Source organism: Oryzifoliimicrobium ureilyticum (assembly GCF_037199735.1).
GTDB classification, from domain to species: domain Bacteria; phylum Pseudomonadota; class Alphaproteobacteria; order Rhizobiales; family Rhizobiaceae; genus Rhizobium; species Rhizobium ureilyticus.
This window is the reverse complement of sequence record NZ_JBBBVQ010000012.1, coordinates 57,268-114,629: the sequence shown is the minus strand read 5'-3', so window position 1 is coordinate 114,629 and position 57,362 is coordinate 57,268. Positions and strand designations below refer to the sequence as shown.

At 57.4% G+C, this 57,362-nt stretch carries 53 protein-coding genes and 1 pseudogene (2 of these 54 only partly in view); 22 read left to right on the top strand and 32 right to left on the bottom strand.

Translation table 11 applies throughout. The annotated features are described in order from the left end of the window. The 14 genes and pseudogenes from VQ830_RS17055 to VQ830_RS16990 all read right to left on the bottom strand — a co-directional run. Nucleotides 1–847, bottom strand: the 5' portion of a protein-coding gene (locus VQ830_RS17055; protein WP_337269339.1) for an OFA family MFS transporter. The gene continues 803 nt to the left of window position 1, outside the view; the window shows 847 of its 1,650 coding nt (coding positions 1–847); the start codon lies at nt 845–847; its stop codon lies beyond the left edge, outside the window. A 224-nt stretch (nt 848–1,071) separates the two neighbouring features. Then, nucleotides 1,072–1,314: pseudogene (locus tag VQ830_RS17050) on the bottom strand (formate dehydrogenase subunit delta); the annotation flags it as partial. Next, the gene (fdhD, locus tag VQ830_RS17045; protein WP_337269337.1) at nt 1,304–2,134 is read right to left on the bottom strand and encodes a formate dehydrogenase accessory sulfurtransferase FdhD; all 831 of its coding nucleotides are present in this window, start codon (nt 2,132–2,134) and stop codon (nt 1,304–1,306) included. The pseudogene VQ830_RS17050 and the gene fdhD, both read right to left, overlap by 11 nt. Before the next feature lie 10 nt (nt 2,135–2,144). Further along, complete coding sequence (gene fdhF / locus VQ830_RS17040) at nt 2,145–5,027, bottom strand: formate dehydrogenase subunit alpha (protein WP_337269336.1); 2,883 nt, start codon at nt 5,025–5,027, stop codon at nt 2,145–2,147. A gap of 5 nt (nt 5,028–5,032) precedes the next feature. Further along, a complete protein-coding gene (locus tag VQ830_RS17035) occupies nt 5,033–6,589 on the bottom strand; it encodes a formate dehydrogenase beta subunit (RefSeq protein WP_337269335.1) in 1,557 nt (518 codons plus the stop codon). Then, nucleotides 6,586–7,065, bottom strand: coding sequence for a formate dehydrogenase subunit gamma (locus tag VQ830_RS17030; protein ID WP_337269334.1), 480 nt, complete (start codon nt 7,063–7,065; stop codon nt 6,586–6,588). The genes VQ830_RS17035 and VQ830_RS17030 overlap by 4 nt, the downstream gene beginning before the upstream one ends. Before the next feature lie 127 nt (nt 7,066–7,192). Continuing rightward, entirely contained in the window at nt 7,193–8,128 is a 936-nt protein-coding gene (locus tag VQ830_RS17025; RefSeq protein ID WP_337269333.1) for a LysR family transcriptional regulator, read from the bottom strand. A 62-nt stretch (nt 8,129–8,190) separates the two neighbouring features. Further along, a complete protein-coding gene (locus VQ830_RS17020; RefSeq protein ID WP_337269332.1) occupies nt 8,191–8,532 on the bottom strand; it encodes an ArsR/SmtB family transcription factor in 342 nt (113 codons plus the stop codon). 201 nt (nt 8,533–8,733) lie between these two features. Further along, entirely contained in the window at nt 8,734–9,504 is a 771-nt protein-coding gene (locus VQ830_RS17015; protein ID WP_337269331.1) for an SDR family NAD(P)-dependent oxidoreductase, read from the bottom strand. A 136-nt stretch (nt 9,505–9,640) separates the two neighbouring features. Beyond that, the gene (locus VQ830_RS17010; protein ID WP_337269413.1) at nt 9,641–10,120 is read right to left on the bottom strand and encodes a chemotaxis protein CheW; all 480 of its coding nucleotides are present in this window, start codon (nt 10,118–10,120) and stop codon (nt 9,641–9,643) included. Nucleotides 10,121–10,283: 163 nt separating this feature from the next. Next, a complete protein-coding gene (gene rocF, locus VQ830_RS17005; protein WP_337269330.1) occupies nt 10,284–11,222 on the bottom strand; it encodes an arginase in 939 nt (312 codons plus the stop codon). Between the two features lie 73 nt (nt 11,223–11,295). After that, nucleotides 11,296–17,706, bottom strand: coding sequence for a translocation/assembly module TamB domain-containing protein (locus VQ830_RS17000; RefSeq protein ID WP_337269329.1), 6,411 nt, complete (start codon nt 17,704–17,706; stop codon nt 11,296–11,298). Between the two features lie 60 nt (nt 17,707–17,766). Further along, nucleotides 17,767–19,689: an autotransporter assembly complex protein TamA gene (locus VQ830_RS16995; RefSeq protein ID WP_337269328.1), complete on the bottom strand. Its 1,923-nt coding sequence runs from the start codon at nt 19,687–19,689 to the stop codon at nt 17,767–17,769. A gap of 156 nt (nt 19,690–19,845) precedes the next feature. Continuing rightward, nucleotides 19,846–20,112, bottom strand: coding sequence for a YMGG-like glycine zipper-containing protein (locus tag VQ830_RS16990; protein ID WP_337269327.1), 267 nt, complete (start codon nt 20,110–20,112; stop codon nt 19,846–19,848). A 321-nt stretch (nt 20,113–20,433) separates the two neighbouring features. Between VQ830_RS16990 and hemA the strand changes: the two genes are divergently transcribed. Further along, nucleotides 20,434–21,648, top strand: coding sequence for a 5-aminolevulinate synthase (hemA, locus tag VQ830_RS16985; RefSeq protein ID WP_337269412.1), 1,215 nt, complete (start codon nt 20,434–20,436; stop codon nt 21,646–21,648). 169 nt (nt 21,649–21,817) lie between these two features. On the opposite strand, the gene dxr is transcribed toward hemA, so the two are convergent. Then, nucleotides 21,818–23,011 (bottom strand): 1-deoxy-D-xylulose-5-phosphate reductoisomerase, encoded by a 1,194-nt coding sequence (gene dxr, locus VQ830_RS16980; protein WP_337269411.1) that lies wholly within the window; start codon nt 23,009–23,011, stop codon nt 21,818–21,820. Between the two features lie 572 nt (nt 23,012–23,583). Here dxr and VQ830_RS16975 point away from each other — a divergent pair. Further along, nucleotides 23,584–24,042 carry a hypothetical protein gene (locus VQ830_RS16975; RefSeq protein WP_337269326.1) on the top strand — a complete coding sequence of 153 codons (459 nt, stop codon included), beginning with the start codon at nt 23,584–23,586 and terminating at the stop codon, nt 24,040–24,042. 57 nt (nt 24,043–24,099) lie between these two features. Here VQ830_RS16975 and VQ830_RS16970 read toward each other — a convergent pair whose 3' ends face one another. Further along, complete coding sequence (locus tag VQ830_RS16970) at nt 24,100–24,252, bottom strand: hypothetical protein (protein ID WP_337269325.1); 153 nt, start codon at nt 24,250–24,252, stop codon at nt 24,100–24,102. 337 nt (nt 24,253–24,589) lie between these two features. Here VQ830_RS16970 and VQ830_RS16965 point away from each other — a divergent pair, with 337 nt between their 5' ends. Continuing rightward, nucleotides 24,590–25,753, top strand: a complete 1,164-nt coding sequence (locus VQ830_RS16965; protein WP_337269324.1) for an integrase core domain-containing protein — start codon at nt 24,590–24,592, stop codon at nt 25,751–25,753. A gap of 483 nt (nt 25,754–26,236) precedes the next feature. Here the strand turns inward: VQ830_RS16965 and VQ830_RS16960 are convergent, their stop codons facing one another. Continuing rightward, nucleotides 26,237–27,400 (bottom strand): M20 aminoacylase family protein, encoded by a 1,164-nt coding sequence (locus tag VQ830_RS16960; RefSeq protein WP_337269323.1) that lies wholly within the window; start codon nt 27,398–27,400, stop codon nt 26,237–26,239. Between the two features lie 125 nt (nt 27,401–27,525). On the opposite strand from VQ830_RS16960, the gene VQ830_RS16955 reads away from it, so the two are divergent. Together VQ830_RS16955 and VQ830_RS16950 are read left to right on the top strand one after the other, a co-directional pair. Next, nucleotides 27,526–28,653 carry a D-alanyl-D-alanine carboxypeptidase family protein gene (locus tag VQ830_RS16955; RefSeq protein ID WP_438618087.1) on the top strand — a complete coding sequence of 376 codons (1,128 nt, stop codon included), beginning with the start codon at nt 27,526–27,528 and terminating at the stop codon, nt 28,651–28,653. 62 nt (nt 28,654–28,715) lie between these two features. After that, nucleotides 28,716–29,861 carry a CobW family GTP-binding protein gene (locus VQ830_RS16950; protein ID WP_337269322.1) on the top strand — a complete coding sequence of 382 codons (1,146 nt, stop codon included), beginning with the start codon at nt 28,716–28,718 and terminating at the stop codon, nt 29,859–29,861. A gap of 1 nt (nt 29,862) precedes the next feature. On the opposite strand, the gene VQ830_RS16945 is transcribed toward VQ830_RS16950, so the two are convergent. The 5 genes from VQ830_RS16945 to VQ830_RS16925 form a co-directional block, all read right to left on the bottom strand. Continuing rightward, entirely contained in the window at nt 29,863–30,096 is a 234-nt protein-coding gene (locus VQ830_RS16945; protein WP_438618119.1) for a sulfurtransferase TusA family protein, read from the bottom strand. 13 nt (nt 30,097–30,109) lie between these two features. Next, entirely contained in the window at nt 30,110–31,369 is a 1,260-nt protein-coding gene (locus tag VQ830_RS16940) for a L,D-transpeptidase family protein (protein ID WP_337269320.1), read from the bottom strand. A gap of 269 nt (nt 31,370–31,638) precedes the next feature. Continuing rightward, nucleotides 31,639–32,592, bottom strand: coding sequence for an acetyl-CoA carboxylase carboxyltransferase subunit alpha (locus tag VQ830_RS16935; RefSeq protein WP_337269319.1), 954 nt, complete (start codon nt 32,590–32,592; stop codon nt 31,639–31,641). 72 nt (nt 32,593–32,664) lie between these two features. Beyond that, entirely contained in the window at nt 32,665–33,618 is a 954-nt protein-coding gene (gene xerD, locus VQ830_RS16930; RefSeq protein WP_337269318.1) for a site-specific tyrosine recombinase XerD, read from the bottom strand. Between the two features lie 6 nt (nt 33,619–33,624). Further along, the gene (locus VQ830_RS16925; RefSeq protein WP_337269317.1) at nt 33,625–33,792 is read right to left on the bottom strand and encodes a hypothetical protein; all 168 of its coding nucleotides are present in this window, start codon (nt 33,790–33,792) and stop codon (nt 33,625–33,627) included. 148 nt (nt 33,793–33,940) lie between these two features. Between VQ830_RS16925 and VQ830_RS16920 the strand changes: the two genes are divergently transcribed. The 4 genes from VQ830_RS16920 to VQ830_RS16905 are packed head-to-tail and all read left to right on the top strand — an operon-like array spanning nt 33,941 to nt 37,473. Continuing rightward, nucleotides 33,941–34,531, top strand: a complete 591-nt coding sequence (locus VQ830_RS16920; RefSeq protein ID WP_337269316.1) for a shikimate kinase — start codon at nt 33,941–33,943, stop codon at nt 34,529–34,531. Continuing rightward, entirely contained in the window at nt 34,528–35,661 is a 1,134-nt protein-coding gene (gene aroB, locus VQ830_RS16915; RefSeq protein ID WP_337269315.1) for a 3-dehydroquinate synthase, read from the top strand. Before VQ830_RS16920 ends, aroB begins: the two co-directional genes overlap by 4 nt. Continuing rightward, on the top strand, nt 35,658–36,992 hold the full coding sequence (locus VQ830_RS16910) for an HlyC/CorC family transporter (RefSeq protein WP_337269314.1): 1,335 nt from the start codon (nt 35,658–35,660) through the stop codon (nt 36,990–36,992). Before aroB ends, VQ830_RS16910 begins: the two co-directional genes overlap by 4 nt. Nucleotide 36,993: 1 nt before the next feature. After that, nucleotides 36,994–37,473, top strand: coding sequence for a DUF2938 domain-containing protein (locus VQ830_RS16905; protein WP_337269313.1), 480 nt, complete (start codon nt 36,994–36,996; stop codon nt 37,471–37,473). 194 nt (nt 37,474–37,667) lie between these two features. Here VQ830_RS16905 and VQ830_RS16900 read toward each other — a convergent pair whose 3' ends face one another. Then, on the bottom strand, nt 37,668–37,952 hold the full coding sequence (locus tag VQ830_RS16900; protein ID WP_337269312.1) for a BolA family protein: 285 nt from the start codon (nt 37,950–37,952) through the stop codon (nt 37,668–37,670). A 104-nt stretch (nt 37,953–38,056) separates the two neighbouring features. Between VQ830_RS16900 and VQ830_RS16895 the strand changes: the two genes are divergently transcribed. From VQ830_RS16895 to VQ830_RS16880, 4 genes are all read left to right on the top strand, one after another. Then, nucleotides 38,057–38,671 carry a J domain-containing protein gene (locus VQ830_RS16895; protein ID WP_337269311.1) on the top strand — a complete coding sequence of 205 codons (615 nt, stop codon included), beginning with the start codon at nt 38,057–38,059 and terminating at the stop codon, nt 38,669–38,671. A gap of 300 nt (nt 38,672–38,971) precedes the next feature. Further along, nucleotides 38,972–39,964 (top strand): cobaltochelatase subunit CobS, encoded by a 993-nt coding sequence (cobS, locus tag VQ830_RS16890; protein WP_337269310.1) that lies wholly within the window; start codon nt 38,972–38,974, stop codon nt 39,962–39,964. 12 nt (nt 39,965–39,976) lie between these two features. After that, the gene (gene cobT, locus VQ830_RS16885; protein WP_337269309.1) at nt 39,977–41,875 is read left to right on the top strand and encodes a cobaltochelatase subunit CobT; all 1,899 of its coding nucleotides are present in this window, start codon (nt 39,977–39,979) and stop codon (nt 41,873–41,875) included. Between the two features lie 49 nt (nt 41,876–41,924). Then, nucleotides 41,925–42,899, top strand: coding sequence for an esterase-like activity of phytase family protein (locus tag VQ830_RS16880; RefSeq protein ID WP_337269308.1), 975 nt, complete (start codon nt 41,925–41,927; stop codon nt 42,897–42,899). A 210-nt stretch (nt 42,900–43,109) separates the two neighbouring features. Here VQ830_RS16880 and VQ830_RS16875 read toward each other — a convergent pair whose 3' ends face one another. After that, nucleotides 43,110–43,745: a VUT family protein gene (locus tag VQ830_RS16875; RefSeq protein WP_337269307.1), complete on the bottom strand. Its 636-nt coding sequence runs from the start codon at nt 43,743–43,745 to the stop codon at nt 43,110–43,112. Between the two features lie 114 nt (nt 43,746–43,859). Further along, entirely contained in the window at nt 43,860–44,150 is a 291-nt protein-coding gene (rpmB, locus tag VQ830_RS16870; protein ID WP_337269306.1) for a 50S ribosomal protein L28, read from the bottom strand. A gap of 237 nt (nt 44,151–44,387) precedes the next feature. On the opposite strand from rpmB, the gene VQ830_RS16865 reads away from it, so the two are divergent. Both VQ830_RS16865 and yddG read left to right on the top strand, forming a co-directional pair. Next, nucleotides 44,388–45,164, top strand: a complete 777-nt coding sequence (locus VQ830_RS16865) for a DUF3108 domain-containing protein (protein WP_337269305.1) — start codon at nt 44,388–44,390, stop codon at nt 45,162–45,164. 35 nt (nt 45,165–45,199) lie between these two features. After that, on the top strand, nt 45,200–46,090 hold the full coding sequence (gene yddG, locus VQ830_RS16860; protein ID WP_337269304.1) for an aromatic amino acid exporter YddG: 891 nt from the start codon (nt 45,200–45,202) through the stop codon (nt 46,088–46,090). A 43-nt stretch (nt 46,091–46,133) separates the two neighbouring features. Here yddG and VQ830_RS16855 read toward each other — a convergent pair whose 3' ends face one another. Together VQ830_RS16855 and gloB are read right to left on the bottom strand one after the other, a co-directional pair. Beyond that, on the bottom strand, nt 46,134–46,583 hold the full coding sequence (locus VQ830_RS16855; protein ID WP_337269303.1) for a cupin domain-containing protein: 450 nt from the start codon (nt 46,581–46,583) through the stop codon (nt 46,134–46,136). A gap of 2 nt (nt 46,584–46,585) precedes the next feature. After that, the gene (gene gloB / locus VQ830_RS16850) at nt 46,586–47,356 is read right to left on the bottom strand and encodes a hydroxyacylglutathione hydrolase (RefSeq protein WP_337269409.1); all 771 of its coding nucleotides are present in this window, start codon (nt 47,354–47,356) and stop codon (nt 46,586–46,588) included. 50 nt (nt 47,357–47,406) lie between these two features. Between gloB and VQ830_RS16845 the strand changes: the two genes are divergently transcribed. The 3 genes from VQ830_RS16845 (at nt 47,407) to VQ830_RS16835 (ending at nt 50,459) form a co-directional block, all read left to right on the top strand. Continuing rightward, entirely contained in the window at nt 47,407–48,198 is a 792-nt protein-coding gene (locus tag VQ830_RS16845; protein WP_337269302.1) for a class I SAM-dependent methyltransferase, read from the top strand. A 225-nt stretch (nt 48,199–48,423) separates the two neighbouring features. Continuing rightward, complete coding sequence (gene hisC, locus VQ830_RS16840; RefSeq protein WP_337269301.1) at nt 48,424–49,533, top strand: histidinol-phosphate transaminase; 1,110 nt, start codon at nt 48,424–48,426, stop codon at nt 49,531–49,533. Beyond that, nucleotides 49,530–50,459: a prephenate/arogenate dehydrogenase family protein gene (locus tag VQ830_RS16835; protein ID WP_337269300.1), complete on the top strand. Its 930-nt coding sequence runs from the start codon at nt 49,530–49,532 to the stop codon at nt 50,457–50,459. The genes hisC and VQ830_RS16835 overlap by 4 nt, the downstream gene beginning before the upstream one ends. Before the next feature lie 36 nt (nt 50,460–50,495). Here the strand turns inward: VQ830_RS16835 and VQ830_RS16830 are convergent, their stop codons facing one another. Next, nucleotides 50,496–51,503 (bottom strand): DUF2125 domain-containing protein, encoded by a 1,008-nt coding sequence (locus VQ830_RS16830; RefSeq protein ID WP_337269299.1) that lies wholly within the window; start codon nt 51,501–51,503, stop codon nt 50,496–50,498. 11 nt (nt 51,504–51,514) lie between these two features. On the opposite strand from VQ830_RS16830, the gene VQ830_RS16825 reads away from it, so the two are divergent. Further along, a complete protein-coding gene (locus tag VQ830_RS16825; RefSeq protein ID WP_337269298.1) occupies nt 51,515–52,087 on the top strand; it encodes a gamma-glutamylcyclotransferase in 573 nt (190 codons plus the stop codon). A 36-nt stretch (nt 52,088–52,123) separates the two neighbouring features. On the opposite strand, the gene VQ830_RS16820 is transcribed toward VQ830_RS16825, so the two are convergent. From VQ830_RS16820 to ftsE, 4 genes are all read right to left on the bottom strand, one after another. Further along, complete coding sequence (locus VQ830_RS16820; RefSeq protein ID WP_337269408.1) at nt 52,124–52,927, bottom strand: lysophospholipid acyltransferase family protein; 804 nt, start codon at nt 52,925–52,927, stop codon at nt 52,124–52,126. Between the two features lie 92 nt (nt 52,928–53,019). Continuing rightward, on the bottom strand, nt 53,020–53,718 hold the full coding sequence (locus VQ830_RS16815; RefSeq protein ID WP_337269407.1) for a YdcF family protein: 699 nt from the start codon (nt 53,716–53,718) through the stop codon (nt 53,020–53,022). An 85-nt stretch (nt 53,719–53,803) separates the two neighbouring features. Continuing rightward, entirely contained in the window at nt 53,804–54,751 is a 948-nt protein-coding gene (locus tag VQ830_RS16810; RefSeq protein ID WP_337269406.1) for a cell division protein FtsX, read from the bottom strand. Between the two features lie 58 nt (nt 54,752–54,809). Further along, the gene (ftsE, locus tag VQ830_RS16805) at nt 54,810–55,469 is read right to left on the bottom strand and encodes a cell division ATP-binding protein FtsE (protein ID WP_337269297.1); all 660 of its coding nucleotides are present in this window, start codon (nt 55,467–55,469) and stop codon (nt 54,810–54,812) included. Between the two features lie 206 nt (nt 55,470–55,675). On the opposite strand from ftsE, the gene VQ830_RS16800 reads away from it, so the two are divergent. The 3 genes from VQ830_RS16800 to VQ830_RS16790 all read left to right on the top strand — a co-directional run. Continuing rightward, nucleotides 55,676–56,329, top strand: a complete 654-nt coding sequence (locus VQ830_RS16800) for a hypothetical protein (protein WP_438618117.1) — start codon at nt 55,676–55,678, stop codon at nt 56,327–56,329. Between the two features lie 57 nt (nt 56,330–56,386). Further along, entirely contained in the window at nt 56,387–56,938 is a 552-nt protein-coding gene (gene hpt / locus VQ830_RS16795; RefSeq protein ID WP_337269295.1) for a hypoxanthine phosphoribosyltransferase, read from the top strand. 250 nt (nt 56,939–57,188) lie between these two features. Continuing rightward, nucleotides 57,189–57,362 carry the beginning of a response regulator gene (locus VQ830_RS16790; protein WP_337269294.1) on the top strand. 186 nt of this gene lie beyond the right edge of the window, so the window shows 174 of its 360 coding nt (coding positions 1–174); the start codon lies at nt 57,189–57,191; its stop codon lies off the right edge, out of view.

Here is a 57,362-nt window from a genome sequence, read left to right as displayed (position 1 = left end):
TGAGGCAAAGAACGGCCCAGATCAACCAGAATTGCGGCGTCCGATGCGCATCCCTCAGGTGTACGTGGCGGTTGGTGATCATCGCGCTTTTGGCCGCCGGTGGTACCCAACCTTCAGGGCGCCATCCAGCCGGCGGGATCCGGTAACCAAATGCACCGCCCATCATGAAGATGAAGTAGATGACCGCCATGACGACGAAGGTTTGCCAGACGCCCGGGGAGGTGTCGGTTTTGAAGTGGTTCATCAGAAGGTTGGCAAGTGGCGCTCCAATCATTGCGCCGCCGCCAAAGCCCATGATGGCCATGCCGGTTGCCATGCCGCGCCGGTCTGGGAACCACTTGATCAGCGTCGAAACGGGGGAGATGTAGCCAAGACCGAGCCCGACACCGCCAATGACGCCGGCTCCCAGCCACATCAGCCACAGTTGGTGCGTGGCGACGCCGAGCGCTGCGATCATAATGCCGCCGCACCAGCAGCAGGCGGAGACGAAACCGGCTTTACGAGGCCCGACTTTTTCAAGCCAACCACCCCAAAGAGCAGCCGAACAACCCAAAAGGACGAAGAAGAGAGTGTAGATCCATCCAAGATCGGCCACGCGCCAGTTACAGGACGTGGTCGTGAGTGCTCCGATCAGGCTGAGTTGCGCGCAGCTTGGATCGGTAACCGGCAGCGCCTTGCTGAGCGGAAGCCAGAAGACACTGAAGCCGTAAGCCATGCCGATGCATAGATGAATTGCGAGCGCCGAGGGTGGTACGAGCCAGCGATTAAAGCCGGCACGCGCCACGATCCGCTCTCTGTCGAGTAGTCCTTGCCTAGCAAGCGCACTTGATGTGGTTGCAACTGCCATCCGTTCTCTCCTCCATTATTCCTTAAGAAGAACCCGCTGTCTTTTCCGCATCGGCGCCCGAAATCACAATTGATTTTCGGAACACAGATGTCTCGTTTCAAAGACTTGGCGTGTCCTTTCTCCATCTGTCCGGCAGGACTGCGTGGTGGGCATTGTGGTCACGGCGGCCCATCCTCAGGGCCATCCTGGGACGGGGGTTATTCATGTGCCGATTGTCGGTCTTTCTCCATGGCATTCGAGGCGGGGCGTCTGACCTTTGTGGCTGCCTCTTTCACGAGCGGCAAAAAATCTGTTTCACCGGATTCGATCATGTCCAAGAAACGCAATCGCATGCGCGGCTCCCAGAATTTGTTGATGTGGCTTGCAACGCCGTCCACACGTTCTCTTTCCGGCTGCGACAGGAAAAAGCTCGCGATCTGATTGGCCATTCGAATGAGCTTCTCGTCTGTCGAACTGCTATGCGACATCTTTCTTGCCCTCTGTTGCGATTCTGTCCGGGCGTGTAAAAACCTCGAAATCCCGGCCTCGAGCAATTGCCACCAACGTCATTCCCGCGGCCTCGGCCGTCTTGATGGCAAGCGCAGTCGGTGCCGAGATCGCAATCAGGATCGGGCTGCCGAGGGCAGCCGCCTTTTGCACCATTTCCACCGAAATACGGCTTGTAACGACGATGACGCCGTCTCTTCCTGTCTTTCCTGCGCGCAGGACTGCGCCTGTCAACTTATCCAAAGCGTTGTGGCGACCAACATCTTCCCGCAGCGCCAAAAGTGCACCGGGAGAGCCTGGAAGATAGAAGGCTGCGCCATGCACCGCGTGTGTTTGCCGATTTAGGATCTGGCCCTCGGAAAGAAGGTGGATCGCCTCCGAGATCGCTTCGAGCGATAAGCTCAGCTTCGTATCGGCAACGGATTTGACTTGCCTCGTCGCTTGCTCGATCGATTCGATGCCGCACAGCCCGCAGCCGACAGGCCCCGCCATCCGGCGGCGGCGCGCCGTCAGAGCATCCGCCGTTTCCTCAACAAGGGTGATCTGGACATCGATCCCGTCGCCAGCCTCGATTGGTTCAATGGAGACGATGTCTCCTGCCTTTTCGATAATCCCTTCTGTCAGCGAAAAGCCGACAGCAAAATCCTCGAGGTTATCAGGTGTCGCCATCATGACGGCATGCGTCGAGCCCCGATAGGAAAAGGCAATCGGCACTTCTTCGGGCACCTGACGCGTGGTCTGCATGAGAAGACCGTCGCGATATTGCAGGCTGGAGACAGGCGTGCCGTTCAGGTCAGCCATTCTTCCTCACTTATTCCGCTGCTTCCAGCTTTCCTGAAATCCGGCGCGACTGGCGCGACAGTTCTTCATAGTCCTCTTGCCACTCGGTCGAGCCGTTGGACGGCGAGACCTGAACGGCGGTCACCTTGTATTCCGGACAGTTTGTCGCCCAGTCCGAAAAGTCCGTCGTGATGACATTGGCCTGCGTTCCGGGATGATGGAAGGTGGTATAGACGACGCCGGGTGCAACGCGCGTGGTGATCGTCGCCCGCAATGTCGTATCACCGGAACGGCTTGCAAGCTTCACCCAGTCGCCTTCTTTGATGCCACGCTGCTCTGCATCGTGGGGATGAATCTCCAGGCGATCTTCCTCATGCCAGACCACATTGTCCGTACGACGGGTTTGGGCGCCGACGTTGTACTGAGACAGAATGCGGCCCGTCGTCAGCAGAAGCGGGAAGCGCGGGCCAGTCTTTTCGTCGGTTGCCACATATTCGGTGCGGATGAACTTGCCTTTCCCACGAACGAAGCCGTCGATATGCATGATCGGCGAGCCCTCCGGGAACGCTTCGTTGCAAGGCCACTGCACCGAACCTTTCTCTTCCAGATAGGCGTAGGAGACACCGGCAAAGCTTGGCGTGGTTGCGGCGATCTCGTCCATGATCTGTGAGGGATGCGCATAGGTCCAGCCGAGACCCATGGCGTTTGCCAGGTTTTGTGTGACCTCCCAGTCGGCAAAGCCGGCCTTCGGCGTCATGACCTTGCGCACGCGATTGATGCGTCGCTCGGCATTGGTGAAGGTGCCATCCTTTTCGAGGAAGGTGGAACCCGGCAGGAAGACATGGGCATAGTTAGCCGTCTCATTCAGGAAGAGATCGTGCACGACGACGCACTCCATGGCGGCAAGCCCTGCCGACACGTGCTTTGTATCGGGATCCGATTGAAGAATATCCTCGCCCTGGATGTAGATGCCCTTGAAGGAGCCGTCGACAGCGGCATCGAGCATGTTTGGGATACGAAGGCCCGGCTCCGGGGAGAGCGTGACGCCCCAGAGTTTCTCGAAGATGTCGCGAGTGGCGTCATCGGATATATGACGATAGCCTGGGAGCTCGTGTGGGAACGAGCCCATATCGCACGATCCCTGAACGTTGTTCTGGCCACGCAATGGATTAACGCCAACGCCCGGCCGACCGATGTTGCCGGTCGCCATGGCCAAATTGGCGATGGCCATGACCGTCGTCGAGCCCTGGCTATGTTCGGTCACGCCGAGACCATAGTAAATCGCGCCATCGCCGCCTGTCGCGTAAAGACGCGCAGCACCGCGCACGAGATGAGCGGGCACGCCGGTAAAGACTTCCGTCGCCTCCGGGCTATGCTGTGGCTCGGCGACAAAGGCTGCCCAGTCTTCGAACTCTGACCAGTCGCAGCGCTCACGAATGAAAGCCTCGTTTGCAAGACCTTCCGTGACGATGACATGGGCGAGGGCGGTAAGGACGGCGACATTCGTGCCGGGCTTCAGCGGCAGGTGAAACGCTGCTTCTACATGCGGGGTCCGGACGAGATCGATCCGGCGCGGATCGATGACGATCAGTTTTGCGCCCTTGCGCAAGCGCTTCTTCAGACGCGATCCGAAAACCGGGTGACCGTCGGTGGGGTTGGCACCGATGACGAGCACAACGTCCGAATGTTCGACCGAGTCGAAGTTCTGTGTGCCAGCAGAGGTTCCAAAGGCTTGGCCGAGACCATAACCTGTCGGCGAATGGCAGACGCGGGCGCACGTATCGACATTGTTATTCCCGAAGCCGGCCCGTACCAGCTTTTGTACCAGATAGGTTTCCTCATTCGTACAACGCGACGAGGTAATGCCGCCGATGGAGTCGCGGCCATATTGATATTGGATCCGGCGAAATTCCGATGCGACATGGGCAAAGGCCTCATCCCAGGTGACCTCACGCCAGGGATCGGTGATCTTTTCGCGGATCATTGGATTGAGAATACGGTCCTTATGGCTGGCATAGCCATAGGCAAACCGGCCCTTGACGCAGGAGTGGCCGCGATTGGCCTGCCCATCCTTCCAGGGCACCATGCGTACCAGCTCCTCGCCTCGCATTTCGGCCTTGAAGGAGCAGCCGACGCCGCAATAGGCGCAGGTGGTGACAAGAGAATGTTCTGGCTGGCCGATTTCAATAACGGATTTTTCCGTCAATGTAGCGGTTGGGCATGCCTGAACGCATGCACCGCACGAGACGCATTCCGATTGCAGAAAGGCCTCATGTGCACCTGCGGATACCCGGCTTTCAAAGCCGCGGCCTTCGATCGTTAAGGCAAACGTGCCTTGAACCTCTTCGCAGGCCCGCACGCAGCGAGAGCAGACGATGCATTTCGACGGGTCATAGGTGAAGTAGGGATTGCTTTCATCCTTCGGCATCCACTTTGCGTTCATGCCCCCGTCATTCGACCGTGCTTTGACATGGTTGTCACCGTCATAGCCATAACGCACGTCGCGCAGGCCAACAGCGCCCGCCATATCCTGAAGCTCGCAGTCGCCATTGGCGGCACAGGTGAGACAGTCAAGCGGGTGGTCGGAGATGTAAAGCTCCATCACGCCTTTGCGGATCTGCTTCAGGCGATCGGTTTGCGTATGGACCACGAGACCCGGCGAGACCGGCGTCGTGCAGGAGGCAGGAGTGCCGTTACGCCCTTCGATTTCGATAAGACAGAGACGACAGGAGCCGAATGCGTCCACCATGTCGGTGGCACAGAGCTTTGGAACCTCGATGCCGGCTTCCATAGAGGCGCGCATGATCGAGGTGCCCGCCGGAACGCTGATCTCCCGGCCCTCGATCGTGAGTGTCACCATGTCGGTGGATTTGGAAGCGGGGGTGCCGTAATCGATTTCTGGAACGAGAGGCATGGTTGTTACTCCGCTGCTTCGATAAGAGGGGTCGGCGCGAAATCCTGCGGGAAATGGCGCATGGCGCTCAGCACCGGATAGGGCGTGAAACCACCCAATGCGCAAAGCGAGCCGAATTTCATCGTGTTACAGAGGTCGGTCAAAAGGGCGAGATTCTTTTCGGTCTCTACGCCCTTTGCGATCTTGTCCGCAACTTCCACGCCGCGCGTTGAGCCGATGCGGCATGGGGTACATTTGCCGCAGCTTTCCGCCGCGCAGAACTCCATGGCGAAGCGTGCCTGCTTCAGCATGTCGGCACTGTCGTCGAACACGACGATGCCGGCATGACCGATCAGACCATCACGTGCGGCAAAAGCTTCATAGTCGAAGACCGTGTCAAAGAGGGAGGGCGGGAAATAAGCACCGAGAGGCCCGCCGACCTGCACCGCCTTGACTGGCCTTCCCGTGATTGTTCCTCCGCCAATTTCCTCGATCAACTGGTGGAGCGTCAGACCGAAGGCGGTTTCGTAAAGACCGCCATGCTTCACATTGCCGGCGATCTGAATGGGGATCGTGCCATGAGAACGTCCAACGCCGTAATTGCGATAGAAGGCTGGGCCCTTATCGAGGATCACCGGAACCGAGGTCAGCGACATTACATTATTGACCACGGTCGGCAGGCCGAACAGACCTTGCAGGGCTGGCAAAGGAGGCTTGGCGCGTACCGTCCCTCGCTTGCCCTCCAAGCTGTTCAGCAGCGAGGTCTCTTCGCCACAGACATAGGCGCCGGCCCCAGCGCGCACTTCCATGTCGAACGAATATCCCGAGCCAAGGACAGACGGTCCAAGTAGGCCGGCTTGACGCGCTACAGCGACGGCCTTTTCCATGACGGCAATGGCATGCGGATATTCCGAGCGGGTGTAGACGTAACCTCGTGTCGCACCCACTGCGATGCCGGCAATAATCATACCCTCGATGAGGAGAAACGGATCGCCTTCCATCATCATGCGGTCGGCGAATGTGCCGGAATCGCCCTCGTCGGCATTGCAAACGATATACTTCTGGTCTGCCTTGGCGTCAGCCACTGTCTTCCATTTGATGCCGGTTGGGAAACCGGCGCCGCCGCGTCCGCGTAGTCCGCTCTCCGTGACTTGAGCAACAATCTCGGCCGATGTCAGAGAAACGGCTTTCTCAAGCCCTTTCAGGCCGCCGTGTTGGCGATACTCTTCAAGCGATAAAGGGTCGATGATCCCGCATCGCGCAAATGTGAGGCGCGTCTGACCTTTCAGAAACGGGATTTCTTCTGTCAAGCCAAGACAGAGCGGATGAGTGTTTCCATCGGTGAAGCCAGCTTCGAAAAGGCTTGCGACATCACTTGGCTTGACTGGACCGAATGCAACACGGCCCTTTGGCGTTACAACTTCCACCAGAGGTTCCAGCCACAGCATGCCGCGCGAGCCATTCCTGATGATCTCGACATCGAGACCGCGCGCCTCGGCCTGCTTTGCGATCTCGGCCGCGACCTTGTCAGCACCGACGGCAAGGGCTGCCGCGTCGGCCGGAACATATAGACGAACACTCATCGGCGGGTCTCCTCGATGAGTTCGGCCAGACAGTGCTCATCCAAACGGCCATGGAGATTACCATCCAGCATGGCGGCTGGCGCAGAGGCGCAAAGACCAAGACAGAAAACCGGTTCAAGCGTAACCGCTCCATCCGCGCTGGTCTCGTGCCAGTCGAGGCCAAGCATCTCTTTGGCTTTTTCGGCAAGCGCGTCGCAGCCCATCGATTGGCACGCCTCTGCACGACAGAGCTTCAAAACATGTCTGCCGGCGGGATGGCTGCGAAAGTCGTGATAAAAGCTAACGACACCGTGCACTTCTGCACGCGAAAGATTGAGAGCTTCGCCGATCAGAACCTTCGCGCTCTCTGGAACGAAGCCGAACTCGGCCTGGATGCGATGGAGTATTGGCAACATCGGACCTTCGAGCGATCGACAGTCCTCGATGATCTCATGGATCTTGGCCGCCTCATCGAGGGCGGCAGCGCGAATATTCATAAGTCAGTCCTCCCAAACCGACCGGTTGCTACGGATCGAAGCACGCGCAAGCAGACAATCGTGTCGCTTGGCAAGCCAGCCGGTCGATTCAACCAGATGATGGAGGAAGCATGCGAAGGGCGCACGTCTAGGTCAATATCGGGCTTCCGTGGGGTGATAGGATTTTTCTATCAAAGGCGGAAGTGGCGGCGCTGGCTCGTGCTTCATGCAGAAGTGCCGAGACCAATGGGGTGTAGGGCTCGCGGTGCGTCGCAACCAGTCCGACCAGATGTTCAGCCACCGGCTCGACAATCGGTATCATCCGAATTTCTTCCGTGAATCCAAAGGATTCGGCGACATTCTTCGGCATGATCGAGGCCCATTGACCTGTGCGGATATGGGAAAAAAGCACGATCATGGAGTTCGATTCCAAGGTCGGCTTTACCGATACGCCCGCCTCCTTCATGTGGCCATTGATGATCCGCCGGTTCTGCATATCGGGCGTTAATAGACAAAGCCGAAGATCGGCAACCTCACGCCAGGTGACCTCCTGCCGATCGGCGAGTGGCGTGCCCGCGGCGGTGATAAGATGATATCGCTCGAAATAAAGCGGTACGCTGGTCACGCGGCCGAGCGGTTCATTGTCCAGGTAGGTGATGCCGGCGTCGATGTCGAGATCTTCTAGCTGGCTCAGCACCTGAAGCGAGGTTCTCGATGTCACCGAGAAGGTGACGTTGGGATGTCGGGCCTGGAACGGCTCTGTCAACCGTGGCACCATGGAGAGCGAGGTGGGAATGACGGCAAGCCTGATGTGGCCAACCAATCCCTTCCTGGCTGCTCGCATTTCCTCGCGCATGGTTCTTGCATCGCCGACGATACGGCGCGCCCACTCAAGAACGCGCTGGCCCTCCGGCGTCAGCCCCTGAAAACGCGAGCCGCGCACGACGAGGATGACTCCGAGCTGCTCTTCGAGTTGACGAATCGCGGCCGACAAAGTTGGCTGCGAAATCCCAAGCTCTTCTGCTGCTCGGCCGAAATGGGATGCGCGGGTCAGCGCAATGAAGAATTCAAGCTTGTCGATCATGGCAGTCTCTCATGAAGCTGCCACTCTAGCATCATTTGAAGGTTCCTGGCCAAGGGCAGACGTCAGGCGTTGTCCTGCGAGGGCAGCATCCCGAACAAGGATTTGAGAAAGAGCTGCGTTCCCGGCTTGCTGATGCTGTAGTAAATCTGCCTTCCGTCGCGTCTCGTATGGACAAGGCCATCATTTCTGAGACGGGCAAGTTGTTGGGACACGATCGCCTGCTGAAGACCAAGGAGCTCTTCAAGCTCGCTAACTGTTTTTTCCCTTTCGGACAAAATGCAGAGGATCAGCAGCCGTGTTTGATGACCGACGGATTTCAGCAGCGCGCTTGCCGCGCGCGCCTTCCAAGCCGCTGAATCGCTCTTTTGATCGGCGATTTCAGGGATCGAAGTTGAAGTTAACATTGTTCCTCCCCAGGCATGTCATAATATAGACCGAATATAGCATGCCCGAACGGGCAAGCTTAGCTAAATTTGTAGGAATAAATCTTTTACCTCTACTTCCCTCAATCTTTCACCTTCCTGCGAATGCATCCCCAAAAATCGCAGAAGATGTTCCGCGGCTCTACTTTTCAACACGGTAGATGGCGCTTCTTGCCGGAACCATCAGCAGATCAACTGGCCGCCGTTGATTTCGAGGATTTGCCCTGTGATATAGCCGGATAAGGATGGGGCCGCCAAGAAGAGATAAGCGGGTGCGCAGTCTTGCGGAGTGCCGAGCCGCTGCAATGGGATCGCCTTTCGGGTCTGCTCCAGCTTTTCAGCCGATGAGTAGCGCTTGTGGAAGTCGGTTGCGATCGTTCCGGGAGACACGCAATTGACGCGAATACCATCCGGCGCAAGCTCGCGCGCGAGAGCTTTGGAATAGGTCGACACGAAGGCTTTGGAAGCCGAATAAATAGCTGATCCTGGGCTTCCGCCAGTAAGCGCCGAAATGGAGACGGTATTGATGATGGCGGCGTTATTTGCGGCGCGCAGGAGCGGCAGAAGACCGCGCGTTACCTCGACGACTGACGTCTGATTAAGTTGCACAACGTTCCGATAGTCTTCATCCGTCAATCCGGCAGCCGGATAGCGGCCAAGCATTGAGCCTGCGTTATTGACAAGCACGTCGACGCTTTTGAAGTGTCCTGCAACTGCGTCGATAAAGGCCTTTGTTCCGGCAGATGAACTGAAATCGCCTGGAATGAGGATTGCCTTGCCGTCAGCTTGGGCGGTTTTAATGAGATTGGGGACGGGGCGTTCCTGGTCTCGTCCAGTGTGCACGATGATCGTTGCGCCATGTTTCAGAAAAAGCTCTGCGACCTCCAGCCCGATGCCTCTTCCTGCACCGGTTACGACGACATTGCAGCCCTCAAAAAGGTCGCGCTGAAACATGTATTCCTCCCTGTGTTCATGGCGGGAAGTTATAGGGCAAATTATCGCAAGAAAACAGAAAAGCGGCCCGCGGGCCGCCTCCATTCTTTAAAGCTGTGAAGTCTTTCCGAAGACCCTAACGGATACGGGAGGTCGATCAAGCAGCGATGAGATCGTCCGCTTCAGTGCCCTTGAACATTTTCGAGAGGTTGAGGAAGCAGATCATGCCGTTTTCGGAGGCAATGATCCCTTCGCAATAGGCGCGGTCGAAGGAGGCCGTTACTTCCGGTACAGGCTGAACCTGATCGGCAGAAATCGTGAGGATGTCGGATACTCGATCAACGACCATGCCGACGACCATGTTATGAACTTCGGCAACAACGATCGCGCTGCGCTCGTTGGCGACAGAACTGGTCATGCCGAGTTTGTAAGCGAGATCGATAATCGGGATTACCGTGCCGCGAAGGTTCATAACGCCGACCACGTCAGGCGGAGAGTGCGGGATCGGTGTGGAAGGCGCCCAGCCGCGGATTTCGCGGATCGTTGTCGTCTTCACACAAAACTCCTGTTCATGCAGGCGAAAGGCAATGATTTCGATCGCATCGCCGCTAAAGTTTTTGGAGTTTACATTCGCCATCATTTTCTTTTTCCCTCGCCGCCGGCTGGCCCCGAAAACGGGTCTTAATCGCCTGATTCCGTAATCTTCATGGCACGATACGCGAACTTTATTTCTTAAAGCTAAATGAGCCCGATAAAATCAGGTGATTATCTGCAAAATGCAGGAAGCTACCTGTTCGTGCTCAGGCGGCGCGGGTCGGGCGATCGAAGATGCGCCGTCCAAACAGGCTTGCCGTCAACTCGACCAGGATTCGCGCGCTCTTGCCGCGGTCGTCGAGGAAGGGATTGAGTTCGACAATATCCAGTGACGATACGAGGCCGCTGTCCGATAGCATCTCCATAACGAGGTGTGCTTCGCGAAGCGTCGCACCTCCAGGAACAGTCGTGCCTACGCCAGGGGCGATATCGGGATCCAGAAAGTCGACATCGAGACTGACGTGTAAAAGCCCGTTAGCCTCTTTGATCTCGGAAAGGATCTGCTTCATGATCGCTGCCACGCCCATTTCATCAATGGCGCGCATGTCGAAGACGTTGACGCCGTGCTCGGCGATTTCGTCGCGCTCGTGGGCATCGACAGATCTTATGCCGACCTGGAAGACCTTTTTCGGATCAACAAAGGGGCGGTCGGCCGGAAGAATGCCGTCAAGCTTCGCATAGCCGCAAACGAACGAGACAGGCATGCCATGGATATTGCCGGACGGCGAGGTTTGCGTCGAATTGAAATCGGAATGCGCATCCAGCCAGAGAACGAAAAGCGGCCTTCCAATTGCGGCGGCATGACGGGCCATAGCCGAAACGCTGCCCATCGACAGGCTGTGGTCTCCCCCAAGGATCAGTGGAAAGCGTCCCGACGCGGCGATCTCGTAGACACCAGCTTCGATGGCCCGCGTGAACGCGCCGACGACCTTGAGATTATGAGCATTGGCATGGTCTGGAAGGTCTTCTGCCGGAAAAACTCTGAGATCGCCCGCATCGTCGACATCATGGCCCAATTCCGCCAGTACCCGGCCTACGCCTGCAATGCGCAGCGCCTTGGGACCCATGGACGCGCCTTGTCTGCCGGAGCCTTCCTCCAGGGGTGCGCCGATCAGCGTTACCGACTGGGCTTTAATTGTCTGCATGATCTGTTCCTAGGGTTCGCGAAGCGACTGCCGTCAACGCTCACTCTGCTCATAAGCCTTGTCTTAGAGGAGCTCAATATTCGTGCTCGTAGACGACACCGGCTTCGCCAGATCCTGCGCCGCCTGCACCGGCACGCAGCTTCACGCCGCGACCGACATCCAGATTGATGACCGCCTTCGGCCCATCTTCACCCTGCTTCAGCTCGAAGTAGGTTTTTTCGTTGATGTAGCGGCCAACGCTGACGCTGGTACGGCCTTGAGCGTCGGTACTCACATCGAGATCGTCGACGCCCAATTGGTTGCGTAGACCCTCGAATAGCGATGTAGAGCGGCCGCCAGCAAGCTGGCTGACGGCATCTGCAAGCTGGGCGATCTGCACAGGTGAAAGCTTGGACATCGACTGTCCGAAAATCAGCTGCGCAAGCACTTCATCCTGCGGTAAGGCGGGAGAGGACGAGAAAGTAATGTCGGGATCGGTCGCAACACCTGCAACATCGACCGTCAATGTTGTCGATCCCGACGTGGAGCTCGCTTCCATGTTGAGCGCCGGCGTCAAATCGCCGGCAAACGTGATGCGGCTCTTGTCCGTAAAGTCGAGACGCCGGTTCAAAATGGTAAGGCGTCCGCGCCGCATGGTGAATCCACCCGTCACTTCAGGAGCAGCCGCAGTTCCTTTGACGCCAATCCTGCCACCAAGTTCAGCGTCAATCCCGCGACCACGCACGAAGATCTGCGAAGGGGCATCCAGCGTGATGTCGAGATTGATGGTTGAAGATTTGCCGCGCGGGGCGACCGGCTGCATATCCTTGAGCTGTGCGCGGACTGCTGTCGGTGCATCGACATGCTTGATCCTGATTTTCTGAAGCGAGCTCGGAAGCTTCGCCGGCACCGTAATCGATGCTTTTTCGAGCCTTAGTTGGCCGCTCAAGGTGGGCGTTGATGTCACCTGGCCTTTGAGGCCAAGCGTTCCATCGATCGTTGCAACGACCAAGGTGCCGTCGACATAAACGGCTCGATCAAGCTTGACCTGTATATCCGCAGGAAACCCGCCGGCCGGGTCTATCCCCACGGTGCCGGATGCTGAAATTGAACCGCCGCCACCAACCTGTCCTGACAGACGCGTGATTGTTGCCTGCCGCCCATTGAAGTCGATATTGGCCTGTACGTTATTGATCGCGAGATTTCGCCGGACATCAACAAATTTCGCGCCGCTTGTCGACAGATTGCCGTTGATCACGGGTGCGCTGGCAGTACCGGCAATCTTCAGATCGACGCGCGCGGTTCCGGTTGCGCTAAACCCCTGCGCTGAGAGTTGCGCGCCCAAAAGGCCGAACGGCAAACTGCCATTAAAATTGAGATCAAGCGGGCGCGCGCCGGCAAGCCCCACATTTCCGCCGCCTTTGAGAGTAAGCCCACCGCCACCGGAAAGATTGGTGTTGAATGTCAGCCGGCCGTTGGCAAGCTTTCCGTCGGCCGCCACCGTCAGGTTCTGCAGGCCGGCGCTCTTGGTCTGGCTCGTTCCGGCATTCTTCCACGTCAGCCGAAATTCGCCATTCGGCGTCGGCAATTTTCCGTTTGCCGTCGCGGAGCCGGAAATAACGCCTTGTGCGCCGATATTGGGGACAAAGGCATTGGCGATGCCGGCCGGCACATTGGCGAGATCGGCTTTGAGGTCCAAGGTCTTGGCGCTATCGCCGGTGAGGCCGTAACTGCCGTTAGCCTTCAGGGAGACGTTGCTTCCGCTCAGGCCCGCATTGAAATCAAGCTTGCCGCCCTTGATCGTCCCCTTAGCCGTGGCTGATAGAGGACCAATTGCGGCCGCCTTCGTCTGCTGCGTTCTTGCATCCTTCCAGGCTAGGTCAAAATCGACGTCAGGAACGGGCAAAGTGCCATTTGCAGAAACTTTTCCAGAAATGACGCCGTCTGCGTCCAGTCCAGGAAGGAAGCCGTTGGCCAGTTTTGCCGGTACATTTACGATCGTCGCGTTTGCCTTGATAGCCTTTGCTTCAGTGCCGGCAATCATCACGGTTCCATCACCGTTGATCGCCAGGCCACCGCCTGAAAGGGCGGTGCGGAACTCCAACTGGCCTTTCTCAAGTCTGCCGCTAGCGTTGACGCTAAGACCGCTCAAGCCGGCCTTCTTGATCTGCGCGATTGCGGCATTCTTCCAGTCCAAATTGAAGTCGACCACTGGCTGATCGGGCGAACCTGATGTCTTGGCCGAGCCGGTGATCAGACCCTCCGCTTCAAGCCCCGGCACGAAGCCATTGGCGATGCTGGCCGGTACGCCGGCGATATCGGCATTGATCTTGAGATCGCCGATGGCATTGCCGTTGAGCGAGACATTGCCGTCCGCTTTCAGGAGGCTACGACTTTCATCCGAAAGATCGGCGTTGAAGGCAATGGCGCTGTCGGCGAAGGTCCCCTTTGACTTCAGCGTCAGTGTCGAAAGGCCAGCGGTCTTGGTTTGCGCCGTGGATGCGCCGTCCCAGTTCAAAGTAAAGTCAATCGCTGGTTTCGGCAATGAGCCTGCAACCTTGGCCGTTGCAGAGATCGTTCCCTTCGCGTCGAGATCTGGACGGAAGGAGTTCAGAAGGCTGGCCGGAACAGCCTTCAGGTCGGCATTGGCTTGAAGATCGCGAATGGTCGTCCCTTCCAGATGCGCGGTTCCGGATGCAGTCAACTGCGTTGCGCTTCCGTCTGTCGCGCTTGTGTCAAATTGCAAGGCGCCATTTGCGAGATGAGCGGTCGTCTTGGCTTCGAGTGGCGCAAGGTGAGCTGCTCTCGTTTGGTTCGTTGCCGCATTGCTCCAGCTCATGTCGAGATCGGCAGTTGGTTGTTCCAGCGTGCCCGATGCGACGAGCGTTCCAGACAGCATCCCGGCGGCATCAAGATTGGGGACGAATCCATTGGCCAGCGCGGCTGGAATGCGGTCAAGACGCGCATTGACGTTCATCGCCGCGATGGCAGTCCCATTGAGCTGCAGACGCGCGTCCGCATTTGCACCAGCGCCGTCGGCGAGGGCGATTTTGGCCGACGCGTCCAGTTTTTCATCGGCAAAATTGCCTTTTGCCGTAACGGTCGTTCCAGAGAGTTTAGCAGCGCGTGTCTGCCTTGTGGCGGCGTCGGTCCAGATCAGATCGAAGTTCGCCGCGGGACGCGGTAGTTTACCTTTCGCCTGTAAAGAGCCGGAGATCAGGCCACTGGCGTCGATGTCGGGCACAAAAGGATTGACGAGTGAAGCCGGCACTTTGGCAAGCTTTGCATTGACATCCAAGAGTTGCGCCGATGAGCCGGCGAGGGAATAGCTGCCGTCAGCGGAAAGGGACAGTCCGTCCTTGCCAGCGGCCTGCGCCTTGAAAGACAGGACATTGTTTTCAAGCCGGCCGGTCGACGTCAGGTTCAACTTGGCAAGCGAGGCGGCCTTGGTCTGCCTCGTTGCTGCATCTTTCAAAGCAAGGTCGAAGTCGACGACAGGCGCTGAAAGCTTGCCTGTCGCCTTTGCCTTGCCGGACAATGCGCCTTCAGCATCGAGGTTGGGTACGAAACCGTTGGCAAGTTCGGCTGGCACGTTCACGATATCTGCCGTCGCATTGAGATTGCCTGCATTGGCTCCCGCGATGTCGTATGTGCCGGCAGCCTTTAAAGACAGGGTTTTTCCGCCTACGGCGGATGCGGTAAAGGTCAACTGGTTGCCGGTGAGCTTGCCATCGGTCCCGATAGCGAGCGGTGCAAGACCGGCCATTCTGGTTTGGTTTGTCGCTGCATCCTTCCAGGCAAGCTTGAAATCACCGACGGGCGCCTTTGCCTCGCCTGTGACATCAACCGTGCCGGAAACGATGCCCTCCGCTGCCAGATCCCGAACAAAGTTGTTGGCAAGGCTCGCCGGCAAGTTCTTGATGTCGGCGTGCAGTTCCAACGCCTTGCCCGCAGAACCGCTGAGGTCGATCGATCCGTTGCCTGTTTTGAGGGTCAAACGATCGAGACGCAGGCCATCCTGGCCAATCGTGGCATGAGCCGGGTTCGCAAGTTCGATCGGGATGCCACGCGGGCGGGCGCTCAACGTTTCGAGCGTAACGAGCGTTTCCGGACCGGTCCGCAATGCGCCGACCAACGAAACGGGCGCCTCGTCATAAGTGCCGTTCAGTTTGAAACTGGTCTGATCGCCAGATTGATCCAACGTCACTACCGGCTGAACCAGTTTGCTGGCCGGATTGGCAATCTCATCGGCCTTGATGACGCCCTTTGCCGCTAGCGCTTTCAAATCGCTGACGGCTAAAGCGATGTCCGGCTTGGCGATCGATATCGCTCCTGCCTGCAAGCGTTCGCCATTTGCCTTGACGTCCAGCATCGTCTTGCCGGACGCGCTCGCGATATCGATGGCGCCCTTAAGATCGCCGGCAGCCTCTTGCCCCGCCAAAGCTGCCATGAGGCCAATATCGGGTAAGTCGAAGGAGAAGGATCCTTTCGGCAGGAATGCGGTATCGAAAGAAAGCTCGCCGGTCAGCTTGTTACTTCCAACCGTGGCATCGATTTTCGGCACTGCGACCAAACCGTCAGCCAGGCTGGCATTTGCATTGATGGCGATCGGCTGATTGTCGATTGTGCCATTGGCGGTGAGGTTTGCCGCCGCCCCCTTCGGCTCGGTGTTTCCGTTAAGGCTGAGCTGCAATCCTTTCACCGGGCGGCCCGCCATCTCCAGCACGTCCGCCTTCATGTTGGCCGTCAGTGCGAGGTTTGTGAGCAGTCCCTTGGCGGACACGTCGTAATCGACTCCGCCCTTGGTATTGGCGAGCACTTTGCCAAGGTCGTTCAGGCGCCCGGTCAGGGCTGCATCGAGCGTCTGATCGTCCAGCGAAAGATTGCCCGCTGCCTGGACGAGATCGGAATTCAGCCGGAAATTCGTGAGGGCGATCTTGGACGGCAAGGTGCCTGAAATCTGGCTTTCTACGGTGAGCGGCCCTGTCAGGCGCGTTGCCAGTGCTGGTGGCAGTCCGCCTGGATCGACACTGATCTGGGTATTGCCTGTCACGACGCTGGTGGCACGCTGATAGGCGCCGTTGAGTTTTGCGTGACTGGTGCCGGTATCGAGCGTCGTCCCATTAAAGCCGATGGCGTCAGGCGATATTTGCAGCGTCGTGCCCAAATTCAGCGAGCCTTGGAGAAGGCGATTGACGTCGGCGTTCTTGATGTCGGCATCGCTGACAACCAGGCGAACCTGAACCGCTCCGGACTGGGACGCCAGATTGAAACTGTCGCTTTTCAAGGTGAGCTTCGTGCTCGCGATATTCGCCTGTGGAAGGGTCGCGGAATCGAGCGACACGTTCCCGGTCAGACGGGAAGCCTTAGCGTCGCCCGTCAGGGCAAGGTTGATGCCGGAGATCATGAGGCGTGCTTCGCCTTCAGCCAACGGCCAACGGAAATCGACCGGGCCGGCTGTTCCGAGCACATTGGCATTCAGGCTGTTCTTACCGCGTGGGTCGATGGTGCCCGAAGCCGCGATGACCACGCTTCCGGTGGCAATATTGCCGGTCTGGATGTCAATCTTGCCCTGGTTATCGAATGCCGTCGAGATATCGAGATTCGTCTGGCCGGCGAAGAGCGGCCGGAAGGGCGCAGGCAGCAGCGCGGCAAAATCGCCGCCGCCCTTCAGATCTAGATGGTGAATATTGTCGGCGGCAAGTGTGTGATGCGCATCGATCGCAGCCCTTTCCTGCCCATCGAGGGCTGCCTGCAATCGCCCGCGCCAGTCCGAAATCGGTCCCTCGCCGTGCAAGTCGAGCTTGACGGCAGGTTCGCCTGGCAGGGCAAGAAACCCTGCAACGAGGCCGCCCTTTGGTTCGCTCAATTCGGCATTGAGCTGCAGACGGTTTTCCGATGGTCTGTAGGCGAGATCGGCTGTCAGCTTTGCGTCCGCAACAGCTTGCCGATTGACCTGGATAAAGGCGTTGCCGCCCTCACTGTCAGCGGCGAGATTGCCTTGAGCAGCTAGCGCAAAGGCTCGGCCAGTGACGGCTTGCGCCAGGCGTATATCGGGCAAGGAGATGTGATCGACCGCAATGCGCAGAGGCAGCGAAAAGCCGCCGCCGTCCTCTTGCTGGGGCTTCGGCAGCGTTCGGATCGGCGGGCGCATATAATCTATCGATGCCACTTCCACATTGGTGGCGTGAAACCGCGCGCTGAGGAGTGCCGTCGGATTCCAATCAATCGATAGGCCTTTGAGCTCTGCGTAAACTCCACGCGTATCGGACAGCAAAATGCGGGAGGACCTCAGTCCGCCTGTCAACAAGGCGCTCGGATCCTCGATGCGAACAGTCATGTCGCGGTTTGAAATGGCAGCGGCTACGCGCTCGGTGACAATGCGTGCACCGAAGTTTGTAAAGCCCAGCACGCCCAACAGGATCAGTACGAGGACCAGGACGGTGCCGAAAACCAGGCCCACCGCTCGCGCCAAGGCGCTTAAGATATTTCCGATTCCTGACATGTCGGCCTTGCTATCCCGTTATTGTGGCGGCTTTCCAATCGACGCAAATGCTAAGCGTTATCAGAACGATTGGCCGATGCCGGCATAAATTCCATATTGGGTGCCGCCCTCATATTTGTTCAAGGGCACGGCAAAGTCGAGCCGAAGCGGGCCGAATGGCGTTGCATAGCGCACGCCGATCCCTGCCCCAGCGCGGATATCGCCGAAATCGGGAACGATATCGGCTGCAACCGTCCCAATATCGAAGAAGGGCACGATTCCGATCGTATCCGTAACCTTCAACCGTGCTTCGAACGAGGCGGTGGCGTAGGATTGCCCTCCCGTCTCATCGCCTGCGGCATTGCGCGGTGATATTTCCTGGTAGCCATAGCCGCGCACCGAACCGCCGCCGCCGGCAAAAAAACGGCGGGTGGCGGCGATCGAGCCGATGTCGTCGCCGCCCACCAACGTTCCTCCGGCAAGCTTTGCGGCCAGAACGACACGATCTTCGGCGCCAAGGCCCAGGTAGCCCGTAATCGAGCCTTCAACCGCGCTGTAGATGGTGCCGTTATAGGCCTCGTAGCTAGGCGTCAGTTTTGCCGTTGCGCGATAACCGCTGGTGGGATCAAGCTTGTTGTCCCGGACATCGTGGTCGTAGGTAAGTGGTAGCGCGAACGTCAGATAGGTGTTCTTGCCGAACGCATCATTGTCTTTTTCGTAGCTCGCCTCTGCGCCGCCTGAAACTGTGTCATAGTCGCTCAGTTCGTATGAGAGGCCAACGCCGGCGGTAATCAGAGAAGCCTTATAGGCATCGGGATTTTCCGTTTTTGCCAGGATGCTGGCTTTCAGCGTTGCCGCGGGGAAGAAGGCGCCAGGTTTCGTAAAAGTGATGCCCGCCGAATAGTCGAGATTGCCGATGTCGTTTTCGCCGAGGCGAGAGACCGTGCCTTCGATGCGCAACCCTTCGGCGCCGCCGAACAGGTTGCGATGACCCCAATAGCCGTTGAGGCCGATCCCATCCGTTGTCGAATATTGAGCGCCGACGCCAAAGTAGCGCAGTTTGGCCTCTGAAACTTCGATGGTCATCGGTACGGTGCCATCAGGGGCGAGCGTGTCGGCCTGGTGAATGGCAACGCTCGAGAACACGCCGAGCTGGCGCAAACGCTCGCTTGCCTTCTTCAACTGCTCAGGCGAGTACTGATCGCCCCTATTGATGCGGGAATAGCGCTGGATAAAGGTCGGGCGGACAGTCTTTTCGCCTGTCACCGCAACGTTTCCGATTGGCGCGACCGGACCGCCTTCGACCGAAAGCACCACATTCACGGTATTGGTATCGTGGTTGGCGATAACCTCGCGTTTCGTCAGCTTGGCCAGCGGACGACCTTCCGCCTTCGTGTCTTCCACCAGTTTGTCACCGGCCTTGATGATGACGAGAGAGCCTGCCTCTGCGCCGGCCTTCAGGCCGTAATCAGCAGGGTTGCGTTTGGCTGCATCGCCGCCAAGCTGGACTTCATCGACGTGAAAAACTGGGCCGGGCGCAATGTTGACATCGACCTTGATGGGCTTGGAGCGGTCAAAAACTGGATTTGGCGGAAGAGAATCAAGGTTGCGACCATCGATCAGGATCGTCACGACGCCGCCATAACGCGCTTGTTCATAAAGCGTTGCAATAAGCCGATCGCGGTCGTCGCGTGCCTTGACGACGACGCCAAGATCCCCGGATACTGGCCGTTTCTTATCTGCCTCCAGGAGAGACGCGCCCTCCATCGTCTTCTTCAGATCCTTGTCGTCTCCTTCAGTGGTGACTGTGACATCATAATGAACGGGATCGGGAATTTGCGGGTCGTTGTCTTTGTCACTGCCAAAAATTGTGATGCCGAAAAGCTTGAAGGCGTGCGCTTGCGGAATCAACACAGGAGAGACCGCAGCTGTCACTGCGATAACCAATAAGGAGGTTGCCCGTTGACCAACAACTCTACTCGGGCTGTGCTTCAGTTTTTCCATCCCGCCGCATGGTTATATATTTGACGTTGCCCAGCCGTCGGCGCCCGTAAGCGGCAAATCCCGGCGAAATCATTTAGCCGGTATGGTGAGCTTCATGTCCCTTCCCAGAAGACACCCCCGGTCCGGCCGGGGGCATCCATCGCAATCACAAAGCTCTTAGTAACGGCCCGACGGGCATTGATCAACATAGCGGCGACCGTACCGATCGCGATAATAGCACTGGCCCGGCTGCTCGGAGACCTTACCGATCACCGCGCCCGAAAGACCGCCGATCGCTGCGCCGACTGCTGCGCCACGAACATTGCCCGTTACAGCGCCGCCAATGATACCGCCAGTTGCCGCGCCGATACCGGCACCCTGTTCTGTTGGCGTGCAGCTCGCGATCGAAAGTCCCACGAGCACCAATGCGAATATTTTCTTCATGCCTGTCTCCTAGCTAAGCGCCTTGTGGCGCGGTATCCCTACGGTTTGTCTTTTTCCCCAACCGTATCCCTAAAACTATGTCACAAAAAGGTGCAATCCACTGCAGACCAGTTGATTTTCTTCATCAACCGATTCTTGGCGCTGTCTCAGATGGCTGATTCGCGCCCAAGAACAATGGCGAAGTCGCAGATGGCTTTTTGATTTTGTTTGGAATGGTTCAAAAAAACGCGCGTATTGACGCAGTTGGTGTTAAAGGAGGTCTTAATGGTTGACGTGTTGTCATACGATCCGCAAAAACGGCGTGTGACACTGGAGCATGTGATGAATTTTGAAGCTTTTTTCAAAAGCGAGCTCGAAGGCCTGCACGCCGAAGGCCGCTACCGCGTTTTCGCCGATCTTGAACGGCACCGTGGAAATTTCCCCAAAGCAACGCGTCATACACCCCAGGGGCCGAAAGAAGTTACCGTCTGGTGCTCCAACGATTATCTCGGCATGGGTGAAAATCCCAACGTCGTGGCGGCGATGAAAGAAGCCATCGATCACTGTGGCGCGGGTGCGGGAGGCACCCGGAATATTTCTGGCACGACGCATTACCACGTTCTTCTCGAGCAGGAGCTGGCCGATTTGCATGGCAAGGACGCAGCGCTGATCTTTACCTCGGGCTATGTGTCCAACTGGGCAACGCTCGGAACACTCGGTGCAAAGATCCCTGGCCTCATCATTTTCTCCGACGCGCTCAATCATGCCTCTATGATCGAGGGTATCCGTTATGGAAAATGCGAACGGGTGATCTGGAAGCACAACGACGTGCATGATCTGGAGGCAAAGCTGGCGGCCGCCGATCTGAAGGCACCAAAGTTGATCGCTTTCGAGTCCGTCTATTCGATGGATGGCGATATCGCCCCGATCAATGAGATCTGCGATCTTGCCGACAAATACGGCGCTATGACTTATCTTGATGAGGTTCATGCGGTTGGAATGTATGGTCCGCGCGGCGGCGGAATCGCCGAACGAGAAGGCCTGATGGACCGGCTGACGATTATCGAAGGTACGCTTGGCAAAGCCTTTGGCGTGATGGGCGGCTATATTGCAGCTTCAGCAGCGCTTTGCGACTTCATCCGCTCTTTCGCGTCGGGCTTCATCTTCACGACTGCCTTGCCGCCTGCATTGGCAGCTGGCGCGGTTGCATCGATCCGCCACCTGAAGGCAAGCCCGTTCGAGCGCGCGCGCCATCAAGACAGGGTTCGAAAACTGCGGACGGCTCTCGACCAGTGTGGCATCCCACATATGCCAAATCCTAGCCATATCGTGCCAGTCATGGTCGGCGATGCCGCGAAGTGCAAATGGATTTCAGATCTGCTGCTCGATCATTCCAACATCTACGTGCAGCCGATCAACTATCCGACGGTGCCAAAGAAGACCGAGCGCCTGCGCATTACCCCGACGCCGCTTCACAGCGACGAGGATATTGCACATCTCGTCGATGCGCTGCACTCGCTCTGGTCGCGATGCGCTTTGGCGCGGCACGTGGCGTGAGCTGCATCTGAACATCGGCACTCGTTTCCGCAGCTGAGCATCAGCGGAGCCGCGGTCTCACACGATCCTGTTTGATGTCGGGATTTCCACGCTTGCATCGACCCGAACGCTCGGACGATGCGCGAAAGGCTTGAAGGGCTCGCGTGGCTGATCGGTTAGTGCAAACGACTTAAGTTCGCGCTGAAACCTTTGAAATTTGCTCGCCTGCTTTTCTGCGAGCTTCAGCATCTGCTGCAAAAACCTCTTCAATGTTGGTCGCAGGAGAGTGGCCTGTCATCTTTTCCATGACGGCCTCAACGATATCGGCCATTTGCAGGAAGGTGATGCGCTCTTCCACAAATGCCGAAAAGGCAGTCTCCTCAGCTGCGTTCATGACGGCGCCTTGCAGTCCGCCACGCTCAAGGGCGGTGCGCGCCAAACGAAGGGCTGGAAATCGCTCGGTATCCGGCGCTTCGAAGTCCAGGCGCGCGAGCTTTGCAAAGTCCAGTCGCTCTACGGTGAGATTGGGCCGTAGCGGATAGGTCAGCGCATAGCCGATTGCGGTGCGCATATCGGGTGCGCCGAGCTGCGCCAGCACCGAGCCGTCGCGGTAGCCGACCATGGAATGAATAATGGATTGCGGGTGGACAATGACCTCGATCTGGTCCGGCTCGACATCGAAAAGATGCTTTGCCTCGATCATTTCGAGTGCCTTGTTGAACATTGAGGCGCTGCCGATGGAAATTTTCAGACCCATCGACCAATTGGGGTGCGCGCGCGCCACTTCAACGGTGACACCTGCCATCTCTTCGCGCGTCCAAGTCCGAAACGGGCCACCGGATGCCGTCAGAATGATTCGCTCAAGCGCGTGGCGTTGATCTTCTTCCAAAGCCTGGAAGATAGCGCTGTGTTCGCTGTCGACAGGGATAAGACGCCCACCGCCAGCGTGGACTGCCTGAACAAAGATTTCGCCGGCTGAAACAAGACATTCCTTGTTTGCAAGCGCAATATCGGCGCCTTTGCGCGCTGCGGCGAGGGTCGGCGCAAGCCCGGCCGTACCCACAATACCGGCCATGACCCATTCGGCATCGAGGTCCGCAGCTTCCATGAGGCCGCTTTCGCCGGCTGCGACCGCTATTCCGCTGCCAGACAGCGCATCTTTTAGCGACTGATACCGGTCCGCATCGGCGGTCACCGCAAGTTTGGCGCCGCTCGCCTTCGCCTGCTCGGCAAGCAGTTCGGTATTGCTATTACCAGTCAATGCGAGAACTTCGAAGAATTCCCGGCCGCCGACCTGCTCGATCACATCGAGCGTGTTTTTCCCGATCGATCCGGTCGATCCAAAAACACTCAACTTTCTTGGCTCAATGCCGCCGCTCGCCATACGCGAATTTGCCGTTCCTGTTGTCAATCGCTTGGCTCTATAGGGGAACTCGCATCGCAGCAAGGGCCAAAGCCTGCTCGCAGTTTTTTGAACTGTAGCGGGTTTACACCCTGCGGTCGTGCTGACACCCTTGTCTTTATTGAACCTCAGCTGCCAAGCCGATTCGGCGGAAAGCTGGTTTTAGCGCTCTCGCTTTGACGCTCTCTTATGCCGCCAGCCCAGAGAAAATGCGGACCTTTTTTCCGCATGAGTTTTTGTGCTCGGTATGGCTGAGCATAGGTTTCAGCGGGCGCAGCCGATTTCATCTTGGATGAGCTGCGGCGCCAAATTTAGAGACAACGCCGGTGTTGGGAGGAACGGGCGTTTAAACTGAAACAGGGCAACCTATGAATTGTTTAAGACAACCGGCAGTCCTCTTATGCCTTACTTTCATCTGCTCGCCGGCAAATGCGGAAGGCCTTATCATTTGGCGACCCGTGAAGCTTTCAGACCAGTCTTACAAGACGAGCATGGGTTTCACGCTCCCGATGACGTGGGAGCCGAGCGCTGGGCTCGATCTCGGAATTTCTGCTGTGAAGGGCAAGGTATTGCCGCCTGATTCGCAGCAGGCGATGCTTTGGGCGAGCTTGAGAAGATCCGATAAAGGCTTTGCTGAAACTGTCGAAACCAAGGCCGATATGCGTGTCAGTACGTTACAGGGGTCTGCTGCCTTGATGCTCAGCCGATCTCGGACTTGGATATTCTCCGACTCATTGGACATTGCCTCAACAAAATCGGTGTCCCTGGATTACAGCGGTGAGCAACAGACTGGTGCAATGATTGCAGCGCAGTCACTTACGTTTACGCAGCCGTGGACGAAAACATCACTGACCGCTGGCGCCAACTTCTCGGATTATGATCAAAGCCTGTCTTCGAGCCTATCGCTCAATCAGGCTATTACGCCCAACCTTAATTTGAACGCTAATGTTGCGAACCCATTTTCTACCGACCGTAGCGGCAGTGTACGGGTCGATTACAACATTCGCTGGTAACAGATCGGTCTGTCACCGCGTTAACTCAAGTTGGTCAGAGACCCACTAGGATTTGGATCAGCCTGCAAAGCGCTCGTTCAGGAACGTGTTTGTCGTGATACGATGGGTCTTCTGTGTCGTTACCGGGTCGGAGCTGCGCTCCATGACACCGACGGCGGCTCCGGCAGAGACGATAGTTGCAAGGGCGATGATTGCTAATGTCTTGCGCATGGCGATAACTCCTTCGCTTCAAAAACGCGCTTGACTTCTTTCGGTTCCATCGCGCGCGACTGTCCACGAATCATCAGGTAGATGTGAATTTGAAGGAGGAGGCGTGAGCCGGCCAAGGCTGACATGTCCGCACGCATTGGATCAGTGCGAAAGCAACAACGACAAACACGTCCGCAAAACAGCGGATTTCACCTGCCTGTCAGGGTCAATGTGTCATCATGTTTTTGCTAGGGACATTTGTCCGACCTGAGAGATAGGTGACATTTTGTACCGGAGACATGGGTAACACTTTCCGCTTTTGCGGGAGGTGTTGATGCCGTGGAGATAGACTTCGGTCATGGAAGAACGTCTTCGTTTTGTCGCCCGGCTGCTGGAGGGCGAAGGGATGAGTGAGGTGTGCCGAGATTTCGGCATATCGCGTAAGACTGGCTACAAAATCTTCAATCGCTACAGGCAGGAGGGGCTAGAGGCGCTGACGGACCGCTCGCGGCGTCCGGTGCGCTATGCCAATCAGCTACCTGATCAGATCGAGGCGATGATCATCGGCTCCAAGAAGGAGAAGCCACACTGGGGCGCGCGCAAGATCAGGGAGTTGCTCGTCCGCAAGCTCGCAGGCGACATGCGCATCCCCTCGACCAGCACGGTGCATGCGGTTCTTGATCGCCATGGGTTGGTTGCCCAGGCCCGCAAGCGCTATCGCAACAAGGCCGAGGGCACCGATCTGTCTCAAGCGCTCGCTCCCAACGATCTTTGGTGTGTCGCCTTCAAGGGCGAGTTCAAGCTGGGAGACGGGCGGTATTGTTACCCATTGACGGTGACCGACCAGGTGTCACGCTATCTTCTGGCCTGTGAAACCTTCTCGTCAAACAAGGAGCTTCCCGTCATCGATGCGTTTCGCCGGCTGTTTGCCGAGCGCGGTTTGCCAAACGCAATCCGCAGCGACAACGGCGTGCCCTTCGCAAGCCCAAACGGCCTCTACAATCTCTCGAAGCTCTCCGTCTGGTGGCTCAGGCTCGGCGTCGCCATCGAACGTATCAAGCCCGGCCATCCGCAACAGAACGGCCGGCACGAACGCATGCACCTCACACTGAAGAAGGAAGCCATTCGTCCAGCGGGCATGAACATGCTGCAGCAGCAAGCACGATTCGACGCTTTCGTTCATGAATTCAATACGGAACGACCGCATGAAGCGCTCAGCATGCGGACACCACAAGACATCTACACCGCCTCGACCCGACCCTACCAGGGCCTGCCGCAAGTTGATTATCCGTTCCACGACAGAGATGTGCTGGTCACCTCCTGCGGCCGCATCTGCATGCATCGCAAGAAGATCAACATCTCAGTCGTCATGGCAGGCCAGAAGCTCGGCATCAAGGAAGTCGATGACAGCATTTGGCTTGTCAGCTTCATGCGCTATGATCTGGGATATATCGACTTGGAACAGAGGACTTTCCAAACCATCGACAACCCGTTCGGCACGAGGCTGTCACCCATGTCTTAGGTACACGATGTTACCTATGTCTTCGGTATGGACAAATTCGCAAATGGTGTCCACGAGAGGATTCGAACCTCCGACCCCAGGATTCATACCACTTCGACTTTCGCCGCCGCTCAGCCTGCGCCGGTGGCGTTCGTGGTCTGGACTGTCCCTTCACCATAGGCTTAAAGCCCTTAGGTGCTGCCCATCCAGTCTCTACACCTTCACCAGGTTTCCCTGGAGCTTGGCTCGGGATTGGCATGCTGAAAGTTCAGCGAAGCGTTCCCCGACTTTGAGCAGATCGATTGCGTTGTTTCCAGACGCAACCCCCAATTTCATAGGAATCCTGTGCTCTATCCTGCTGAGCTACGTGGACACTCATTTGCGGGACCGTTCATAGCTCAGCTTCCGGCGCGGGGCAACTATCTTTGGGCGGCGTCGCGACGTGTTTAAAGAGATGCTTTTGCGGTGCTCGATTGAAACGCCGCGGCACTTCGACCTGGCTCTTCAGCCGCCCAACCGGCTTTCGGCAAGACGCACCCAGTAGGAAATCCCATGTGGGATCACCTCATCGTTAAAGTCGTATTTCGCATTGTGGAGCATGGCGCTTTCGCCGTTACCGATGAAAATGAAAGCACCTGGACGGGCGTTTAGCATGTAGGAAAAATCTTCGCCGCCCATCATCGGCGCGACATCGGTATCCACATTGGTCGTCCCGGCAATTTCCGTGGCAGTCGCAATGGTATGTTCCGTTTCCTTGGGATGGTTCACGGTGACCGGATAGTTTCTGTGGAAATTGATATCCACTGTCGCCCCATGACTTTCCGCGATACCCGACACGATTTGCCGGAACCGCTGCTCAGCGGTCTGGCGGACCGACTCGTCAAGCGTGCGGATGGTCCCGGCAATGGTGGCTTCGTCGGGAATGACGTTAAGGGCAGAACCCGCGTTGAACTTGGTAACGGAAACAACCACGGAAGAAAGCGGATCGATCGTGCGAGACGCGATCATCTGCAGGTTTGCGACGATCTGTGCCCCGATCGCAATCGGATCGATCGTGCGATGGGGTGTCGCCGCGTGACCGCCGCGGCCGCGGATGATCACGGTAAATTCATCGGTAGCCGCCATGATTGCTCCGGCGCGGACCGCGAATTGCCCGACCGGGATGCCCGGCATGTTGTGCATGCCGTAGACTTCATCGATGCCGAAGCGTTCCATCAGCCCGTCCTGGACCATGACATTACCGCCGCCGCCGCCTTCCTCCGCAGGCTGGAAGATCACTGCGACAGTTCCGCTGAAATTGCGTGTCTCAGCCAGATATTTGGCTGCGCCCAGCAGCATGGCCGTGTGGCCGTCGTGGCCGCAGGCATGCATTTTGCCCGGGGTCTTGGAAGCATATGGTTTTCCTGTGATTTCCGTCATCGGAAGGGCGTCCATATCCGCACGCAATCCGATGGTCCGGCCGTTGTCTGCCTTCCCTTTGATAATGCCGACGACGCCGGTACGACCGAGGCCCGTCACCACGTCGTCTACTCCGAAGGACTTCAGTTTTTCCACGACGAAGGCCGCCGTTTCTTCGACGTCGAAGAGCAGTTCCGGCCGGGCATGAATGTGGCGGCGCCACTCTGCAACCTCGTCCTGAAGTTCTGCTGCTCTGTTCAAGATCGGCATATTCGCTTCCTGCGCTGATGAAACGTCTGGTGAAAATACTTAACCGAGAGGCTTTGCCATGTCATCGCCATATAGGATACATAGGGGACGCGTTAACGAATTTTCCAAGATATCGTAGGTAAACCTTGTCGATACGCATTCATCGTCCGTTTGTCGCCTGGCGGCCGCTCGCGGCAGCGATAGCAGCCATCACCTTCACTTTTGCGACAGCGGCGCAAGCCTTTGCCAGCCCTTTCATCCTCGTCGATGTCCAGACCGGGCGGGTTCTCGATCATCAGGATGCCTTTCATAAATGGTATCCGGCGTCACTGACAAAGCTTTTGACGATCTACACTGCGTTCGATGCTGTTCGCAGCGGCAAGATCACGCTTGAAACGCCGATCACGATGAGCAAGAGGGCAACCTCGCAGCCGCCGGCAAAGATGTTCTTCAAGCCTGGCCAGAAGCTCACCCTCGACAGTGCGATCAAGATCCTCATCGTGAAATCGGCAAATGATGTCGCCGTCGCTGTAGCTGAAGCGGTCGGAGGCACGCAGGAAGCCTTCGTTACCAAGATGAACGAAGAAGCTCATAAGCTCGGGATGAACGATTCTCGCTTCATCAATCCGAACGGCTTGCCCGGCAAGGGCCAATATACGACCGCACGAGACCTTGCCATTCTGGCCGTCGCGCTGCGGCGTGACTTTCCTCAGTATGCCGGCTATTTCTCGCTGGAGGGCATCACCACCGGAAAGCAGGATATCCCGGCTATCAATGTGCTGATCGGCCGCTTCGATGGTGCGGACGGCATGAAGACCGGATTTATCTGTGCTTCGGGGTTCAATCAGGTCAGTTCGGCAACCCGCAATGGACGCACGCTCGTTTCCGTTGTTCTTGGCACGGACAGCCTTGCGGCGCGCGCGGACAGATCGGCGGATCTTCTGCAAAAGGGTTTTGTTTCGGTGCCAAGCGGCAATGAGACGCTCGGCAGCTTGAAGCCGGATGCACCTGGGCAGGCAGATGTTGCAGACATTTCTGCCGATATCTGCAGCGCAAAGGGTGCGAAGGTCCGCAGCGAAACCCGCGACGAAGTCGGGCGAATGAAGACCCAGTCGCCCTATATTCACGAGCGCGACCATGAGCCGAACTTCGTTTTTGCCGGCCTCATTCCAGGTCAAGAACCACCGGCACCCGATAATGCGCCAAAAGCGGCTGCGGAGGCCGGCCTCGTCGCCAATGTGCCGGTGCCGCTGCCGCGACCTGCGTCATTCTAATGTGCGGAGACAGACGTGCCTGTGGATTAAGCACAGGCATGCAACCTTAATCGGGAACGCTTATGTCCGTTGCTTCCACTCGCATACCGGTCACCATCCTCACGGGGTTTCTCGGTGCAGGCAAATCGACTTTGCTCAACCGGATTCTCAAAGACACCGCCATGCGGGATGCTGCGATTATCATCAATGAATTCGGTGATGTCGGCATCGATCATCTCCTGGTACAGAGCTCCAGCGATTCAATCATCGAATTGTCCGATGGTTGCCTGTGCTGCACGGTACGCGGCGAACTTGTCGATACGCTTGCCAATCTGATGGACGCCATCCAGACGGGGCGCAGCCGCACCCTCAGCCGTGTGGTGGTAGAGACAACCGGTCTTGCGGATCCGGCGCCGGTGATGCAAGCGGTGATGGGAAACCCTGTTATTGCCAACAATTTCGAACTCGACAGCGTCGTCACCGTCGTCGATGCCGTCAACGGTATTTCGACGCTCGATCATCATGAAGAAGCGCGCCGTCAGGTTGCGGTGGCCGATCGCCTGATCCTGTCAAAGAAAACGCTCTCGACGCCAGGCGAGGTCGAAAGACTGGAAGCAAGGTTGCGTTCACTCAATCCACGCGCGCCGCTGAGCGATGCTGACGCAAGTGCCACTGGGACAGCCGCTATCTTGATCAACGGGCTTTATGATCCCACCACGAAAATTGCCGACGTGTCACGCTGGCTTCAGGCAGAAACAGGTGATCATGGTCATGCGCATGATCATGATCACCACCACCATGATCATGGCCATCACGATCACACGCACCATCATCATGATGTGAACCGACATGACGAAGCGATCCGCTCGTTTTCGATTGTTGAGGACAAGCCGATCGATCCCGCCGCCATCGAAATGTTCATCGATCTTCTGCGGTCGGCGCATGGTGAAAAACTGCTGCGCATGAAAGCGATCGTCGCCACATCCGACAAGCCGGATCGCCCGCTCGTCCTGCATGGCGTTCAGTCGATCTTTCATCCGCCCAGACGGCTTCCGGCCTGGCCCGATGGCTCGGATCGCCGCACGCGGATGGTGATCATCACGCGCGATCTACCCGAAGATTTCGTCCGCGGCCTCTTCGACGCCTTCCTGGGTCGCCCGCGCGTCGATGCGCCGGACAGAACGGCGCTGGAAGACAACCCGCTCGCAGTACCGGGCATGCGCTTTTAGATCAAGTCCCCGCCATTGATCCTTTTTGGATCATAAAGACATGACCGTTGGCCGTGCGCTCGCTGGACAGGAGCTGGTGACCGTCTTGCTGGCAAAGGTGTGGAATGTCGATCCCAGCCAGGGGATCTGTCGTTTCGACGCGCAAGACGGCGCCTGATACCAGACTTTTAAGACGTTTGCGCGTCTTCAATGCGGGCAAAGGGCATTTCAGCCCCTTGAGATCGCATTCGGCAATTGCCTGCACCCGATCAGTTCTTTGACCAGAATTTCCAGAACGGCTTTTTAGCATCGGCGTCAGCCGTCTCCTCAGGCGGTGTCGGCGCAAAAGCAAGCGGGTTCGGTGTCGGGACCGGCACGGATGACGGTGTAGGTGTTGCCAGTGCGACAGAGGTCGTTGCCTGCGGCGCTGCTACCGGAGTGGAGGCGGTCGTCGTTGGCTGTGGCGTTGACGATGCTGCCGTTCCGCGGGCCAAGGTGTTTGCCGTCTGGTTCGCGACCATGGATTCAAGATCGGCGACCTTGACCATCTTGCCTGCCTCGAGAGAGGTGCCGGTCGGTGCATAAGCAAGGTCATGGCCCTTGCGCTGCTTGGCGACAACCGCCTTGCGCTCGGCTTCGGACGGATCATACCAAGCCATGCCATCAAACTTGCGCGACGCCTTCTCGTAGTCGAGCTTGTAGTTTTTTTCGTAGGCTGCCAGTGCCGCTGTCAACTGCGCAGGGCTCGACATGGCCGGGCACTTGCCCGCCGCGTTAAACCCGGCGCCATTTTCCGTCTGCTGATTGAAGACATATTTCTTCTCGCAGACTTCGACCTCCGGCGGGCGTTTCGTCACCTCGAAATTATCGTAACCGACCTTCAGCATATTCCAGAAGTCGATATTCGGGCTCAGGCGGTGCTTGAACATGTTTTCCGCCGTCATGCGGAATGGGAAGGCCTGCAACTGAATGCTGGTCTGGCCACCACGGAACGCATCGCGCGCGAAAGCATAGATTTCCAGAACCTGCTCGTCTGTCATCGAATAGCAGCCAGACGAGGAGCATGCGCCGTGGATCATGAGATCGCGGCCGGTGCGGCCGTTGGCTGCATCATACTTGTTCGGGAAGCCGGTATTGATCGCCAGATAATATTTCGAATTCGGATTGAGATTGGTCCGGCTGAGATTATAGAAGCCTTCCGGTGCCTGACGATCGCCTTCCTTGACCTTAGGGCCAAGCCGTCCTGACCAGGCGCAGATCTTATAATCGGCGATCTTGTCGAACCGGTTATCCCGCTTCGCTTTCCAGATCTCCATCACGCCTTCTTCCTTGAAGATGCGGATCATGATCGGCGAATTGCGATCCATTCCCTTGGCGCTGATCTGCTGAAGGATGCGGTCGGGAAGCGGTTGCTCGACCTTGTTCTTGACCGTCGACAAATCAATTTTCGAGGCTGTTTCCAACGTATCGTTGCAGCCGGTCAGAGCCAAGGCTACAAGGGACACATATGCTAGATAGCGTAATCGCATCAAACCCGCCCGACAAAAAATACGACCTGGTACGTGAGAACCGGCCTTCGGCCGAAACCTTAATCGTCTATGGTTGACGATTTCTTACAAGGTTTACACGCTTCGGCCTCATCCCTGCAAGCGCCGAAGTCCGTGTTAATTATGCCCTGCCTGCGTTGTCTGGCTTTCGCGCCCTGCGCATCTGCGGTATCGCCCCTGCCTGACAAGCAAGGCGCCCATCAACATCAGATGATTACGCCCGAATAAAGTCATGCCGTCGCTGGTCGGAATCAGAGATTGCGTCCCATAGACAGGAACTTCTGACGCCGATCGTTCAAGAGCTTCTCGCCCGGCTGTGGCGTCAGCTCAGCGAGTGCCCCGGCAATGACGTCACCGGTCGCCGAAATGACGCTGTCTGGATCGCGATGCGCGCCGCCAAGCGGCTCAGGGATAATGCCGTCGATGATGCCGAAAGTTTTGAGGTCCTCGGCGGTGATCTTCATGTTGGCGGCCGCTTCCTTGGCGCGAGTGGAATCGCGCCATAGAATGGAGGCAGCGCCTTCCGGCGAGATAACGCTGTAGACGGAATGTTCGAGCATATAGACGCGATTGCCGGTCGCAATGGCAATTGCACCACCGGAGCCGCCTTCGCCGATGATGACGGAGATGATCGGAACCTTGACCTTCAAGCACATTTCGGTGGAGCGCGCGATCGCCTCTGCTTGGCCGCGCTCTTCAGCGCCGATGCCAGGGTAAGCGCCGGCCGTATCTACCAGTGTGATCACCGGCAGGCCAAAGCGATCTGCCATCTCCAGGATGCGGATCGCCTTGCGATAGCCTTCCGGACGGGCACTGCCGAAATTATGTTTCAGGCGGCTTTTGGTATCATTGCCCTTTTCCTGGCCGATGATAGCCACCGGCTGGCCGCGAAAGCGGCCAAGGCCTGTCTGTATCGCGGCATCTTCGGCAAACTTGCGGTCTCCGGCAAGCGGCGTGAATTCTTCGAAGAGCCTGGCGGCATAATCGATGAAGTGCGGACGCTGCGGATGACGTGCGACCTGTGTTTTCTGCCAGGGATTGAGTTTCGAATAGATGTCCACCATGGCTTCGCGTACGCGAACCTCGAGGCGTGCGATCTCGTCCGACGTGTCGATGCTCTCGTCTTCCGACGCCAGCTTTTTCAGGTCGATGATCTTTCCTTCCAGATCGGAGATCGGCTTTTCGAAATCGAGGTAATTGTGCATGAGGTGCGTTTCCGTTCCTTTTGCCCGGTCATCTGGTGGCATTTTTCGCCGGCAAGTCTCGCGCTGCCGGTCCTATTCGTGCTTTTTTTGCTGTTTTGCAAGGGGGTGATGGTTTTGCACCAGTGCCTGAAGCCTTTCCTCCAGCACGTGTGTGTAGATTTGCGTGGTCGAAATGTCTGAATGGCCAAGCAATTCTTGTACGGCGCGCAGGTCCGCGCCATTGGCAAGAAGATGGCTCGCAAAGGCATGGCGCATGACATGTGGCGAGATTGTGGAGGGCGGCACACCCGCCCTGATGGCCAGGTTTTTCAGCTCGCGGGCAAAAACCTGTCGCGGCAGATGTCCCTCTTTGGAGGCTGCCGGGAAGAGCCAGGGGCTATCCTTGTCGACGCGTCCCTTTTCCAACTCCTGCGCCAGAGCCTTACCGTAACTTTCCATCGCAGCGCTTGCCGATCGCGACAGCGGCACCATCCGTTCCTTGTTTCCTTTCCCCTTGATGAGAAGGAAACGGCCTTTCGTATCCAGCGTACGCAGCGGCAAGGTGACGAGTTCGCTCACGCGCATACCGGTGGCGTACAGAAGTTCGAGAAGCGCCAACATTCGCAGGCGCTGGAATTGGCCTGGCGAGGGATCCGCCGCTTCCGCTTCCGCCTGCGTCAGCAGGCGCGTGACATCGTCTGTGCCAAGGGTCTTGGGCAAGGGGCGTGATTTTCGCGGCGCATCGAGGATCCCGGTCGGATCATCGCCGCGCACTCCCTCGGCATAGAGAAACTTGTAAAACTGGCGCATGGCGGCCAGACGACGTGCTTGCGACGTCGGGGCAAAGCCCCGGGCGACAAGATCGCCAAGGTAATCGGCCAGGTCCGAGGAGGCGGCCTCGACGATGGCGACGCTCTTCTCATTAAGAAAATCCGCCATGTCGTCCAGATCGCGCTGATAGGACTGCAGCGTATTGTCGGCGGCGCCGCGTTCTGCGCTCAGCATTTCCAAGAAGGCTTCGACTTGCAGGCGGCCCCTGTCACGCATGGCCCATCACTTCTCTCCTTTTGACGGAGGCTGCGGGTTTAGTCGTTCGGCCGGCACGCGGATAGTGATATCGCGCTCTTGCGGTTCCACAAAGGTCGCAAGTGCCCACATCGCTCCCCACACGGCCCCTGCAAGCACCACGAGGATCGTCAGGAAGCGAATGAGGGTCGGCATCTAATTACTCCTGCGAATCTGCTCTTTATATGAAGACGCTGTTTTGCCCGTGCAAGATACTGTTTCCCGCTGATCTTTGGCTGTCACCGGCTTGACGCTTACCGCTCATTTGTCGATACCCTTTGCAAACAAAAGATGAATGGACGATATGAGCGAGACGATTACCCCAGTTGCCGAAAGTCTGAAGGATCGGGCGCTCGCCGCGCTTGGACCGCGCAATCTGGTCTTCGTCGGGCTGATGGGGGCAGGCAAGTCCGTTATTGGCCGGCTGGTCGCTCAGCAACTCAATATTCCTTTCGTCGACAGCGATACCGAAATAGAGCGCGTCTCGCGCATGACGATCACGGAACTCTTTGCAAGCTATGGCGAAGACGAGTTTCGTGCGCTGGAATCCAGGGTCATCAAGCGCCTCCTGAAAGCCGGCCCGCGGGTCGTTTCAGTTGGTGGCGGCGCTTTCATCAATGAGCGAAGCCGGCGCCATATCAAGCGCGGCGGCCTCTCCATCTGGCTGAAGGCTGATCTCGACGTGCTTTGGGAACGCGTCAAGAAGCGTGATACTCGGCCGCTGCTGAAGACCGAAAACCCGAAACAAACGCTGCAGAATCTCATGGATGCACGCTATCCCATCTATGCGCAGGCCGACATGACGGTCGTGTCGCGCGATGCGCGCAAGGACATTATTGCTGAAGAGGTTTTGCAGGCTCTGATCAAAGTGCATGGTGAAAGTACGAAATCATGATGGCCCTCAATGATGCCGCTCATTCGCAGACCGTTCATGTTCCGCTTGGCGAGCGGGCTTACGACATTCTGATCGGGCCAGGCCTGATTGCCGGCCTGGGCGCCGAAATTGCCCGTCGCCTGAAAGGCCGCAAAGCTGCCATCGTCACCGATGAGCATGTTGGGCCGATCTACATGGATGTCGTGCGGGCGAGCCTTGAGGCTGCCGGGATCGCGTCGGCGATCGTTACGCTTCCGGCGGGAGAAAAGACCAAGAGCTTCGAGCATCTGATGACGGTATGCGACGAGGTGTTGGGCGCGCGCATCGAGCGCAATGATGCCGTGATCGCGCTCGGCGGCGGCGTTATCGGCGATCTGACGGGTTTTGCCGCGGGGATCGTTCGCCGCGGCGTTCGTTTCGTCCAGGTGCCGACCTCCCTGCTTGCGCAAGTGGATTCTTCAGTGGGCGGCAAGACTGGCATCAATACCCGGCACGGCAAGAACCTCGTCGGTGTCTTCCATCAGCCAGACCTGGTGGTGGCCGATACCAACGTGCTGGACACGCTTTCTCCGCGTGAATTTCGTGCCGGCTACGCCGAGGTCGCCAAATATGGATTGATCGACCGGCCGGAGTTCTTTTCCTGGCTGGAAGAAAATTGGCGTCAGGTTTTTTCAGGTGGCGAGGCTCGCATCCAGGCAATTGCCACGAGTTGCCGCGCCAAGGCGGAAGTGGTCGTTGCCGACGAGCGCGAGAACGGCCAGCGTGCGCTTCTCAATCTCGGACATACCTTCGGCCATGTGCTAGAGGCTGCAACGGCCTATGACGGAAGCCGTCTGGTTCATGGCGAGGGCGTTGCGATCGGCATGGTGTTGGCGCATGAGTTTTCTGCTCGATTCAATCTTGCCAGCCCCGACGATGCGCAGCGCGTCGAGGCTCACCTGAAGGCTGTCGGTCTGCCGACGCGCATTGCCGATATTCCCGGCGCCTTGCCGCCCGCCGAGCATTTGATGGAAGCGATCGCCCAGGACAAGAAGGTCAAGGGTGGTAAACTGACATTCATTCTCACACGCGGAATCGGGCGGTCCTTCGTGGCCGATGATGTTCCGCAGTCCGAGGTTCTCACTTTCCTGAAGGAAAAGCATCCGCAATGAGCCTCGACGGTACCCTGGCCTTTTTGGAAATCTACTGGCCGGAAATTCTGTCCATCCTGGCGCTTGTGTCGATTTCAGGCTTCTTTTCCGGTTCGGAAACCGCGCTGACGGCGGTTTCTCGCAGCCGCATTCACACTCTTGAGGCAAGCGGTGAGGCGAGGGCCGGTCTCGTGGCATCCCTGATCGAACGCAGGGATCGCTTGATCGGGGCGCTGCTCATTGGCAACAACCTCGCCAACATTTTGTCTTCGTCGATCGCGACAAGCGTGTTGCTAGGCATGTTCGGACCCTCCGGCGTTGCCTTTGCCACATTGGCCATGACCGTCGTTCTGGTGGTGTTTGCCGAAGTGTTGCCGAAAAGCTGGGCGATCTCCACGCCAGAACGCTTTGCACTCAACACAGCCTTCGCCGTCAAACTGTTCGTGGCCGTCGTGGGGCCGATCTCATCCGGCGTCAACATGCTGGTGCGCTGGATCCTAGGGCTTTTCGGCATCAATTTGTCGCGCGAGACGTCCATGCTGACGGCGCATGAGGAATTGAGGGGCGCTGTCGATCTTTTGCATCGGGAAGGCTCGGTCATCAAGGCGGATCGAGATCGCCTCGGCGGATTGCTCGATCTCGGCGAGCTCGAAGTCTCCGATATCATGATCCACCGTACGGCTATGCGCGCCGTCAATGCCGGTGATCCGCCTGAGGTCGCGGTCCGCTCGATCCTCGACAGCCCTTATACGCGATTGCCGGTATGGCGCGGTTCGACCGACAATATCATCGGCATCATCCATTCTAAGGATCTCCTGCGGGCATTGGCCGAACCGGATGCCCGTGCCGATCAGATCGACATCGTCAAGATTACCCAAAAACCTTGGTTCGTGCCCGATAGCACCAAGCTTGTCGACCAGCTCAACGCCTTCCTGCGCAGGAAGCAGCACTTTGCAGTCGTGGTAGACGAGTATGGCGAAGTTCAGGGCATCGTGACGCTTGAGGATATTCTGGAGGAGATCGTCGGCGACATTTCCGACGAACATGATATCGACATTCAGGGCGTTCGCCAGGAGGCCGACGGCTCGGTCGTTGTCGACGGATCCGTCCCGATACGCGATCTCAATCGCGCGCTCGATTGGCGTCTTCCGGACGACGAGGCGACGACGATTGCGGGCCTTGTCATCCACGAATCGATGACGATCCCGGAAGAGCGCCAAGCCTTCACCTTTTACGGAAAGCGCTTCATCGTCATGAAGCGGGAAAAAAATCGAATCACTCGATTGCGGATCAGGCCTGCGGAAGAGGAAGCCGCGGGGCCGACGTCAATCACACCTACAAAGGCGGTTTGAAGTGCTTGCTATCATTCTCAAAGGCGCCTTGATCGGCGCGGGTGCAACCATTTTGATGGACATCTGGGCTTTCCTCTATGCCGTCGCTGTAAAGGAAAATTCCCCTAACTGGGCGCCAATCGGCCGCTGGTTCCGCCATCTCGGGAAAGGCAAGGTGTTTCATACCGACATCGGACTGGCCGAACCCTACGACCACGAGTTGGTTCTGGGATGGATCGGCCATTATGCCGTCGGCATTATTTACGGGATTGCCTTCGTCTTGATGATGGGTGAGGGCTGGTTGGACATGCCGCGTTTTCTGCCGGCCTGGATATTCGGTTTGGTAACGGTGGCTTTCGGATGGTTCTTGCTGCAGCCGGGACTGGGAATAGGTTGGGCTGCATCGAAAACGCCCAACCCAAACAAGGTTCGCCTCCTCAACCTTATCGGTCATACGGTTTTCGGCTTTGGCCTTTACGGGACAGCGTTGCTGATCGCCTGAAGATCTTGCGAAGTCGGGCTTTTGCACCATATGAAGTCTGTAACCGGAAGGACGGTTTCATGTCGTTAGAGCTGAGCACCTTCCGCAAGATCCGGCCCTCCAATCAGAAAACCAATATGTCGATACGGTCAATTTACCGCAGGTCGATTTTCAAGCTCGGCTTCGTTACAGGATGAAAAGAAAATCGCGCTTGCCTACCAGCGAACAGATTCGCCCGGTGCAGCAGGCTCAATTGCCAGAGCATGCAGCCCCGCATCGAGTTCTTCCCTTAAGAGCTCGGTGACGGCCCGGTGTCTTGCCAGCCGGCTCATGCCGTTGAACTGAGAGGATATAATGCGCACACGCATATGTGTTTCGCCCGCGCCGGTCATGTCGGGATGATGGCCGGCGTGCAGATGGCTCTCGTTGATCACAGCCAAGCGCTCCGGCGCGAAGGCGGCGGTCAGCTTGGTTTCGATACGCTGTTGCAGATTGGCCATTTCGTCTCGATTGGCATTTGAAAAAGGGCTCCCAAAAAGCCAGCAAGATTCGTGTTTGTCAATTCTTGTTGTGGTGATCCGGGCACCCCATAATGAGCACTATCATGGGACTTGATTCAAAATACTTCGATCGTATCCGCACACGCCGCCGACGCCCCGTCGAGGAGCCGCCGTCCGCGCCAACATGTCAGTGGGACGGCTGTGACAAGCCGGGTGTTCACCGTGCGCCGGTGGGCCGTAACGCGGAGGGCCAGTTCTTCCTTTTCTGCTTCGAGCATGTGAAGGATTACAACAAGGGCTACAATTATTTCTCCGGCCTTTCGGACAGTGAAATCGCGCGCTACCAGAAGGAAGCGATCACCGGGCACAGGCCGACCTGGACGGTTGGTGTCAACGGCTCTGCGAAGAGTAGCCCTATTCAGGCCGATATTCGGTCTGGAGCCTATAACAGGGTCCGCGATCCATTCGGTTTCGTACAAGGCAACAAGTCGCGGGGCCCGCGTTTTCCCGAGCAGCGTAAGCTTAAGACGCTGGAGGCCAAGGCATTCGATACAATGGGTCTTGGAGCGAATGCGACGTCCAGCGAGATCAAATCCAAATATAAGGAATTGGTGAAGAAACATCACCCCGACGCCAATGGCGGCGACCGCGGCTCCGAGGAGCGGTTTCGCGCCGTCGTGCAGGCTTATCAATTGTTGAAGCAGAACGGTTTTTGTTGAAAGCCGTCCTTGCTCTTCGGTTTCAATCGGGTATGGTCCCGGTTGGCCGTGGCGGCGGGTGAACCGCAAATCCCTTTTGCGTGCGCCCAAGCGCTCGGTCCTTCTTCCGGATGTGGCGTTTCTTGTCCGGGACTTCCGCCAGTGCTTCGTGGGACGGTTTTCTCCTCAACGAAGTTTCTTTTCAGTCCCGGAGAAGCATCGCGACCTTCGAAATGAATGGGCGCTGCAGCATCCGTTTTAAGCTGGGTGCCGGTGGCTGAGATAAAATGGCCGGGTGTCTTTGCCCGCCTTGGAGACATGATGAGCAAGATCGAACTTGATATTCCCGAAATTCCCGACACAACCGTTTCCGTGCGGGAGGTCTTCGGCATTGATTCCGACATTCGTGTTCCGGCCTTCAGCAGAGGCGGGGCGCATGTGCCTGATCTCGATCCGGACTATCTTTTCGACAGGGAGACGACGCTCGCGATCCTGGCCGGATTTGCCCATAACCGACGCGTGATGATCTCCGGCTACCACGGTACCGGTAAATCATCGCATGTCGAGCAGGTGGCAGCGCGTCTTAACTGGCCTTGCGTTCGTATCAACCTCGATAGCCATGTCAGCCGTATCGACCTCGTCGGCAAGGACGCCATCGTCGTAAAAGAGGGGCTGCAGGTCACTGAATTCAAGGACGGCATTCTTCCTTGGGCCTACCAGCACAACATCGCGCTTGTCTTCGACGAGTATGATGCCGGTCGGCCGGATGTGATGTTCGTCATTCAGCGCGTGCTGGAATCGTCGGGCCGACTGACATTGCTCGACCAAAGCCGCGTTATCCGTCCGCACCCGGCCTTCCGTCTGTTCGCGACCGCCAATACGATTGGTCTCGGCGATACGACCGGCCTCTATCACGGCACGCAGCAGATTAACCAGGCGCAGATGGACCGCTGGTCTATCGTGACCACCTTGAACTATCTGCCGCACGAGCACGAGGTGAATATTGTCGCTGCCAAGGTGAAGAGCTTCGGTCGTGACAAGAACGGTCGCGATACCATTTCAAAGATGGTGCGCGTTGCCGATCTGACGCGCGCTGCCTTCATGAACGGCGACCTTTCGACCGTCATGAGCCCGCGTACGGTTATCACCTGGGCTGAAAATGCGGAAATCTTCGGCGACGTCGCTTTCGGCTTCCGCGTCACCTTCCTCAACAAATGCGACGAACTCGAGCGGCCGCTGGTGGCCGAACACTATCAGCGCGCCTTCGGCGTCGAGTTGAAGGAAAGCGCAGCCAATATCGTGCTGGAGGCATAAGGCCGATCAATCATGGCATCTCGCGGTGACAATTCGAAAGCCAAGACCGGAACCCCTGCCGACGCGGAGCCCTTGCGTCGGGCCATCGCCGGCTGCGTACGATCCGTTGCCGGTGAACGCGAGGTCGAGGTAACCTTCGCCAACGAACGCCCCGGTATGACGGGCGAACGCATCCGTCTGCCGGAACTGTCGCGCAAGCCGACGGCTCACGAGGTCGCTGTTACGCGCGGCCTTGGCGATTCCATGGCCCTGCGCCTGGCCTGCCATGACGAAAGGGTGCATGCCTCCATGGCGCCCGAAGGCGCCGATGCGCGCGTGGTTTTCGATGCCGTCGAGCAGGCGCGTGTCGAATCGATTGGTGCGCTCAGAATGGATGGCGTTGCCGCCAACCTGCGTTCGATGACCGAAGAGAAATACTCCAAGGCGAATTTCTCAGGGGTCGAGCGCCAGGAAGATGCCCCCATCGGCGAAGCCATGGCAATGATGGTGCGCGAAAAGCTGACGGGGGAAAAGCCGCCCGCGTCTGCCGGCAAGGTTCTCGACCTCTGGCGCTCCTTCATCGAGGAGAAAGCCGGAACCGATTTCAACAATCTGTCTGATGTCATCAATGACCAGCAGGCTTTTTCGAAGATCGTGCGTAACATGCTGACTGCCATGGAAATGGCCGAGCAGTACGGCGAGGATCAGAACGACCTCGACAATAACGAGGATTCCGACCAGGAAAACCAGCCTGAAGGTCAGGAAGAAAGCCAGGATCAGGTTGAAGAGGATGCCGGCTCCGATACGGCTCCCGTTGAAGACAGCGAAAATTCCGACGAAGAGCTGGAAGACGGCGAGACCGAAGGCGCCGAGATCTCCGACGACGATATGATGGAAGAGGGGGAGGACCAGTCCGAAACCCCTGGCGAGACCCGGCGACCGGCCACGCCCTTCGACGATTTCAACGAGAAAGTCGATTACAAGATCTTTACGGAGGAATTTGACGAGATCGTCACCGCTCAAGAACTGTGTGACGTGACCGAGCTCGAACGCCTTCGTGCGTTTCTCGATAAGCAGTTGTCGCATTTGCAAGGTGCGGTCGGTCGTCTTGCGAACCGCCTGCAGCGCCGCCTTATGGCGCAACAAAACCGCTCCTGGGACTTCGATCTCGAGGAGGGTTATCTCGATACGGCGCGCCTTCAGCGTATCATTCTCGATCCCATGCAGCCGCTCTCCTTTAAAATGGAGCGGGATACGCAGTTCCGGGATACGGTTGTCACGCTGTTAATCGATAATTCCGGTTCAATGCGCGGCAGGCCGATTACGGTTGCCGCCACCTGTGCCGATATTCTGGCGCGCACGCTCGAGCGCTGCGGCGTCAAGGTTGAGATCCTCGGCTTTACCACCAAGGCGTGGAAGGGCGGTCAGGCGCGTGAAGCCTGGCTTGGCAGCGGCAAGCCGCAGACGCCCGGGCGTCTTAATGACCTGCGTCACATCATTTACAAGTCTGCCGATGAGCCATGGCGACGCGCCCGCTCGAACCTCGGCTTGATGATGAGAGAAGGGCTGCTCAAGGAAAACATCGACGGAGAGGCTCTGATCTGGGCGCATAATCGCCTTCTCGCACGCCGTGAACAGCGACGGATTCTGATGATGATTTCCGATGGGGCGCCGGTCGACGATTCGACGCTGTCGGTCAATCCCGGCAATTATCTCGAGCGGCATTTGCGCGCCGTGATCGACCAGATCGAGTTGCGTTCACCGGTTGAACTTCTTGCCATCGGCATTGGTCACGACGTTACCCGTTACTATCGCCGCGCCGTCACCATCGTAGATGCGGACGAGCTGGCGGGCGCGATGACGGAACAGCTTGCATCTCTTTTCGAGGATCAGGCCTCCCAGCCTCGTGGGCGGCTTCGTCGTGCCGGCTGATTGCGAAACCTAACGTATGGGGATTTTGAAGAGGATGCGCTTTGCGCTGATGGCAGGCCTTTTGACGGCTGCCACAGCCATCGCGGCTGATCCCGTTCCTGACAAGATCGATGTGCAAAGCAGGTTGATCAGCCAGTTCAAGATGGGATCGTCGGAGACCCGGTTTGGGCCCTTGGAATTTCTTGGCGGCATTGAGATGAGTTCTCCGAACAGCCTGTTCGGATCGCTGTCGTCAATCCGCTTGAGACCCGATCATGCCCGCTTCATCGGCGTCCTCGATACCGGGCACTGGATGACCGGCGTTATCGAGCGTGACGGAAAAGGCATGCTGAGCGGGATCAACGAGGTGCGCATTACCGCAATGCGAGACCGTGCCGGGAGAGTCTTCAACGCTAAAGGGCCGATGGATGCCGAAGGCCTTGCCGTCGATGACGGGCGCATTCTTGTGTCCTTTGAAGGAAAGCACCGCATTGAAGCCTATCCAGCGTCTGATTTCGAGATGTCTCGCTCGATCGCAACGCTGCCGTTCCCTATCCCCAATCGGCAAATGAAGAAAAACAAGGGGCTGGAAACGCTGGCAGTTGCGCCAGTCGACAGCCCTTTGCGCGGCTCTCCGGTCGCCGTTTGCGAAGAGAGCTTCGATAGGGACGGTGAGCTTTGTGCGGCTGTTCTCGATGGACCCTTGAAGGGGCGCTTCTCTGTCGTCAGGAAAGGCGATTTCGATCCGACCGACGGTACTTTTCTGCCGAATGGCGACCTTTTGTTGCTCGAGCGTCGCTTCAGTCTCCTGGCGGGAGTCGGCATGCAATTGCGTCTGATCGACCAGGCATCGATCCGTCCTGGCGCGGTCGTTGACGGCAAGATCTTGATGACGGCCGACTCGCACTACGAAATCGACAACATGGAAGGCCTCGATGTTTTTCAGGCCGATGACGGATCAACGCATGTGATCATCGTTTCCGATGACAATAATTCCTTCTTGCAGCGAAACATCATGTTGGAGTTTCGCCTTCACGATCAGTGATCAGCCCTTTCGTCTTGCGATAGGCGGCAATCAGAACGCCGTCGATCTTAGTCACGCTGGACATGACCGCAGCCAGAGGAAGCCAATTTCGAGCAAATCGCAAGCCGCTGAAATGAAGAAGACGCCGCATCCTGCGACGTCTTCATTTCTCTAGCGTGTCCGTTGCTGACGGAGCGCTGCGTCAGACTCTTGGTTTGATGGTGACTTTGATTACCGGTTCTGCAATGCCGGCACCGGCTTCAGGATATTCATCAAAGCGCCGTAGGGCAGCAGCATGACAAGGCCGACCAGAAGCTTGACCCAGAAATCGCCGATGGCCCAGGAGATCCAGCGCGGCGCTTCGGCCGAAAAAAGGCCAAGCACAGGCGAAAGCTGCAGTGCGAAGGGCTCGTTTGGCCCGAAAATCACGAAGATCGGCGCAAAGGCGAAGGAGAAGAAAATGATCGTGTCGAGCGCAGAGCCAATCAGCGAGCCGGTGAGGGGTGCCCGCCACCAGCTTTGCCGACGCAGGCGGTTGAAGAGGGCTATATCCAAAAACTGCCCGGCGAGATAGGCCGACCCTGACGCAACTGCGATGCGCGCCGCCGAGGTGTAAAAGGACAGTGCCACGCCAACAACGAAGCCGGCGAAAACCACTTTGCGTGCAGCGCTCGGACCGAACTGGCGATTCGTGAGATCCGTTACGAGAAAGGCGAGGGGATAGGTAAAGGCGCCCCAGGTCAAAAGATCGGCGAGATTGACGGTGCCGATCGTAACGTTGAGCGGAAATTGAACGAGAAAATTTGACGCGACAACGACAGCCGTCATCAGCGCAACATAAAGAATAATCGCGTGTGTCTTACGCATTTTTTTATCCTGGGTGATGCCACCAGTTAGAGCCACAATTTCAAAAATGAAAAGGCTTGACCGGATGTTGTCCGAACAAGCCTTTCAAAATAAAGCGTCGAAAGCTTGAAGCGCTTAAGCGGCTTCTGCAACCTTCTTTGCAATCTGGCGACGCAGCAGACGAGCGCGCATCGACAGTTCGTTTTCGCTAGCCTTCAGCAGGAATGCGTCGAGACCACCGCGATGCTCAACGGAGCGGAGAGCCGCTGCAGAAACACGCAGACGGTAGCGCTGGCCGAGCGCGTCAGAGATGAGCGTAACCTGGCAGAGGTTTGGCAGGAAACGGCGCTTGGTCTTGTTGTTGGCGTGGCTGACGTTATTTCCCGTCATGACGCCCTTGCCGGTCAATTCGCACACGCGAGACATTGGACACCTATTCTTGTTTTTCTCGGCCGCCGAATTACGTTGCCCCGGCAAAACCGGTTCTTGCAATCCAACAGGCATTGATTGGAAAGTTGCGGTTCTATAGTCAGAGAGTACGGCTCAGTCAAGCCAAACCTTGGACTTTCCCGCAATTCCGTCAAAAAGCTCAGCTTTTCTGCGGTTTGGAGCGGTGCCCCGTACAGTTGTAGATAACACAGTCTGGTAGGAAAAGAGACAGATATGGCGCGATTGATCAAAGGTTTTGTGGGAGCGATGCTGATGGCGGCTCTCGCGGCGCCGGCTGAGGCAGACGAAATCAGGCATCAGACGGAATATTCCGTGTCGCTCGGCATCATCACAATCGCGCGGGCAGCCTTTCTCACCAGGATCGAGGACGATCATAGCTACAAAGTATCAGGCGACATCAGTTCTGCGGGATTGGCGGACCTTGTGACGACGATTTCAGCCAAGACGAATGTGACGGGTGATATCGAAGGCGGCCGTCTGCGTGCCTCGGCCTATACGCTCTATTATAAGTCTGGCAAGAAGGCGCGGACCTATGAGGTCCGCTATTCCAACGGCAACATTGTTTCGACCAAGATAACACCCTCCCGCAAACCGCCTGAAAATTGGATCAGCGTAAGACCTGGCGACCTGCGTTCAGTTCTCGATCCCATTTCCGGCCTGATCTTCCCTGCCAGTACCAATCCCTGTAGCCAGCGCCTGCCGATCTTCGATGGCGAGATGCGCATGGACCTTGCGCTTTCGCCGAAGGGCACCAAGGATTTTACGACCAATGGCTTCAGCGGTAAAACGATGGTGTGCAGCGTCCGCTTCACGCCGAAGGCAGGTTACAAGAAAGGCCGCAAGGATATCGACTACCTCGCCAAAAGCGGGGGCATGGAGATCTGGTTTGCCAAGGCCGATAAAGCAAATCTAATTGCCCCTGTTTACGTCAGCATTCCGACGCAATATGGAACATTGACCATTAAGGCCGTGAAATACGCGGCTGGCTAAAGACCGCGAGCCGATGAGCGCGGGGCGGGGGACCCATGAGACTGCAAGCGACGCTGATCGGCTTTTCCGCCATCTTGATGTGGTCTTTCCTGGCGCTGATGACAGCGGCATCCGGCCGCATGCCCCCCTTTCAGCTTTCCGCGATCTGCTTCGCCATCGGCAGCCTGCCCGGCATTGTCGTCCTTCTTCTCAATCCGGCTCGGATTTCGCTTCTTCGGCAGCCGGCTAAGGTTTGGCTGCTCGGGATCGCCGGACTGTTCGGCTATCATTTTCTGTACTTCACCGCGCTGCGCAATGCGCCGGCAGTGGAGGCAGGTCTGATCGCTTATCTGTGGCCGTTGCTGATTGTCATCGGTTCGGCGCTTTTACCGGGGGAACGGCTGCGTTGGTATCATCTGGCAGGAGCGCTGTGCGGCCTCGCCGGCACGATTTTGATCGTTGGACGGAATGGCGTCAACTTTGAAGGTTCCTACGCTTTGGGCTATGGCGCCGCCTTGCTTTGCGCTTTCACCTGGTCTGGCTACTCTTTGGCGACGCGCCGCTTCGAGGCCGTATCGACCGACGTGGTCACGGGTTTTTGCCTCGTCACATCGATCCTATCCCTGATCTGCCATCTTTTGCTTGAAACGACGGTCTGGCCGTCATCGAGCGTCGAATGGCTCGCTGTCGTGGGATTGGGACTTTTTCCGGTTGGAGCTGCCTTCTACGCCTGGGACTATGGTGTAAAGAGCGGCGATATTCAAATTCTCGGCGCGGCGAGCTATGCAGCGCCTCTGTTATCGACGCTCATTTTGATGCTGTTCGGATTTGCCGAACCAAGCTGGCGAATTGCCATTGCCTGCGTCCTCGTGACAGGTGGAGCCGTGCTCGCAGCCAAGGATATGATCCGCCGTCCTGCGCGACAATCGGAGCTTGCGGCGGAATAGGGGAAGAAGCGGCAAAGAACCTCTTCGCTCGCGATATGTCGAATTAAGCGCGCGGCTGCCAATCCGGTGGAGCCATGTCGAAGCTTGAAAACGAAAAGCCTGGCGCCACGGTGCAACCCACCAGGACAAAACTTCCAAGCGGTTCTGCAGCCTGCCACCAGTCGGCGGGAACCACCGCCTGTGGTCTTTCGCCAGCGACAATATCTTTTCCTAACACCAAGGTCTGGCGCGTTTCGCCGTCACGCGAAAGATGCAGCGCGAGCGGGCCGCCAGCATAATGATGCCAAACTTCGGCAGCATCGCGCACACGGTGCCAATGCGAGCGTTGGCCTGCTTTCAACAGGTAGTAGATTGCCGTGGAGTGGCCGCGCTGATCGTCTTTTCCGTCTCGGAAGGTCTCGACATACCAGCCCCCTTCCGGATGCGGCTGCATCGAAAGTGCGGCAATGATAGCATCGGGGTCTGCCTCTGCGTGCGGCGTCATCCCGGCCATGATCAGAAGTTATCCTTGCGCTTGCGGATTTCAGCAAAGACATCCTCGTTATCACGCGTTTCCATCAAGAGATGGCGGCGGATCGACGGATCGCCAGCCCGCAGGAAAGGATTGGTTTCCTTCTCGAGCCCAAGCATGGTGGGAATGGTGTATTTGCCTTCGGCACGCAACGCCTCTATTTCCTCCGCGCGCGCCTTCAGCCTCTCATTGTCGGGATCGATGGATCGGGCAAATCGTGCGTTCGACAGCGTATATTCGTGACCGAAATAGATTGCCGTCTCGTCCGGAAGCACCGAAAGTTTCTGCAACGAGTGCCACATGTCGCTCGGCGTTCGCTCGAACAGCCTGCCGCAGCCAAGCGCAAACAGCGTGTCGCCGGCAAAGAGCAGCTTATCGTCGACGAAATGATAGCAAATGTGGCCAGCTGTGTGGCCCGGCGTTCCGATCACATTCACCGGATGCTGTCCAAACTGGAAGCTGTCGCCATCTGCTACGGTGCGGTCGAGGCCGGGTATCGCAACAGCTTCATCGATCGGTCCAATGATCTCGCATCCATATTGCTCCTTCAGAGCAAGATTTCCCTCGACATGATCGATGTGATGGTGGGTTGTGAAGATATGTGTGATGCGCCAGCCGCGCCGCTCGGCAGCGGCTGCAACAACCTTGGCTTCCGGCGCATCGATCGCAGCGGTCAGGTTGCTCTCCGTATCGTGGACGAGAACGCCGAAATTATCCGAGCGACACATGAAAACGTCTAGTTCCAAAGCTTTCATCATCTACCAACCTTTTATAGCGGACGTGATCGAATGTAGGTGAGCGTGCCTTGAAGTCCAACCGGTCGCTGCTAAGATTCACGTCAATGTATGCAGACATTGTTGACCTTCGCGAGTTCTACCATTCCGATCTCGGACGCAGCGCCGAGCAATCGATTGCGGAGGCGTTAGCGTCCCTGTGGGTGCGGCTTCCGGAAGAGCGCCTGGTTGGTCTCGGCTATACCGTTCCCTTCCTGGACAGATTTCGGGCAAATACAGAGCGGACCTTTGCCTTCATGCCGGCAGGTCAGGGCGCGGTCAATTGGCCGATGAATGCGCTTTCTTCGACGGCACTTGTCTTTGAAGAAGAGCTACCCTTGCCGGATGCCTCGATCGATCGCGTCCTGATGGTTCATTCGCTTGAGTTTGCGGAAAGCCCGCGTGAAACCCTGAAGGAATTGTGGCGTATCCTTGCGCCTGGCGGTCGTCTCGTCATCGTAGTACCGAACCGCCGGGGCGTCTGGGCGCGCATGGAGCATACGCCTTTTGGCTCAGGCCGGCCCTACTCTCGTAGCCAGCTGACACATCTCCTACGAGAGACCAATTTTACGCCAGGGGCAGCGGCCGAGGCTCTCTTTTTTCCACCATCGAAACTGCGTTGGGCGATGCGTCTCGGCCGAAGAATGGAAAAAGTCGGACGGACGCTCTGGCCGGCATTTTCAGGTGTGATTGTCGTCGAAGCGCAAAAGCGCCTCTATCAGGGCTTGCCGGTCGCCGTGCGGGCGTCTCGGCGCGTTTTTGTACCAGTTCTTGCGCCGCAGGGCGTTCCTACAACGCGTGATCGCGGCGAGCCAAAGGCATAATGCGTTTGCTTCCGTGACGTTCAGAGCGACCTTGATACTCTCGACAAAACGGGCTTTCCGCATTATTGCCTACGGGCGTCGAGCTTTCCAAGAATCCGAAACGATTTTCGCGGGGATCGGCGCATTAGATTCAAAGGCTTAGCCTGTTCTTCGCATCTTGGCAGATGCATGGCGTGCTGAGCCGCGTTCAAGGCCGGTTGCCCGGCGCATTTCCAAGGTCGCCCAATGAGCATTGAGATGATGAAGCCCGTCCCGCGTCCCGGTATCCTCGATATCGCTGCTTATGTACCGGGCAAGGAGCATGCGCCGGGGGTTGCCAAGGTCTACAAGCTTTCTTCCAATGAGACGCCCCTTGGGCCCAGTCCGAAGGCGATCGAGGCCTTCCGCGCTGCGGCAGAACAATTGGAACGCTATCCCGACGGACAGGCGATGGAACTGCGCGAAGCCATCGCTGCCGTGCATGGCCTGAACACCGCCAATCTTCTCTGCGGAAACGGATCCGACGAACTTCTCGGTTTGCTTTGCCAGGTTTACCTTGGCGCAGGCGATGAGGCCATCATCACCGAGCACGGCTTTCTGGTTTACAAGATCCAGATCATGGCGGCCGGCGCAACGCCCGTCACCGTGAAGGAAAGGGAACAGACCGTCGATGTCGACCAGATCCTGGCCGCCGTCACGAACAAGACCAAGATGGTGTTCATCGCCAACCCCGGCAATCCCACGGGAACCTATGTGCCTGTCAGCGAGATACGACGCTTGCATGCAAACCTGCCGAAAAACGTGGTGCTGGTGCTCGATGCGGCCTATGCGGAATATGTTCGCCGCAACGATTACGAGGCCGGCGTCGAGCTTGTTTCCTCCAACGCGAATGTCGTCATGACGCGCACCTTCTCTAAGGTTTATGGACTTGCGGCATTGCGTGTCGGTTGGATCTATGGGCCAAGCGAGATGATCGACGCCCTTAACCGCGTTCGCGGACCATTCAATCTCAACAGCGCTGCCATCGCGGCCGGTGCGGCGGCGATCCGCGATCAGGCCTTTACCCAGCATGTTGTCGCCTTCAATCAGACGTGGCTTGATAGGCTGACGGCCGAACTGCAGGCTATGGGGCTGAGGGTCACCCCATCGGTGACCAATTTCCTTCTGATCCATTTTCCCGATCTGGACGGCAAGCGGGCCGCCGATGCCGATGAATTCCTGACAAGTCGTGGTTACATCTTGCGCGCCGTACGCGGTTATGGCTTTGCCAACGCTCTGCGCATGAGTATTGGGACGGAGGAAGCGAATATCGGCTTCCTGCAGGCGCTGCGTGAATTCCTGGGGCGCACAGCATGAGCATTCAGTTCGAGCGCATCACCCTTATCGGCATCGGCCTAATCGGCTCGTCGCTGGCCTATGACATTCGCCGTCTGGGCCTCGCGAAGGAAATTGTCGTCAGCACGCGCAGCGCAGCAACGCTGAAACGCGCCGAGGAGTTGAAACTAGGCGACCGCTATTTGGCGACATCTGCGGAGGCTGTCGAAAACGCCGACCTCGTAATCGTGTCCGTTCCCGTTGGCGCCTCTGAAAGCGTTGCCAAGGAAATTGCGCCGCATCTGAAGGCAGGCGCCATCGTTACCGATGTCGGTTCCACGAAAGCCTCAGTCATACAGCAAATGCAGCCGCATATGCCGCCGCATGTTCACTTCATTCCCGGGCACCCTTTGGCCGGCACGGAAAAATCAGGCCCAGATGCCGGCTTTCCAGGCTTGTTTAAAGGGCGTTGGTGCATCTTCACGCCGCTTCCCGACACCGACGAAGATGCGCTCGCTCGGTTGCGGGCCTTCTGGGAGGCGGTCGGATCGCGGGTCGACGTGATGGACCCTGCCCATCATGACAAGGTTCTGGCGATCGTTTCGCATCTGCCTCACATCATCGCTTATAATATCGTCGGCACGGCAGAGGACTTGGAGACCGTCACAGAATCAGAAGTCATCAAGTATTCGGCGTCAGGCTTCCGCGATTTCACGCGTCTTGCTGCCTCAGACCCGACCATGTGGCGGGATATCTGCCTTCACAACAAGGACGCGATCCTGGAAATGCTGGCGCGCTTTTCTGAGGACCTGTCTTCTCTGCAGCGGGCAATCCGCTGGGGCGAGGGCGACAAGATCTTCGATCTCTTCAGCCGCACTCGAGATATCCGACGCTCGATCGTCGAAGCCGGCCAGGATACGGATGCAGCAGACTTCGGTCGGCATGCGCTCGATGCCAAGCAGAGCTGACGGCCACGGCCGTCAGCTCTTTTGCGCATCCGACATTCAGATCGGCGGAATGGAACCGAGTGGAATGAAGCCGCTTACCGTCGCCTGTCCCTGATCGACCACAAGATCGACCGAGACGCTGTTGCTTCCGATTGCCATGGCTTTCAAAAGCTTGGAGACAGAATCGATGGATTTTCCAAGATCGGGAAAGGCTGCCTTGGCGCTCTTGCGCCACTGATCAAGTTCGCTGATCTTCAATTTGAACTTGCCAGACAGGTAGCCCTGGTCATTGAAGGAGAAGGGGCCGGTCAATGTCATGATCCGCCCGTCACCGAGGTCGGCGGCGAGATTGCGCAACTCGCCGCTCGATCCGCGCAATCCCTTGCCGTCGCTTCCATCGATCAGGCCGGCCTTGCCGGCAAGGGTCACATCCCCAGTACCCGAAAATTTCGGCAGGACATTCGGCCAGTCCTTAATGGTGATGACGGCGCCGCTAAAGGAAAACGCGCCATCGAGATCAGGGCCGTTTTGCCGCAGATGGGCCTCGGTGTGATCGGCGGTCAAAGACATCGCCTGATCTGTTCTGCTGAAGGTGGCGTTTGCCTGCAGGCCGTCCACCACGGTTGAGGAGCGTTCAATGCCGCCGGACTTGGTGACAAGGCTGGACTGCATGTTTTTCCATTCCGCATTCACGGCCATCCCTTCGGCATCGCGGATCTCGGCGGGAGAATCGAGTTCCCAGACGATATGCTGCGGTTGATAAACTTGCGCTGCCGAACGCAGCTCGCCGAAACTTGCCGAAATGCCATGACTGCGATCGTCCACAGTCACCTTCGAGCAAAACAGTCCAATCCGAAACGGATAACCACGAAAGTCGATATCCTGGCATTGGCCAGTGACCGCGGCAGTCTCCTTGTCCTTTGGCGTGATTGCCTTCAGCACGGTTTTCTCAAGCTGATGGGCGGCGTAAAACCAGCCGGCGGTATAAAGCGCTATGGCCAGAAGAATGATGCCGCCGAGCAGCCAGAATTTTTTGCCGCTTGCCGATCGGCTTGACGCTGCCATGATGTTCTCCAATGGTGACGCTAAAAGGGAATCTCGGTCTGGCGTTGGATATGGACGAATTTTGGGTCTTCGGTTACGGGTCTTTGATGTGGAACCCGGGTTTTGCCTATGTGGAGCAAGCCCCGGCTTTGCTCAAGGGGTATCGGCGCTCCCTTTGCGTGCGTTCTTTCGTGCATCGCGGTACGGCCGAAAAGCCGGGTCTGGTTCTGGGACTTGACCGCGGCGGCTCGTGCCGCGGCGTAGCTTTTCGTGTGGCGCCGGAGAATTGGTCCGCGGCAATCGACTATCTGCGGGAGCGGGAACTCGTCACCAATGTTTACCTGGAGCGACGCCTGCCTGTCCTGTTGGGCGACCGGCGCAAGGTCATCGCCACCACCTATGTCGTTGATCGTCATCATCCGCAATACGGCGGAGCAATGGATGCGAAAGTTGCCGCAAGGACGGTCAGCACGGCGCATGGCCGGTCGGGGCCGAACGATGCCTATGTGCTGAATACGCTCGCCCATCTTCAACAAATGAATATCCGCGATGGCTGGCTTGAGGAGGTTGCTGACGAGGTTGAACGCTTGCGTCGCGCAGCATAGTTCTCCAGGCCGGTAGTGCTGCGCGCTGCTCTTTTGTCAGCTTTTGACGGCTTCAGCTTTTGCGGTGCGTAGTTCGGCCAGCCGTTTTGCTGCTTGCGGCGGCAGGGGCAGGTTGGGGTTGCGCTCTGCCGCGTCGATCAAGAGCTCGTCGCTGGCTTTTTCCGTCACCTCGATGAGATGAGCATAGAACGCGTCCGGATCCATACCGGGCTCGATGGCCGGCAAGATGCGCACCTTGAAGTGTCCAGGATAGCGCATCATCGAACGGCGTGGCCAGAATAGGCCTGGATGCATGGCGACCGGCACGACAGGCATGGCAATATCGCGATAGATACGCGCAATACCGTATTTGTAGACGGGCTCTGCTCCCGGCGGGCGGCGTGTGCCTTCGGGATAGATAATCAGTTCGCGGCCCGTTGAGACTTCCTCTTTCGTCCGCCGCATGACCTCGACCATGGCTTTACCGCGGGCACTGCGATCGACCGGGATCATGCGCTGCTTGGCGACGTACCAACCGAAGATCGGGATCATCATCAATTCCCGCTTCAGGATGTAGACTGGGTCTTTCATCCAGGGCAGCAGCGCATAGGTGTCCCAAAAGGATTGATGCTTTGGCGCGAGGATATAACCGCCCTTTGGCAGATTCTCGAGGCCTTCGATCTCGAATGTGGTGCCGACGATCTTTTCCATCAGCCAATGGTTAGACATGGCCCAGTTTTTGGGAACTCGATACGCGATACGCCGCGGAACGAGAAAGTACCACGGCGACAGGATGATCATGCGAAGGATGAGATTCGCGTAAAAAAGCGTATTGAAAAGATGGGAGCGAAAGGCAAGCATGATCACGGAAACCGATCGGCTGGAAAGGAAAAGTGCCGGGTCTGCCTACACGATATCGCCAGTGAGAAAAAGCCGCGTTAGCCTAAATTAGGTCAGAGGTCATTCACGGCGCCTTCCGATCTCAGGCCGGAATGGCGTCCGAAACCGGTCAAATTGCGCAGACCGGCAGCCAGGCATTTCACATATTCAGCCAGCATTACCCGCATCGCATTGGAATCGACAAACCAGTCGCGCGTGCGCAGGTCAGAGTTGACGACCGGATAGGGCACAAATTCAATGTCCGGATTGACGTAGGACAACTCTGCCAGACTGCGTGGCATGTGATAGTTGTTGGTGACGACAAGTACGCGTCGATAGCCCTTGGTACGAATCCAGTTCGACGTTTCCTCGGCATTGCCGATTGTGTCGATTGCGTCATATCCGATGTCGACGCAGCAGGAAAACAGGTTCGCCGGCCCGGACGTCATTTTTCTGATTTGGGTGGCAGTCGTCGAGGGATGCGCGCCCGAGATCAACAGTCGCTTGCCGGCGCCCTTTTCCAAAAGCTCGACCGCCTGATCGATCCGTTGATATCCGCCCGTGAGAACGACGATGGCATCGGCGTGAGGGTCGGCTGGCGGTTGCATGGTTGTGATGGAATCGGCGAATCGCAGAAACCCCGCAATCAGAATCGCAGCTCCGACGATGCATACAAATCCGCACCAGCGGAGCATACGCCGAAGCGGACTGCGGCGCATAGGCTCTGGCGCGAGGCTTGTCAGCTTCGTCTTTGGCCGGAAGGAATGATGCATGATGTAGCCCATGGTCAGACCTCGTCCCTAAATGAGGATTGCGGCAACTGCCTGACGTTGAGACGGAAAAAACACATAGGCATTCTCAACTCGGTACGCCATCGGTCCGGCTGGGATCAGATCTCAGCGTATCGATTTCATAAATGGTGCGCATTACGGTCAAGCGCGCTGTCAGCGTTGTCAGCAGCGCGATAACGATCATGGTAGCGAAAATGCCGAGATAGCCGAGCGCGCCAAACGAGAAGGTGCCAAACAGCGCAGTCGCCTGATCGGTCTGCGGCGTTGCAATGGTATGACTTTGAACAAGACGGGCAATGAGGAAGAATAAGGCCGCCAGACCGCTGCCGATCGCGGACCCTTTCAAGCTGATCTTCAGGAAGTGCTTTTGAAATTCGTTCGCGACGAAGGTCGTTTCCGCGCCGACAAAATGAAGCACTTCGACAATGTGACGATTGCCGGAAAGCGCCCCGCGCGTCGCGAAAACGACCGTCAAAACCATGGCTGTGAAGACAAGCAACAGAATGCCGGTGCCGATCATCACTGTCGTATGGGCCATCGATACGAGCCGATCGACCCAGGTGCGGTGATCGTCGAGCGATGCTTGGGGAATGCTTTCCTTCAAAAGCGCGCGCATGGCCTCGAAATCGGGCGGGTTGTTTTCATCAATCGTGACGATAACAAGACGAGGAACCGGAAGTTCCTTCATGTCGAGCCCTGATCCGAGCCAAGGCTCCAGCAGACGAGCCGTGGCCGCCTCGTCGACGATCTGGCCGGACTTCGTTCCAACAAAGCCAAGCGCAATGGTCTTCGCCTTCTCCAGAGCCTCATCCATGTTCAGTCCGTCATCGGGGCGAATCTGAATGGTAATCTCACGGGCGATCTGGCTTTCCCAACTTGAGGCCGTTGCACGGATCATGCTGACGCCGCCAAGCGTGAGACAGGCGAGAAACGCCATGATGGCGATCACGACCAACAGCGCGTTGCCCTGGATGTTCGATGGCGGCAAGATCGGGCCAGTCGGACGCACGCGCATTTCCGGCCGCTTTTGGCGGGCCGTCTGTTCCTCGGATTTGGATTTGCGACGCGTGGCTTCAGTCATAGATTTCGAGATGCCCCGTCGACAGGATCATTCTGCGCGCATCAACCTGATCCATGAGCGTCAGATCATGGGTTGCGATGACCACGGCCGTGCCCAGCCGATTGAGCTCCATGAAAAGATTAAGGAGACGGCGGGCCATTGGCGGATCAACGTTGCCGGTCGGTTCGTCCGCAAGCAAAACTTCCGGACGGTCGATCAGTGCCCGCGCAATGGCAGCGCGTTGCTTTTCCCCGCCCGACAGAACCGGCGGCAGCACGTTGATACGCTCGCCAAGACCGACCCATTTCAAAAGCTCGAGAACATCGGTGCGATAGCTGCTCTCATCTTTGCCGCGTACCCGCAGTGGCAATGCGACATTCTCATATGTGGTGAGATGATCGAGCAAGCGAAAGTCTTGAAAGACGATACCGACGCGCCGGCGCAGCAAAGGCAGTTCAGGCCGCGGAATATCGGAAATGTCGCGCCCAAACATACGGATCAAGCCACGTGTCGGCTGCAGAGACAGAAAAAGAAGACGCAACAGGGTCGTTTTACCCGCCCCGGAAGGGCCGGTCAGAAACTGGAAGGATTTCTTCGGAATGTCAAAGGTCAGGTCCCGGAGGATCTCCGGCCCCATCCCATAGCGTAAACCGACATTCTCAAAGTGAATCAAGGAGAGCCCTTTATGGTTCCTGGCGTTAAGTTTCCATTAGTTAACCAGCGAAGTTAACAACGCGTAAATCTACGCCAAAAACGCCGCTTTGATGGCTGTCTTTGCGAAGCATTAACCAATGAAATTTACCATCAGCGGAATCCGTTGCAACCAGGGCACCGTGCGTGTCGAGCCCGTTCAAATTGTAACCTGCGGAGACCGCTATGATGGAAGCCCGTTCTTTCAAACGCTGGAACGCCGGGGCGGCGCAAGAGCTCTTGCCGCCAGAGCGTGTGCACGCACAAGTCCGGCGAGTTGCTTCTCAAAAAGAAGTTGTCGATGCCGACTTTGTGGTCCTTGGCAAAGCCGAGGCGCAGTCGGCCTCCTCGCAAGCCTTCAACGACAACCGCCGTCCCAAGGAAAAACCCTTACGTCCGTCCGGCTATGGCGTGCCAGCGGCAGAAGTGACGCAATCCGTCGAGCGCTTTCTTCAGCGTGCATCGGCTGTCAGCTTTGCCGTTCTCGTCATGTCCCTGGCAATATTGGTCTTCGGACTCTGCGGCGGGTTTTCGGCCTTTTCCCAGCCGCGTGAGGCCGGACTGCCGAAGCCGCTGCACTTTACGCATGTCACGGCGACCCCGCGCGAGGCGAACGGCATGCCGCTGCTTGTCATTCAGGGGATCGTGGAGAACCAAGGTCAGACGACGCAAACCCTTGCGCCCATCCGCGCGGATCTTTTGACTGATTCAGTTATCACCGCCAGCGTTGTCATCGATCCGCCAGCCGACGTGCTCTATGCGAGCGAAAGCCTCGGAATATCGGCGAAAATCCGGTATCCAGGTGGAAAATCACCCGAAGTCCGGCTTTCGTTCATGCGGTAGGCTATATCCGCCGCACATCTCATGCTAACGGCTTACCTCCCATCATGGAGGTGGCTCATGCCTGTCGTCCGCGGAAAAAATATCGAACCGCTGTTTACCGCCGAGCAAATCGGTGAACGCAACAAAGCCCTGGCGCGCGACATCGCGGCCGGTCCTACCAAGGATCTGCTGGTTATCGCTATCCTCAAGGGTTCGTTCATCTTTGCTGCCGATCTTCTGCGGGCGCTGCATGACACTGGACTTGCTCCGGAAGTCGAGTTCATAACATTGTCGAGCTACGGGGCTGGAACAGAATCCAAGGGCGTGCGCATCGTCAAGGACATCGACAGCCCTGTGAAGGATCGCGATGTTCTTCTGATCGACGATATCTTGGAATCAGGCCGCACGCTGCTTTTTGCACAGAAGCTTCTTTATGAACGCGGCGCGCGAAATGTTACCGTTGCCGTTCTTCTCGACAAAAGCGTGAAGCGCAAGGAGAAATTCGAGGCGGACTACGTCGGTTTCGAATGCCCCGACTATTTCGTCGTGGGCTACGGCATGGACGTCGCCTATGCGTTTCGCGAGCTCCCTTTCGTCGGTGTTGTGACAGGCGACGCAGAACCGACCTAGGGTGCGGTACCAGTTCTTATTTCGACGCCGGTGTTGTTGAACCCAAATGCCACGCGCGTAGGGGTCGTCTCATATGGGTCCGACGCCTCCCCTGAACGAGACCACCCGGCACTCATTTTCTGGCGCTTTTCCGCGTTTCGAACTGAGACGGGTTGTTAACCATCACTCGCATCGCTTGCCCTTGTTTACCGATCGCAAAGAAAGGACGTGTCATCTGCCATATCAGGGCATGAAGACGGAGCAATGCGATATGGCAAAAATTCTGATCACGGAAGACGAGGATTCCCTTCGTTCTTTCGTCGCCCGGGCCTTACGCCTCGACGGTCATGAGACCGATGAAGCCGCAGATGGCGCGGAAGGACTGGAGAAATTACGCGAGGGCGTCTACGACCTCCTCTTGTCGGACATTCGAATGCCTGTCATG

Bases quoted from the DNA above. Each gene is read 5' to 3' on its own strand.
- VQ830_RS16895 (WP_337269311.1), top strand. From the start codon at position 38,057: ATGGGACTTGATTCAAAATACTTCGATCGTATCCGCACACGCCGCCGA.
- VQ830_RS16900 (WP_337269312.1), bottom strand. From the start codon at position 37,952: ATGGCCAATCTGCAACAGCGTATCGAAACCAAGCTGACCGCCGCCTTC.
- gloB (WP_337269409.1), bottom strand. From the start codon at position 47,356: ATGAAAGCTTTGGAACTAGACGTTTTCATGTGTCGCTCGGATAATTTC.
- xerD (WP_337269318.1), bottom strand. From the start codon at position 33,618: ATGCGTGACAGGGGCCGCCTGCAAGTCGAAGCCTTCTTGGAAATGCTG.
- VQ830_RS16830 (WP_337269299.1), bottom strand. From the start codon at position 51,503: ATGGCAGCGTCAAGCCGATCGGCAAGCGGCAAAAAATTCTGGCTGCTC.
- yddG (WP_337269304.1), top strand. From the start codon at position 45,200: ATGAGACTGCAAGCGACGCTGATCGGCTTTTCCGCCATCTTGATGTGG.
- VQ830_RS16865 (WP_337269305.1), top strand. From the start codon at position 44,388: ATGGCGCGATTGATCAAAGGTTTTGTGGGAGCGATGCTGATGGCGGCT.
- VQ830_RS16965 (WP_337269324.1), top strand. From the start codon at position 24,590: ATGGAAGAACGTCTTCGTTTTGTCGCCCGGCTGCTGGAGGGCGAAGGG.
- hemA (WP_337269412.1), top strand. From the start codon at position 20,434: ATGAATTTTGAAGCTTTTTTCAAAAGCGAGCTCGAAGGCCTGCACGCC.
- VQ830_RS16855 (WP_337269303.1), bottom strand. From the start codon at position 46,583: ATGGCCGGGATGACGCCGCACGCAGAGGCAGACCCCGATGCTATCATT.
- VQ830_RS17025 (WP_337269333.1), bottom strand. From the start codon at position 8,128: ATGATCGACAAGCTTGAATTCTTCATTGCGCTGACCCGCGCATCCCAT.
- VQ830_RS17020 (WP_337269332.1), bottom strand. From the start codon at position 8,532: ATGTTAACTTCAACTTCGATCCCTGAAATCGCCGATCAAAAGAGCGAT.
- VQ830_RS16880 (WP_337269308.1), top strand. From the start codon at position 41,925: ATGGCAGGCCTTTTGACGGCTGCCACAGCCATCGCGGCTGATCCCGTT.
- fdhD (WP_337269337.1), bottom strand. From the start codon at position 2,134: ATGGCTGACCTGAACGGCACGCCTGTCTCCAGCCTGCAATATCGCGAC.
- VQ830_RS17015 (WP_337269331.1), bottom strand. From the start codon at position 9,504: ATGTTTCAGCGCGACCTTTTTGAGGGCTGCAATGTCGTCGTAACCGGT.
- VQ830_RS16835 (WP_337269300.1), top strand. From the start codon at position 49,530: ATGAGCATTCAGTTCGAGCGCATCACCCTTATCGGCATCGGCCTAATC.
- VQ830_RS16910 (WP_337269314.1), top strand. From the start codon at position 35,658: ATGAGCCTCGACGGTACCCTGGCCTTTTTGGAAATCTACTGGCCGGAA.
- hisC (WP_337269301.1), top strand. From the start codon at position 48,424: ATGAGCATTGAGATGATGAAGCCCGTCCCGCGTCCCGGTATCCTCGAT.
- VQ830_RS16820 (WP_337269408.1), bottom strand. From the start codon at position 52,927: ATGCTTGCCTTTCGCTCCCATCTTTTCAATACGCTTTTTTACGCGAAT.
- VQ830_RS17035 (WP_337269335.1), bottom strand. From the start codon at position 6,589: ATGAGTGTTCGTCTATATGTTCCGGCCGACGCGGCAGCCCTTGCCGTC.
- VQ830_RS16810 (WP_337269406.1), bottom strand. From the start codon at position 54,751: ATGCGCGTGCGTCCGACTGGCCCGATCTTGCCGCCATCGAACATCCAG.
- VQ830_RS16970 (WP_337269325.1), bottom strand. From the start codon at position 24,252: ATGCGCAAGACATTAGCAATCATCGCCCTTGCAACTATCGTCTCTGCC.
- rocF (WP_337269330.1), bottom strand. From the start codon at position 11,222: ATGCAGACAATTAAAGCCCAGTCGGTAACGCTGATCGGCGCACCCCTG.
- VQ830_RS16815 (WP_337269407.1), bottom strand. From the start codon at position 53,718: ATGCATCATTCCTTCCGGCCAAAGACGAAGCTGACAAGCCTCGCGCCA.
- fdhF (WP_337269336.1), bottom strand. From the start codon at position 5,027: ATGCCTCTCGTTCCAGAAATCGATTACGGCACCCCCGCTTCCAAATCC.
- VQ830_RS17010 (WP_337269413.1), bottom strand. From the start codon at position 10,120: ATGGCGAATGTAAACTCCAAAAACTTTAGCGGCGATGCGATCGAAATC.
- VQ830_RS16800 (WP_438618117.1), top strand. From the start codon at position 55,676: ATGGAAGCCCGTTCTTTCAAACGCTGGAACGCCGGGGCGGCGCAAGAG.
- VQ830_RS16935 (WP_337269319.1), bottom strand. From the start codon at position 32,592: ATGCACAATTACCTCGATTTCGAAAAGCCGATCTCCGATCTGGAAGGA.
- hpt (WP_337269295.1), top strand. From the start codon at position 56,387: ATGCCTGTCGTCCGCGGAAAAAATATCGAACCGCTGTTTACCGCCGAG.
- VQ830_RS16960 (WP_337269323.1), bottom strand. From the start codon at position 27,400: ATGCCGATCTTGAACAGAGCAGCAGAACTTCAGGACGAGGTTGCAGAG.
- cobS (WP_337269310.1), top strand. From the start codon at position 38,972: ATGAGCAAGATCGAACTTGATATTCCCGAAATTCCCGACACAACCGTT.
- VQ830_RS16940 (WP_337269320.1), bottom strand. From the start codon at position 31,369: ATGCGATTACGCTATCTAGCATATGTGTCCCTTGTAGCCTTGGCTCTG.
- VQ830_RS16920 (WP_337269316.1), top strand. From the start codon at position 33,941: ATGAGCGAGACGATTACCCCAGTTGCCGAAAGTCTGAAGGATCGGGCG.
- VQ830_RS16825 (WP_337269298.1), top strand. From the start codon at position 51,515: ATGGTGACGCTAAAAGGGAATCTCGGTCTGGCGTTGGATATGGACGAA.
- VQ830_RS16875 (WP_337269307.1), bottom strand. From the start codon at position 43,745: ATGCGTAAGACACACGCGATTATTCTTTATGTTGCGCTGATGACGGCT.
- dxr (WP_337269411.1), bottom strand. From the start codon at position 23,011: ATGGCGAGCGGCGGCATTGAGCCAAGAAAGTTGAGTGTTTTTGGATCG.
- VQ830_RS16995 (WP_337269328.1), bottom strand. From the start codon at position 19,689: ATGGAAAAACTGAAGCACAGCCCGAGTAGAGTTGTTGGTCAACGGGCA.
- aroB (WP_337269315.1), top strand. From the start codon at position 34,528: ATGATGGCCCTCAATGATGCCGCTCATTCGCAGACCGTTCATGTTCCG.
- VQ830_RS16925 (WP_337269317.1), bottom strand. From the start codon at position 33,792: ATGCCGACCCTCATTCGCTTCCTGACGATCCTCGTGGTGCTTGCAGGG.
- VQ830_RS17030 (WP_337269334.1), bottom strand. From the start codon at position 7,065: ATGAATATTCGCGCTGCCGCCCTCGATGAGGCGGCCAAGATCCATGAG.
- cobT (WP_337269309.1), top strand. From the start codon at position 39,977: ATGGCATCTCGCGGTGACAATTCGAAAGCCAAGACCGGAACCCCTGCC.
- VQ830_RS17000 (WP_337269329.1), bottom strand. From the start codon at position 17,706: ATGTCAGGAATCGGAAATATCTTAAGCGCCTTGGCGCGAGCGGTGGGC.
- VQ830_RS16990 (WP_337269327.1), bottom strand. From the start codon at position 20,112: ATGAAGAAAATATTCGCATTGGTGCTCGTGGGACTTTCGATCGCGAGC.
- VQ830_RS16950 (WP_337269322.1), top strand. From the start codon at position 28,716: ATGTCCGTTGCTTCCACTCGCATACCGGTCACCATCCTCACGGGGTTT.
- rpmB (WP_337269306.1), bottom strand. From the start codon at position 44,150: ATGTCTCGCGTGTGCGAATTGACCGGCAAGGGCGTCATGACGGGAAAT.